We start from the raw sequence: 57,671 nt of genomic DNA, 5'->3' as shown, positions 1-57,671 counted from the left end.
GCGATCATGCTCCGAAACGAAATGATTGAGCGTGAAGGCCCTATCAACCCAGTTTCGTGGGGCGACTATGTACCGTATGAAGTGGCACTACGTTACCGGAAGCCGCAAAGCGATATTAACTCCATACTCTATCCCAATGTCGACTGGAAGGAAGCCATGTTCAAGGATGTATCCTGGTCGCACAAAGCGAATCTGAACGTAACGGGCGGGACCAAATTTGTCAAATATTTTGGATCGCTGGCGTATCTGCACGAGAGCGACATGTTCAAGAAATACGAGAATTACAAAAACTACGATCCAAGCTATAGTTTCAACCGGTTTAACTTTCGAAGCAACCTGGACTTTCGGGTTACCGGAACAACGACCCTAAAAATGAATCTGGCCGGTTATTACAGCCAGAAAAATACCAACTACTCGTTCGCAAGTGGTTCGTCGGGCACTAACCCACTTGCCTGGGCTGCAGCGTATCGGTTTCCGCCAGATGTCATTTTGCCGCAATATGCGGATGGAAGTTGGGGGCAGAATTATTCACTGCCGCCGGAGGCACTTCAAAACCCGGTTGCGTTAATTTATAATACCGGAGTCTGGCAGCGTCGTGAAGTAACGTTAAATACTGATTTTGCGCTCGAACAGAAACTGGACTTTATTACGAAAGGGCTCAGTATAACGGGTTTGTTGTTCTATGATAATAGCCTGCAAACCGTTGGCGGCATTACGGATCAGAACCACGTGCGCCCTGAAGGCAATCTGCTCGGAAAAATTGTTTATCCTGACCGGTACACCGGTGAAGGACAAGACCCCAGCCAGTACACAGAAACAACACCGGTTATTGCTGCCAATGCGTTTGACTGGGTGCCGAGCCAGTGGACAATTAACCCGGAAGAAGTATCCTCAACCTTTACAGGCTACCTGCCCATCCGGCGCCGACTGATGTATCAGTTGCAGTCGAATTATACGCGTTCATTCGATAAACACAATGTGGGAGCGATGGGTTTATTCAAACGCGAACAGTTCGCGCAGGGGAGTATGTTTCCAAGTTACCGCGAAGACTGGGTTTTTCGAACGACCTACGATTATGATTCCCGGTATTTATTTGAATTTAATGGTGCTTACAACGGATCTGAAAAGTTCGGTCCCGGCTATCGATTTGACTTTTTCCCCTCTTACGCATTTGGTTGGAATGTTACGAATGAAAAGTTTTTTAAAGTCTCCTGGATCAATCACTTGAAATTCCGCTACAGTGCCGGAACCGTAGGCGACGATGCCGGTGGGGCCAGATGGGCCTATCAGTCGCAGTATACTTACGGCAACTCCAGCCTACTGAATGCAAACCCGAACGAAAAAAGTCCTTATATCTGGTATAAGGAATCGATTGTCGGGAACCCGGATATTCATTGGGAAAAAGCCAAAAAAAACAATTATGGCGCTGAATTGGGCCTTTTCAATGACCTGATCCAGCTAAACGTTGACTATTTTACGGAAAACAGGACAGATATTATCATTACGGGAACATCCCGGGCGATTGCCCCCTATTTCGGAGCAACACCGCCTTCGGCCAATGGGGGCCAGGTAAAATCAAAAGGGTATGAACTGGAGCTAAAGGTAAATAAGCGGTTTCCCACCGGTCTAAACCTTTGGGGAAATTTCTCCCACACACACACCCAGAATAGCATAATAAATCGGGATGATCCGGCCTTACAGGTTGCCTATCAGAAACAGGCTGGCTACCAGATCGGACAAACCCGAAGCTTAGTGAATACCGGTTTTTACAACAACTGGGATGAAGTATTTTCCAGTGTTCCGCAGCAAACCAACGACCTGTCCAAGTTGCCCGGCTACTATAATACGCTGGATTACAATGCCGATGGTGTAATTACCAGCAATGATGATGCGGTGCCCTTTGGCCATTCCGACGTACCGCAGAATAATTACAACGCATCCATCGGTGCCAGTTACAAAGGATTCTCCGTCATGGTGCAATTTTTTGCCGTCAACAATGTGTCAAGGTATATCCCGCTGGACAACTTCTACCTGTATCAGAACGTACTTTTTTCGCACGTAAGGGATTACTGGTCAAAAGATAACCCGGATGCTACGTCCTTTCTTCCCCGATGGAAGTCGCCGGGCCAGTTTATTGGCAACTATTTTATCTACGATGGATCGTTTGTTCGGCTACGCACGGCCGAGGTTGCCTACAGTTTCCCGAAGACGGTTGCAAGCCGCCTGGGGCTTGGTTCGCTCCGGTTGTTTGTCAATGGCAACAACCTGCTCTTCTGGTCGAATCTTCCCGACGACCGGGAGTCGGCGGCTTCGGGTGGTGCTGCCAATGCGGGTGCTTACCCTACTCCACGGCGAATAAATTTCGGTATCGACTTAACTTTTTAACCAATAGGTCATGATCAGAAATAAACTGTACACACTCAGCCGTTGGCTGACAAGTTGTGTCGTGTTCATAGGGTTTATCTTCAGTGGCTGTGAGAGTTACCTTGACCGATCACCTGAGGCAACCATAACCGATAAAGATGTATTTGGAAGTTTTGTCAGCTTTCAGGGGTTTGTGGAGGAGATGTACAATAGTGTGGTCGACATTCATAAAGTACTGGGCGGAAATCAATATTATAATTTCAGTGCTTCCGACGAAGTGTTGTCTAATGTTCCGTTGCCCTGGGACGATGGCAACTACTGGAACCAGACGACGTTTCTATACGGTGCCAGCCCCAATTTTAACTACTATTCCAATCTTACCGGAATGCGAGTCTGGCCGTTTGCCTGGTACGCCATCCGAAAAGCGAACCTCGGTTTAAGTAATCTGGACTTGCTGACGGCTGCCAGCCAGGAAGAAAAAAACGCCATCAAAGGCCAGTGCCTGTTTTTTCGGGCCTTTTTTCATTTTGAATTAATGCGCTATTACGGTGGGCTTCCCTATGTTGATGACGTACAGAGTTCGTCGGAACCTCTCACCCTAGCCCGGCTTACATACCTGGAAGCAGCACTGAAAGCAGCTAAAGATTTTAAGGATGCCGCCGAATTACTGCCGCTGAAATGGGATGGAACCACCATGGGGAGTGCTACATTGGGCAATAATGCGCAGCGGATTACGAAAATTCATGCGCTGTCGATGCTGGGTAAAAACCTGCTATATGCCGCCAGCCCCATGATGAACGAATCGTCGACCGGACAGAATGCCTACGATACAGAATTGAGCAAACAGGCCGCTGATGTGTTTGCCGAAGTGATTAAACTCTGCGCGGAAACCGGTGTATACCGGCTGCAAACGTGGGCCACCTGGACGGATAATTTCTGGGTCTGGTCGCCTAGTAACCGGGATCGGCCGGGTGGTACCGAAGTAATCATGAACCAGACCGTTTACATTCCGAGTTATGTCCGGTTTACTACCAACCGCACCAGCAATCCAGTGCAGTTTGGAGCAGGCAACAACCGGGTTGAAGTGCCTACGCATAACTTCATTAAAAATTACGGAATGGCCAATGGCCTGCCTATCGATGACCCCGAATCAGGCTACAACCCTAACGACCCCTGGACCGGGCGTGACCCGAGATTTTATATCGACATTATTTACGACGGTGTGCGTTTGGTAGATAATGCCACCGTAGCAGCGGCTAAGCAGAATGAGTTTGCCCAGTTAGCCAATAATGGCATGCATCGGAATGGCACATCTGCCAGCAGCAATGTAGCCGGGAGTGTAACCGGTTACTTTTATAAAAAATGGACACCGAAAGGCTGCAATCCCTGGGATAATCGATGGGGGAATTTTCAGTCCTATCATCCGCAGATGCGCCTTGCCGATGTATACCTGATGTATGCCGAAGCCGTACTACATGGCTATGGATCACCAATGGCCAAAGCACCAGCGGGGACGCTAACAGCTGTCGATGCCATCAACACCATTCGCAATCGGGCTACATTGCCCAATCTGAACAGTAAGTACACGGGCTCAAAAGACGCCTTCATGAAAGAAATTATCCGGGAAAGGGCCGTTGAGTTCGCGTTTGAAGGTCATCGCTTTTTTGATCTGCGCCGGTGGAACATTGCCGGCAATCCAGAATACCTACAAAAAACGGCGATTGACTTTGATCGGGGCACGAACGGAAAACCCACCAATTTAAGGGAGCGGGTGGTGGTTACCCGGGTCTTTGAAAAGCGGCACAACTGGCTTCCTTTTCAATTGAAAGATACAAAGCTGTACGAAGGCTTTCCACAAAATCCAGGATGGTAACCCAGGGAAGTAATCGTTATTCCGTCTTTTAAAAAATTGAATCCCATGAAGAGAATATACCGATACCTGAGCTGCCTGCTGCTGTTTTGCCAGGTTGTAGCCGTGGCTCAGAAAAAAGCACCCGCGCCAATGGTGATCAAGTCGATTATTACGGACGAAAATGGCAAGCCAATTCCAAACGCAACCATCTATGGCAACGAAGGTATCGCCGTTAGCCGGACCGATGCCAGCGGGCAGTTTACGATTGCTATACCGACGCTGGGTGACTTACTTATTGAAGCTCCCGGGTTCGAATCGGCCGTGTTTAAACCCGGCGACTATAGTAATCAGGAAAAGCTGACGTTAACGCCATCGCCTTTCCTCTTCGGGCAGCGTGATGTTATCAACGTTGCGTTCAGCAAAATCAAAAAAGGCAATCTGGTGAATGCCGTAAGTGTGCTGAATACTGATGAACTCCGACAATTTGACAACACGCAGAGTATTTCTTCGGCACTAACCGGCCTGATTCCCGGCATGCTTGGCAGTTCGAATGTTCGCGGGATTGGCAGCCCCATGTTTGTGGTTGATGGTTTACCGCGTGATGTCAGCACCCTCAACCTGTCGGAGGTAGCGCAGATTTCGGTTCTTAAGGACATTAACTCGGCCATCCTGTATGGCAATGATGCGGTTAATGGTGTGGTGCTCGTGACAACCAAGCGCGGACAGGCGTATAAGAAACAGATCAATGCCACCGCTTTTTACGGAATCTCGCGACCTAGTGCGTTGCCGGAATATCTTTCATCGGCCGATTACATGGAATTGTATAACGAAGCGCGGGTAAATGACGGGTTGAGCGTACAATATTCGCCAGCTGTCATTCAGAATTTTAGAACCGGTAATACCTATCGATACCCTAGCGTAGATTATTATTCGGGCGACTATTTAAAAAAGCTCAGGCCTTTTTCACGAGCGATGGTCGATTTCTCCGGCGGCAACAATGTGGCAACGTACTATGCCAACGCTGGCTGGACCCAAACCGGGAGTTTGTATAATTTCGGGGAAGGCAAATCCATGAAATCCAACGTATTCAACGTACGCGGAAACATCGATCTACGGATAAGCCCCTGGATTAAAACTGCCCTGGATGCCGTTTTTGTCCTGAACGACAATGCCCAACCGCAGGGGAGTTTTTTCGCCAATGCCGCCACGCTCCGGCCGAACCTGTATTCACCCTTGATTCCCATCTCGCTGATCGATCCAGAAAACGCACTTCTCAAAGCCCGTAAAAATGACGTCGATGGAACGTACCTAATCGGCGGAACGGCTGCTTACCTGACCAGCCCCATAGCGTCTGGCTACGCAGGTGGGCAGAATGAGCAGTTACAACGGGTGTTTTCGTTCAACAACCGGATTGATTTCGATCTGAGCCGTTCGATTCCCGGACTGGCCTTTCATACTAACCTAAGTTTCGATTTCCTGACTCTTTACGATCAGTTTATCAGCAATAGCTACGCGGCATATGAACCAACCTGGTCTGACAAAGAAGACCGTATCGTTAGCCTTAAGAAGTATGGGGAAGATGTCCGTAGTGGAACCCAGAATGTCGGCAATGCATCATACCGGCGCCGGATCGGTTTTTACGGATTACTTGATTACACCAATACCGTAAACGATGTTCACCAGATTACCGGATCACTGCTGGCCTATCTGACCAGCGACAAAACGCAGAGCGATATCCAGGGGAACAAAAACGCCAACCTTGGTCTGCGGCTGGGTTACGGGTTCAAAAACAAATACCTGGTCGATTTCAGCAGTGCCTTTGTCAACTCCGTTAAGTTGCCGGAAGGCAACCGCACGGCTTTCTCGCCGTCGTTGGGGCTGGCTTGGGTAATGAGTTCGGAAGGGTTCATGTCGTCGTTGTCGTTTATCAACTACCTCAAAGTTCGTATGTCAGCTGGATTGTTGAATTCCGACAACGGCATCAGCAGTTTCTTTAACTATGACGAGCGGTATACGACCTCCGGTAGTTATTCGTGGTACGAAGGAACACGGTCGCGAACCGGCGTGGTCGCCCAGAACGGAGGCAATGCTAATCTGGCATTCGAAAAGCGTAAAGAACTTAATATTGGTTTTCAGAGTATGCTGTTTGGCAATCGGTTGTCGCTGGATGCCAATGTATTCACCAGTCTATACTTCGATCAGATTACCCGCCCCCAATCGATCTATCCAAGTTATTTCTCGTCCTTTATCCCTTATCAGAATTTTGAGAGCAGCACCTATAAGGGAGCTGAGTTAGGACTTTCCTATCGCGAGAACTGGGGCGACTTCAAGCTGGTAGTGGGGGCCAACGTGCTCTACGCTGATTCGAAGGTAAAAAAACGGGATGAGCTGTACGCTTCCAGCAATCGAAATCGCACCGATCAGCCTGTCGACGCTCGATTTGGACTGGTTTCCGAGGGATTTTTCAATAGCCGGAGCGACATTGATAGCCACGAACCGCAGGCATTCGGAACCATAAAACCCGGCGATTTGAAATACAAGGATCAAAACGGCGATGGTGTTATCGATGCCAATGATGAAGTTCGCATTGGACGGTGGCAGGCACCTTGGTCGTATGGCCTCAACCTGCGCCTATCTTACAAAAACCTGACGCTGTTTGCACGTGGGAACGGACGGATGGGTGCCGATGGCGAACTCTCGAACAATTACTTCTGGGTCGATGGCGATGATAAGTATTCGACATTCGTACTAAACCGCTGGACCGAGGCCACTCAGGCTACTGCTACCTTCCCCAGGCTGAGTTCTATTGCTAATACGAACAACTACCGAAGCTCAAACTTCTGGCTGTACCGCGATAATTACTTTACCATCGATCGGGTACAGCTCACGTATTCAGTTCCAGTTGAGTTGTCCAATAAGTTGAACATGAAAGGGTTTTCGATTTTCGCCGATGCGTCTAATCTGGTTATGATTTCGAAGTACCGACAGTTTAAGGAACTCAACATTGGTACCGAAACACAGTACCGATCCTATTCGCTGGGTCTAAACATCTCGTTTTAATTACTAAAAAAGACATGATGAGATTATTCATATATATTCTGTTTGTTCTAAGTACAGTTACCTTATGGTCTTGTGATCTGCTGGAGCCTGTGAATGACAATCATGCTACACTTGATAGGCTCTATAAGGATCCGGGTTTTGCCGAAGGCGTACTAATGACTGCCTACAATCGGATACCGACCAATAACCTCAGCTTCAATGACGTTGCCACCGATGATGCCGTGAGCAACAACAAGCAGAATGACTACCTCCGCATGGCTACCGGCCAATGGTCGGCGATCTATAACCCTGTAGATCAGTGGACAAATTGTATTTCAGGCATTCAGACCACCAATCAGTTTATCACCCTTATTGATACCGTTAACTGGAAGGGCTCGGTTCCTGAACTCAACTGGCTATATACCCAGCGCTTCAAGGGAGAAGCCTACGCATTACGTGCCTTGTTGCAATATCACCTGCTGGTGGCCGTTGCCGGGCCGGGGCCTGGTGGACAAATGCTGGGAATTCCGATCATTGACAAATTTCTGGATGGCAACACCGATTTCAATATTCCGAGGGCTACGTTTACGGAATCAGTAAACCGGATTTATGCCGATATCAATGAATCGATGAAGTACCTGACCATGAACGATTACCTGACTATCAGCAGTACCGCCCAATTGCCGTCGGGCTATGAAAAGGTATCGGTCAGTAACTATAACATTGTTTTCGGCTCCGAGCTTAACCAACGAATTTCGGCTCGGGTTCTCAGGGGGCTGCGGGCAAAAGTAGCGTTGCTGGCAGCCAGCCCGGCTTTCAATACGGACCCTTCCAAATGGGAGCAGGCGGCTAATTATGCCGGAGAGGTACTGAAAAGTGTCGGTGGCCTGACCGGGATCGACCCGGATGGAAACAAGTTTTACCAGAAAACTCTCGTAGACAAACTGAACGTATCAGCAGCCCCCCCAATCGATCAGAAGGAAATTTTATGGCGACGGTCGGTCGTTACGACGAATTCACGCGAAATGGCTAATTACCCCCCCTCCCTTTTTGGCAGAGGGAATGTTAATCCCACGCAGAATCTTGTCGATGCCTTTCCGGCTGCGAATGGATACCCAATCGACCGGGCAGAAAGCAAATACGATAAAACAAAGCCCTACGACAACCGCGACCCGCGCCTGCGCCAGTACATAGCCTATAATGGCAACACGGTTTCGGGAAAAACCATTCTTACGGGTGTAGGGGGTGGCATCGACGCGAAAGATTCGCTGGAAACCTCCACCCGCACGGGTTATTACCTGAAAAAGTTGTTGGTCGAAGAAGTCAATCTGAATCCAGTTTCGCCCACAACCCAAAAACATTACGAAGTACACATGCGCTACACGGAGTTGTTCCTGATGTATGCCGAAGCCGCCAACGAAGTCTGGGGCCCGACGGGTGCCGGTGCCTGGGGATACTCGGCAAAGGACGTGATTGGTGCGATACGCAGCCGGGCGGGTATACCCAAAGCAGACCCCTATCTGGCCAGTATTTCAACAAAGGAAGAGATGCGGCAGCTCATCCGGAATGAACGTCGGCTGGAGCTTTGCTTTGAGGGGTTCCGGTTCTGGGATTTGCGCCGGTGGAAGGCCGATTTAACTGAAACGGCAAAAGGAATCAATATCAACAAAACGAATTATACGGTTGTCGATGTCGAGCACAGGGCGTATAAGAATAACTTCATGCACTATGGCCCTGTTCCCCAGACCGAGATTGTCAAATATCGGGCACTCCAGCAAAACCAGGGCTGGTAAAGGTTTTTTTCAACAGGATTGTTTCTATTCTGATCAATAAATCCAGAAAATCCTGTTAATCCTGTCGAAAAAATGAATTTATCATAATCCAGTGGTAAATCATTATCATCTGAAATTCGGAAAAACCATTACAAGCGATCCGACATGAAAAAAATATTGCTACTACTCGTTTTACTGGCTGGATTGTATGCCTGCAAAAATCAGGAAATCATTTTCCCGGATTATGACTACACATCGGGCTATTTCCCCTATCAGTACCCCATCCGAACGCTGATCCTGGGCGACTACATCTACGATAACACCAACGACAACAATCATAAATTCCTGATCTCGGCAGCGATGGGTGGGGTGTATACGAATACAAAAGATCGGATCTTCAAAATTCAGGTAGACAATAGCCTTTGTAATCAGGCAAAATTTTCCTCTACCAATCAGCCCATGTACCCCCTGCCCGAAAAATATTACACGCTGAGTTCGAGAGATCAGTTGGTTATCCCGGCGGGTGAATTTAACGGAAACATTGCGGTACAACTGAAAGATGATTTTTTCGATGATACGCTGGCCATTAAACTGGCGTATGTTTTGCCAGTACGGATCATCGAAGTGATCGGCCTTGATTCGTTGCTCAAGGGCAAACCATCTGTGACGCAGCCCGATCCCCGAATTGTCAGCAACTGGCAGGTGGCGCCCAAGGATTTCACCATGTTCGCCGTCAAATTTATAAACCCATTTCATGGCGCTTATTTCCGCCGGGGCAAAAGCATGGTAAAAAACGCGGCTGGGCAGGAAATTGAATCGACTACGTATCGAACCCAATACATCGAGAAAAACGAGGTGTGGAACCTGACGACAAAAAGCAAAAATCAGGTCACGATGGCTGGCAATCTGAACTCTACGGCCATAAAAGGAACATTGAGCTTACTATTGACCTTTACCGGCAATGACTGCGTGGTTCAAAGCACGGCCGGTTCCGCTTTTCAGGTGACCGGCAAAGGCAAATTCCTCGACGATGCCGACGAGTGGGGTAATAAAAAACGTGACGCCATTCATCTCACGTATCAATTCCAGCAAGGCGCGAATACCTACTCAGCAACAGATACGCTGGTCATCCGCGACCGGGGAGTAGGACTGGAGGTTTTTCAGCCGGCAATCACCAAATAAGATATAATCTACTGATTTACAACATAATACGTTATGAAGAAACAAGTGCGACGATTGTTTTCGACGATCCTCCTGACCGGCGTTATCACTCAACTGTATGGCCAACCGGCTGGAAAATCGATCAGCGTTGGGGCCTATTATTACGACGGGTGGGGCGGTAAAAACCCAAAAGCCGACGACCCGAACGAACCCTGGGCGAAAAATGTCCCCCGGCAGGTTACCAAACGGATGCTGAATGAATTTGCCGACCGCGAACCAGTGTGGGGTTGGCGAAACGATTCGCAGGAAATCATGGAACGCCAGATCGATCTGGCGGCTGACAACGGCATTGAGTTTTTTCTTTTTTGCTGGTACTGGCGCGATGCCAACGGCCCGTTCAACCCGGAAAAAATTGCCTCCCTGCCTCAGCACGAAAGCATGCAGCGTTATCTGAAGGCAAAAAATAAGAACCGGATCAAGTTTGGGCTTCTGGTTGCGAATCATCAGGGCGCTGAAATTACCGGTACTGAAAACTGGCAAAAAGCAACCGAGTACTGGATGCAATATTTTAACGATCCTCAATACGTTAAGGTTGGGGGTAAGCCAATGGTTGTTGTTTTTAACGCGAAGGGAATCGAAAATGTTGACCTTGCTGGCATGCAGCAGGTAGCTCAGAAAAGCGGGCTGGCCGGCCTGATGATTGCCGGTTGCGGCAATACGACGGGAAAGAACTTTGATGTAGCCACCCACTACAACGTTATTCCGGGCTATTCGGCAGGTTCACAGGAACACCCTTATAGCGAACTGGCCGATGCACAACGTAGCAAGTGGCAGGGGTCAGCGCAACAACCCTACATTCCGACCGTGATTGTGGGCTGGGATAAACGCCCCTGGGAGGATGCCAGCGGCAATGGTAAAGGGGGGGCCAGGCAGGGTTGGTATTATACTGGTCGCACACCCGAACAGTTCCGAACATTCCTGAGCGATGCCGTTTCGTGGATGGAAACGCACCCAGAACAAACTCCCAAAGAACGAATGGTATTGATCTACGCCTGGAACGAACTCGGAGAAGGCGGCTACCTGGTACCGACCAAAGCCGACCCTACTGGGAGCTACCTGAAAGTTGTTCAGGAGGTCGTCTCCAAACAGAAAAAATAAAACCCGGAATACCTTGATACAAATAGACTTTAGCATGATAACAAGATTTCTTCTGGTTGTTTTGGCCATCATGGCCACCATGACCCCTGTGTATGCTCAAAAATTTACCATTCCGGTTTTTCCTGACACGCAGGGTGAGGTGGGTGATAATCACAATATGTTTAACAGTCGGATCAAATGGGTGATTGACCACAAGGACTCGCTGAATATTCCAATGGTTTTACACGTTGGCGACCTCGTAAATTTTGATAATTACGACCATTTCGAAGTCGCCAGCAAGGGTTTCGACGTATTCGACGCGCACCATATCCCGTATGCTATTACCCTGGGAAATCATGATACGGAGGCTGTCGGATTCAATAGCGGAAGTGCTGCGCCAGGAAATGTTAATCAAAACTTACGGAAAACCCACAAGTTCAATTCCTACTTCCCTGTCAGCCGTTTTACGCACCAGCGTGGCCGATATGAAGCCGATAAGAGCGACAATGCCTATTACACCTTTAAAGTTGGCCAGACCAACTGGCTCGTAATCAGTCTGGAGTTTTGCCCAAGAATGGGTCCTATCAACTGGGCGGGAGATATTATTAAAGAATATTTCAATTACAACGTAATTATTCTCACCCACTACCATTTAACCTCGAAAGGAGAAATCGACACACGTAACGCCGGATACGGCGACTTTAGCCCACAGGTTGTATATGACCGGCTAGTTAAGAAATACGCCAACGTCCGTTTCGTGCTGAGTGGACACGTAATGAGCTCTGCGTTGAAAGTAGATACCGGTGAGCAAGGCAACAAAATATACCAGATTCTCCAGAATTATCAGAATGAGGATTTGGGGGGAGGGTATATCCGGTTACTCTCGTTCGATATTGACAAAAAGACCGTTTCGGCCAGCATGTATTCACCTTATTACAAAAAAACCAAAGAAGATACATCCCGATTTGTGCTGGAAGGCGTCGACCTGATTAAACAGGGTGACGAAAGAGCCCTAAAACGGTAAGCAAAATCATCATTTATCATGCCTATATCTATGTGTATGCTACGTTCACAATCAGTTCTGACCATCTGTCTTACGGTTGCCTTCTTTTTTACCGGACATCACCTGCTGGCTCAGAAAGGCAAAAACAAAATTGGTGCGTATTATTTCGACGGCTGGAGCGGCACAACGTTTCATATCACCGACGACCTGAAATACAACTACTCAGATCGGGAACCAGTTTGGGGATGGGTAACGAGCAAGCAGGAAATCGTCGACGAGCAAATTGCGTTGGCTGCCAATGCTGGGCTTTCGTTTTTTAGTTTTTGCTGGTACCATCGTAATGGCCGTACTGTTGAGGAACTGCCCGAAAACAGAGCGTTGTCTTTGTACAAACAGTCAAAGAATGTCAAAAAACTGGAATATTGCCTGCTGGTTGCCAATCATGGCGGCTTTGATGTAGGTCCCGAAAACTGGGATAAGCTTACTGACATTTGGCTGGCCGAATTTAAGCACCCACAGTATAAGCGCGTAGCCAACAAACCTTTGCTCATTTTTTTTGAATTCAACTCCCTTATCAAAAATTTCGGATCACCGGAAGCAGTCAGTGCGGCTTTCGAAAAGCTAAGAAAGCGTGCTGTTGAAGCAGGTCTACCTGGCGCATCAATCGCCATATGTGCGGGATCGCCAGAGGGCATAGCAAAGGCCGAAAGTTCAGGAGCAGATATAATCACTGGCTACAACTATCACAGCATAGGCTTTAAGGGGCCTGACCAGGCCATTCCTATTGATACCTTGCATTCGGCCGAACAGCAACTGTGGAGCAAACTGGGAAGTGTTGCAAAGAAGCCTTATATACCCGTATCGACAATGGGCTGGGACCCTCGCCCTTGGTCGAACGATAAAAATAAATACAAAGAGAAACCCTACTTTACCGGATTTTCGGCCCAGTCGGTTCAGCAATCGGTAAGGGGTTTGCTCAACTGGATGAACACCCATGAATCGTCGCTAACTCAAGAGCGGCTTGGGTTACTATATGCTTGGAACGAAAACGGAGAAGGGGCCTGGCTTACACCCGGAAAACATGGCTTAAACCCGCTGAATGGCCTAAAAGCAGCTCTTTCTGGTAAGTAAGCCAGCGGTCTGATCGGCATTGAGTTGATGCAGAGAGCTTACCCCGCCAAGTATATAGGGCGTTATATAGACTGGGGCACGAGGCTTCAATTGCTCAAACACAATGGGTTGCATCTGCGACGCTTTAAATTGACTGGTAAACCCCCACTGATTGGAAATGAGTGGATAGATAATATATTCATTTTTACGGGCAATCCGACGGTTCATGTGCATGCCCATCGTGACACAGCCATATTTATCCTGATACCCCATTTATGAAGCAGATCCAGGGGGTCTATCATCTCATGTGGGAGGGTATTTGGAGAATATAAAATCGGTGGTTAAAAGTAATCCAGTGTCTAGTGAAGTCGTGACTAGTACACTTATTTGCTGGCCGAGCTGGCCTCCTCAAAAAGACGCATCGCCATCAAGCCTGTGCCCACGGCTCCTCCGGCCCGTAACGCGGCTGTGATAAAGACCGTTTCGGCTATTTCCTCGCGGCTAGCCCCCGCCTCTACTGCGTTGTTAATATGAGATTCGATGCAGTAGGCGCATTGAGTGGTTAGAGCAACGGCTACCGACATGAGTTCCCGATATTTAATCGGAATGACGCCATCGGTTCGCTCGGCGGTATGCTTCAGGTTCATGAAGGCTGAGGCCTCTTTGGGAGCTGCATTTAATAGCGTGTTGGTATAGGCACGGTCTTTGGGTGTTTGATAGTCAGTCATTGGGGTTGATAAAACGGTTTAAGATATCAGCACCATGATGTAAGGGAATTGCGATCTTTTGTTACTCTATAGATGAATAACTTAAGGAGCGTTTTAGCTAGATCAATAAATTAGTAACCACAATCGGTTTGAAAATAAGAACGTAACAGGCGAAGTCATGACATTAACAGGAATAAATCGTCCTCAATGAAGGTCAATTTACTTTTTCGTTTTGACGGAAGCGAATTCACACGTTGCTGCACCAATTTTGTCACATTTCTAGAACGAGTGCTCTCGTTTCATCTGTCTGAAAATGCCTTGTTTTTGTCGTAAATCCCCCCACCCAACGAGTAATACCATCGGTTTACTTTGGCTTTTATTCTTAAAAAAGCCAGTAACATGAGAACGGTAACATTTGGTATGAATATTAGTCTGGATGGCTATTATGATCACACGATGGCTGAGCCTAGTGACGAGCTTATGGATTATTTCACGGGCATGATGGATGAGGTGGATCTGATTATTTATGGTCGAATTATGTATCAGCTCATATTTCCCTACTGGGCTGATGTGGCCAAAAATCAATCCGGCACAGCGGCTGAAACTAGATTTGCCGAAAGGCTTACAGCGATCAATAAAGTTGTTGTGTCACGAACAATAGAAAACGTAGAGAAAAAGACGCAGATCGTTCGAGCTAATCCAGTAGCTGAGCTCCTGAAGCTGAAACAGCAGCCGGGCCAAAAAATTTCCGTTGACACAATAAGCCTGCTTCCAGAACTGATAGACGCTGGCCTGATTGATGAATTTCATTTAGTTGTCCATCCGATACTGGCTGGCAACCAGCAGGAAGGCCACTGGTAATCGTCTTGCCGGTTTTGATTTTAATATGGAACCGTCAGCAAAACGAACAGCTCTGATTACTGGAGCATCGAGTGGTATTGGTTATGAATTGACACACCTTTGCGCCAGGAATGAGCAGGATCTGGCGCTTATCACCCGCAGTAGCGATAATTTGGAAACAAGTAAAAAGGACTTCGAGCAGCCCTATTCAATTCGGCTTCATACAAGGACCGTGTTGTGCGGGTAACTGCATGTATATTATTCGATTCATTAAACGCTCGATTAAAGCAGCAAATAGATGAAGTATTTATCGTTTCGCTTGGGAGCCTTTTGTGATATTATGTAAAGCATGGTTACAAATGATAAGAAGCGCGTTTTTAGAGTAGACTTTCCCAGCTTTTAATCGGATCGATACATAAATGCCCAGATTAACTCAAGAGGCCAGACTATTGAACAACAAACAGGCCGTTTATGGGCATTCGACGAGTTTACTAGCTTAGCTAGTTTCTTTTTAACAATAGGGCTTACCCTAGGCACATGTCCAATTTATTCAGGTAACTTGGCAGCTATCCTCTTCTGGCTAGCTATCCATGCCTCGATTCCTCTTGATTTGGCTTCTCTACAGTATAACCGGTAGCCCTTCATTCGCTCAACCTAAAACTAGGCAAGCCCGCCTGGATTCCTTGCTGGCCGAACTGCCCCGAGCCAAACCCGACACCAACCGCGTCAATCTGCTCATGGATATAAGCTATGCTTATTATGCTTATGATAACATGAACTTCAACGAAGGCATCAGCTATGCTAATCTAGCCTTGACGCTGGCCAGGCAGTTGACGTGGAAAATAGGCATGGCAGACGCTTATTATCTTCTTGGAAATATTTACGCAACCAAGTCTGATAATCCCTCAGCCCTGACGGCTTACCTGAAGGGCTTGAAGATCGCCGAAGAAAAAAAAGATAAATACCTGATCGCTTCGATAACAGGTTCTATAGGTTTAATTTATACAAGACTGGCCAATTACCCGCAGGCCTTAGCCTATTATAAAAAAGCCCTGAAAGGTCATCAGGAATTAGGGGATAAAGCCGCAGTGGCGCATTGGCTGAGTGGTATAGGTGGCGTATACAATCAACAAGGTGAGTATGCCAAAGCGCTGGATTACCAGCTAAAATCGCTGAAACTAAATGAAACCATGGGGTTTCGGGGTGCATCTAAGGAATCACACCTCAATAGCGTGGGGCAGGCCTATCTCAACGTTACTGATTATCCCAAAGCCCTCGCCTATCTGCAAAACGGGCTGAAGCTGAGCAAAGCAAATGGAACTAATTACATACTGGTAAGCAGTTATAAAAACCTCAGTAAGCTGTATTTAAAAATTGCTATTGACAGCAACGCTACTCCCTTAACGACGCTACTTAAAAGCAGCAAATTCACTGCCTTACAAAAAGCCAAGGTTTATGCCGATAGTGCCGTCGGGCTGGCCAAAGAACAGAATGATTTATACGTCTTATATACAGCCTATCAAACCCGGAGTCAGATCCAGGAAGTGCTGGGTGAGCCAGTGGCTGCATTTGCCAGTTTCAAGGACTTTATCAAAACCAAGGATATGGTCATCAGCCAGCAAAACACCAACCAATTAGCCGTAGCCACGCTTCAATACGAGTTCGACAAAAAAGAAACTGCCTTCAAATTCGAGCAACAACTCACGGCCACCCAACTCCAGAACCAGGCCCAACAACGGACGTATTTGCTAAGTGGTGTGGGTCTGTTATTGGTCTTGCTGGGCTTCATTGTGTATGGTTATACCCAAAAGCAAAAGGCCAATACTGTCTTGCAGCGGCAAAAAGAGGAGATCAACCAGAAGAGTAACCAATTAGAACAATCCCTTGCTGAGTTGAAAGCCACCCAAACCCAACTGATCCAGAAGGAAAAGATGGCCAGCCTGGGTGAGTTAACCGCCGGTATTGCCCACGAGATTCAGAACCCCTTGAACTTTGTCAACAACTTCTCCGAAGTGAGTGCTGAGCTGGTCACCGAACTCGAAGAGGAACAACTAAAACACGACCGCGACACCGAGCTGGAAGCCGAAATCCTGGTCGATTTAAAGCAGAACCTGCAAAAGATCAATCACCACGGGGGCCGGGCCTCAGCCATTGTAAGGGGCATGCTCGAACACGCCCGCAGTTCCACGGGTGAGAAACGCTTCACTGATCTCAATGCCCTGGCGGATGAATACCTCAAACTGGCTTATCACGGCCTTAAGGCTAAAGACAAGGAATTTAACGCCGAGTTGATAACGGATTTTCTGCCTGATTTGAGCAAACTAGAAGTGATTCCTCAGGAGATTGGGCGAGTACTGCTGAATCTCTATAACAATGCCTTCTACGCCGTGAAAGAAAAACAGACAAAGACCCCTTCTGATTATCAACCTACGGTTACAGTTAGTACCACGCAACGTAATGGTTATACCGAAATCCGAGTGAGCGACAATGGGGTTGGCATGCCTGAATCGGTGAAGGCCAAGATCTTCCAACCTTTTTTCACCACTAAACCCACGGGTGAAGGAACTGGCTTAGGGCTGAGTTTGAGTTATGATATTGTCACCAAAGGGCACGGGGGGAGCCTGACGGTAGAAAGTCTGGAAGGGGAAAGTACTGCGTTTGTGATTCAATTACCTACTTTGAGTTAAGCGAGAGTACGATCTCAAAAAAAACCAATTAAGGAGCACTAACATGACGACTCCATCGTCTCAAATAGGAGCATTTTTATAAGACACTCTTTTAATATCTGTCTACGACTATCCGTAGCATACGATTGAAGCGATAACAAACTAATGTAGAAGTTTTATTCTACTGCTATAACTGCGTTGGGTCTGTCGCCATTACTCCAAACCGCATGTTCTATGCAGCGTTACTATCATTTTAAAAAATCTTCTTCTACCATTGCATTATTTAAAAATACGCCTGTATTACTCCCTGATGATACAGCATATGGTACAGAACGAGGAGCATTGGCGCTATCTCCACAAGCGTATATATTATCCACTGTTGTTTTCTGAGATGCATCTACTTTGATAAGTCCCTGTTCTGTCAATTCACAACCCAATAATTCAGGGATTTTAAAATGCTGTTCAAAAGGAGGCCTTGAATAGATAACTTCTAATTCATAAGTTGAATTGTCTGAAAAAATTATTTCTTCCACTACGCCATTTTTGTGTTTCAATGAGATGATTTCCTTTTCAACTAGTAAAATATTGTGTCTTTTTATTTCATCGGTTTGCGCTTGTGTCAATGTCGATTTTCCATTGGTAAATATGGTTAAATCCTTTGTCCAGTTACGAATGAGTCAAGCCAAGTGAAACGCACCATATCCATTTGCCAAAATTCCTGTTTTCTGATTCTTTACTTCATAGCCGTGGCAATAAGGACAATGAATGACTGAAATTCCCCAACATTCAGAAAATCCCTTAATATTTAGCATTTTGTCTTTCAGTCCTGTTGCAAAAACGAGCTTTTTAGCTGAGAATGTTTTTCCTGATTGAGTTGAAATCTCAAAGTCCTTATCGATTTTCCTGCCATTAATGGCAAGATCAGTTACGAATGTTACGGTGTCGTATTTTAACACTTGTTTTCTCGCTTTTTCCGCAATAACGCTTGGCTTTTATCCGTCTTGCGTAATGAAGTTATGTGAATGAGGTGTTTGTCGGTTACAATGTAAACCGCAGTCAATGATTAAAACATTTCTTAATGACCGTCCCAAAGCCATGGCTGCCGAAAGTCCTGCATAGCTTCCACCAACGATGATTACGTCGAAATCTGTGTTACCTGTCATGTCATTAAAATTTAAATTTGTTTTAAATGGTAAAGGCAAAACGGATAAAGCAAGTCCCCCTTGTTTAATTAATTCGCGTCTTGATATTTTTTTTATATCAATCATTTACTTTTTACGCCCAATAAACCTAATCACCGAGCCTTGACCATTGTGATTACTACCTTCCTGCAAGTCAATCACCTCTTCTACCAATTCTATGATATCGTACTGTTGAAAATCAGATTTTATCTCTTCTATTGAGAATAAACTAGCCACGTCTTTTGGTCCACCAACTTTCTCATTCCTTTGTCTGTATTCGAGATGGTTCTTACTGAATGATTCGAAGATAATTAAACCGTCTTTACGCAAATAAGCATCCAATAGCTGATGATACGCTGATCTTATAGAACGTATTGAAGGGCATTGCCAAACTTAACTCCCCAACACGTTCTTAATATTAATAAGTGACTCATTTAAGCAATTAATTATATTGATAATGCTTTTATTGAGGGATTTTACGATTCTATACAATAGCTATGAGCACAAAAAAACATCGGACTACCAAATGGTTGTCCGATGTCGAAACTAAATAAACAAAACAAAAACACAATTACATCTTGAAGTTGCTGCTATTCCATAACCATCTCGGTATGAGCCGATGCTTCTATTTTCTTTCCGATAAACAACAATAACAGTGGTACACAAATCAGGAAGAATCCACCGATAATCAGGAAGGCATCGGCATAGGTCATAACAAGTGCCTGTTTTATAACAGCGCCCTGGATTACCCCATATGCTTTACCCGTCGCCGTCATCAAGGCATCGCCTTTAGATAAAAATAGACCCGTATATTGACGGATTCGATCAACTGATAATGGATTGTAGATAGATACATTATCCGACAACCGCGATGCATGAAACACGGTACGTGTCGAGATATACGTTGTCATGATGGCAGTTCCGAATGTTCCGCCTAACTGACGAATCATACCCGTGAGAGCCGAGCCCTGAGGAATTTCAATATTTTTCAGGTCAGCCAGGGTTATTGTTGTCAGCGGGATAAAGATCAACCCCATGCCAACACCCCGAATAATAAGCGGCCAGAAGAAATAATCGGGGCCAGCCTCCAGGCTAATCGCCGATAAATCGAAACAGAATCCGAAGAACATCAAAAAACCAATGGCAGCATACCAGATTGGCGAGATGTAATTTTTACTAAGCAACCCGCCAACAACAGGCATCATTAAACCCGTCGCAATTGAACCCGGCATCAGCAATAATCCCGTCTGGCTGGCGGTGAACCCCAGAATGGTCTGACAGAAAACCGGAATGATAAATACGGATGCAAATAGCCCAAAACCCAGGATAAAGTTAAACAACGTACCTACCGCAAATCGACGCTGGAGCAATAATTTCAAATCCAGAATGGGCAGTTTTACGGCCAGTTGCCGCCATATAAACCCAATCAGACCAACAGCGGCTGCAATAGACATCCCTACAATGAAACTCGAATCGAACCAGTCTTTTTCCTCCCCTTTTTCCAGAATAATTTGTAAGCCACCAATTCCCATAGTCAGGAGTATCAGGGCCAGCCAGTCCATCTTACCCGCCACCATCTTCTCGGCGGGTTCTTTAATGTAGGTATACGTCAGGAATGTGGCCAGTATTCCAAACGGAATGTTGATGTAAAATACCCAGTTCCAGGACAGGTTGTCGGTAATGTATCCGCCAAGAGTAGGTCCTATCGAGGGGCCAATGATGACCCCCATCCCAAAGATTGCGTTGGCAATCCCCAGATCTTCTTTTGGGAAGGTCTGAATCAGAATGGATTGGGCTGTAGTCAGCAAACCTCCTCCACCGATACCCTGTACGACCCGGAAAAATACAAGCTCCCAAACGTTGGTTGAAGTGCCACAAAAAACCGATGCGACCGTAAAAAGAATAATCGATGCGGCAAAATAATTTCGGCGGCCCAGTTTAGCTGTCAACCAGCCCGACATGGTGATCATCACAGCACTGGCAGCGGCATACCCCGTTACAACCCAACTAATATCGCCCAGTGATGCGCCGAGATTACCCATCATCTGGTTCAACGTAACGTTAACAATCGATGAGTCAATTGTTTGCAGCAGGGCGGCTGTCGTAACCGTAAGTACGACGATCCATTTATCAAATCCTAACTTCATAATGCCAAAGGTTTACGGTTTACAGTATTCCGTTAACGATCGTCCAGCACGACCAACAAGTAACGTTAGTCTGGCAAAACCGGTAGACGGAATACTGTAAGTCGGTTCTATTTCTGTAAATCCACGGCTACTGTCGCACTCATACCAGGGCGAAGTTTAGCGTACAGTGGGCTTTTTTTGTCCAGTTCGATACGCACAGGAATGCGTTGTACGACTTTTACATAGTTGCCCGTAGCATTGTCGGGGGGCAGTAATGAAAACTTGGCACCTGTTGCACCAGCAAACGAACCAACCTGACCCGTCAATTTCTCACCACCGAAAGCATCGACATCGATATCTACCGTCTGGCCAGGCACCATCTGATGCAATTGCGTTTCTTTAAAGTTTGCCGTTACCCACAGATTAGTGTTACCTACCACAGAGCATACAGCCTGACCTGCCTGAACTAGTTGCCCGATTTGTATGGAACGCTTCGATACAACACCTGAGGCTGGAGCACGTACGATCGTATACGAAAGTTGCAGTTTAGCCATGTCTAAATCAGCCTGGCGCTGTTTAATCGTCGACTGGGCTACCGTAATCTGGCCTTGTGTGGCCCGACGCTGCGAACTTGTAACACTGGTCTGTGTACCAGCCGCGTTTACCTGCGATTGAGCTGTTTGCAACTGAGCCTGAGCAGCCAGCAGTTGAGCCTGAGCGGCATCGCGTTCGGCCTGAGCAACATCAAACTGTTGTTGGGGAACGGTTTTTTCAGCCAGCAGTCGGCTATAACGGTCAAAATCCTGATTGGCTTTACGAGCACGTGCCTGAGCAGCCGCTACGTTAGCCTGGGCTGTGGCTACCTGGTCGCGGGCAGTCTGTACACTTGCCTGCGAGCTTTGTACGGTCGCCGACGCAACGTTTACCTGCGAACGGGAAACCCCGACAGCAGCCATAGCACTTTGCATGGCAGCTTCAGCCTGATCGACCCGAATGCGATAATCGGCATCGTCGAGCACAATAAGGGTATCGCCTTCTTTAACGAACTGGTTGTCTTTGAAGCGAATTTCCTTCACATAACCACCCGCTTTGGGTATTACCGGGTTTACATCACCATCAATTTGAGCGTCGTCGGTAGTTTCATGACGTTGCAGGTAGCGAAATTCGCTGTACCCGAAAAAGAGGGCAATGGCCAGGATTACGACCCCTCCTACGCGGAATAAAATTTTCTTATCCATGATTGTATGCTATTGTCGAAACAAGATTAATTAAGGTTGTTGCCAGTGGCTTTTAACAGGCGTTGGTAAGCAAGCTGCGCGTCCACGGTGGCATTTATGACGTTTAGTTGAGCCTGAAGCAGAAAGCTATCAGCTTCTAATAGATCGGTCGAACCGACCAGTCCATTACGGAAACGGGATTCCGTAAGGCGATAATTTTCCTGTGCCTGCCCTACAGACGTACGAATTACATTCTGTTGTTCAAGGGCCAGTTGGTAGTTATTATAGGCCGTAACGACCTCACTCCGAATCTGATCGGTTTGTTGCTGGCCTTGCAGATTCGCCTGATCAATGGCAGTTTGGGCACCATGCAGTTTCCCTTTCAAATTATACAGCGAACCGATGTTATATGTCAACCCCGCTCCTACGTTCCAGGCGCTAATGAATGCCCCCCCCTCCGGAATGACCTGAGCCGTTGGGTTTATGTAATTGTAGCCAGCCGATACACCCAGATGCGGATACATACTACTCTTCGTATTGCGAAGCATTGCTTCAGCTGACTGAACCCGTAAATTATTCGCCTGCACTTCAGGCCGGGCCTGTACTGCCCGTGTTAGAAATGAACTCAGGGGTTCGGCAGTAACGACCGGATTGGCCAGCGTGGTATCAATCGCAATAGTCTGGTCTTCAGGCAGGCCAACCAGCAAATTGAAGTTGTAGAGAGCCGTCTGTCGGGCTTTCTCGACTTGTAAACGGCTCAATTGCAAATTGTTTTTCTGCAACTGAATCTTTAGCACTTCATTGGCCGTTACGATTCCTTCTTTCTGTAGGTTGGTGGCTTCACGCTCTTTTTCGTCGAACTGTTTGATATTCTGCTCAATAACACCAATCGAACGCGCTAGCTTAACAATGTTGTAGTAGGCATCGGTTACGGTATAGACAAGCTCGGAACGATTTCGCTGTGCATCCAGATGGCTCGCTTTAGCCAGCAAATCAGCCGACCGCTCTGCCGACTTTTCGGCAAAACCTCCAAATACTTCCTTGCTAATCGTAACCCCACCCATTGTTGCATTAAATGCACCGGCTGGTATCGTCAATGCCGATTTTCCATCGCTGCCGGCGCCCAGCGAAAACGGGCCGGTCAGGCTATAGCGAGAATAAGCCAGCGATGCATTGGCTTGTGGCAAACTACGATCTTTTGTCTCCTGTAAATGTGCTTCGGCAGCCTGCGTGCGCGAATCAGCCAGCTTAATTCCCTTATTGTTTTGCAACGCCAGTTGAATTGCCTTGTCCAGAGGCACCACAGTTGGCGCTGTCTGCGCAACTGCCAGTCCTATACCTGTTAGCCACAATCCAACTCCTATGATGTACTTTTTCATGTTAACGATTTCTAATTTTTTCAAGGAGTGTGTTCATTATCTGTACTTCCTCGTCAGTTAAGTGGCTGAGGATCGATTCAAAATCTTTAAATTCAAGTGCTACTTTCTCCACAAACTGATGCGATTCTGGTGTAAGCCGCAGATTGACCCGCCGACGATTTTGCGGATCGATCTCCCGTATAATCAGGCTTTTTGCGACTAGCCGATCGGTCAGCCGAGTCATGTCTGAGTTTAAATCAGTCATTTTTTCTTTCAGTTCACCCGCACTCAGACTATGCGGATAGACCTCCGATAATCGACGCAAAGCGATGTATTGCTGCACTGACAAATCGAATGGCGATAGTTTCTGCTGAAAATGGTTAAAGATGTATCCATCAGTCTGGTGCAGATTGGCAATGAGCCGATGGTGTTCATTTTTGAACAGATTTCCCATGTTTTCTAATCGTGTGACAAAGGTATAACCAACATTTGTTTAAACAAGTTTTGTGTAAACGACATTCAGCAGACTCTAATTGATAAATTAGATTATTTCAATAATAAATTTACTACAAAAAGAGCCAATAATTCTTACAATTCACTCACTATCAATTCATTATAAATATCAACCTAATATATTCTTTTACTTACAAGTAAAATTATTCCCAGTACGAGGCAAATTTTTAATGAAATTTTAAGATCTAAAATCAGGTTAAAAAGATATATCTGCGGCTCAGAAGCAGTATTCGCTCATAACAACAAGCGCTCCGATATAATATCGGAGCGCTTGCTATCCATCGAGTTTCAGAACTAAACTTCAGTTGGTAGTAATGCCAGCTGAAGTCATTATCATCGGGCGACTTTAATGTAGCCGATACTTTATTGAAATACTGGTTGCGAACACGAAGTGGGTATCAATTTTTTGGTAAACTATTTAGATGTCCTATTTCTATAGTAAATTGTATTCTATACATGATAAAAATAATTATTTTAATGAGTGAAAGTCTTGGAGCGCATAGGACCACTTCATATTGATCGGGCCATATCAATGCCTTTAATTAACCTAAAACTAACGTATGAGACGTGTAATTATCTCCGCCAGTCTGCTTGTGTTACTGTCGGCATCGATTGGGTTTGGTCAAAACTGGACAGAAACAAAAATAGGAAGCTGGACCAAAGTCATCAATAAAGGTGGGCAAACGCTGGGGTACTCGCCAGGCTCTGGCGTCAAGCTACTAACCGTCGACGGTTTGGCCTTTAAAGACCTAAATAAAAACGGCAAACTGGACCCCTACGAAGACTGGCGATTACCCATTGCAACCCGCGCCAAAGATCTGGCCTCGAAATTATCGGTTGAGCAAATTGCCGGCCTGATGCTTTATAGCAAACATCAGCCAATTCCGGCTGCGGCTGGTGGACCTTTTGCGGGTACGTATGGGGGAAAAGTATTTGCGCAAAGTGGCGCAAATGTAGCTGACCTGTCCGATCAGCAGCGGGAGTTTTTGACCAAAGACAACCTGCGTCATGTGCTGGTTACGTCAGTCCAAAGTCCGGAAGCAGCAGCACAGTGGAACAACAATGCTCAGGCACTGGTAGAAAGCCTTGGTCTGGGTATTCCGATCAACAGCAGTTCAGACCCGCGTCACGGAACGAGAGCCGATGCGGAATACAATGCAGGGGCCGGTGGCTCAATTTCAATGTGGCCTGGTTCGCTGGGACTAGCTGCTACATTTAACCCGGATCTGGTGAAACGATTTGGCCAGATTGCCGCTACCGAATACCGGGCTTTGGGCATTGCCACGGCCTTGTCTCCACAGGTCGATTTGGCAACCGATCCACGCTGGAACCGGGTAAGTGGCACCTTTGGGGAAGATCCACAACTGGCTACCGACATGGCCCGCGCTTATATTGACGGTTTCCAGACTTCTGTTGGTGCAAAGGAAATAAAGGGAGGCTGGGGTTACAATAGTGTAAATGCAATGGTTAAACACTGGCCAGGTGGTGGTTCGGGCGAAGGTGGTCGTGATGCCCACTATGGGTATGGCAAATATGCCGTTTATCCAGGTAAGAACTTTGAATCGCATTTTCGGCCCTTTACCGAAGGTGCCTTTAAACTCAGTGGAAAAACGGGTACGGCATCAGCGGTCATGCCGTACTATACCATTTCGTTCAATCAGGACAAAAAATACGGCGAGAATGTCGGCAATAGCTACAATAAATACATCATCGGTGATTTATTGAGGGGAAAGTACCACTATGATGGCGTGGTTTGTACCGACTGGCTAATAACAGCCGACGAAACAGCCGTTGATGTTTTTCTGACGGGCAAATCGTGGGGTGTAGAAAAACTATCAGTCCCGGAGCGTCACTATAAAGTACTACTGGCAGGAGCTGACCAATTTGGCGGTAATAACGATGCAGAGCCTGTAATTGAAGCCTATAAAATGGGGGTTAAAGAAAAAGGCGAAGCCGCAATGCGTGCACGGTTTGAACAATCGGCGGTACGGTTGCTGAAAAATATCTTTCAGGTCGGTTTGTTTGAAAACCCATACCTCGAACCAGAAACGTCTCGTAGTGTAGTCGGTAAACCTGAGTTTATGGAGGCAGGTTACCAGACACAGTTGCAATCGGTCGTACTATTGAAAAACAAGGCAAAAGCCCTGCCATTGGTGAAAGGAAAAACGGTGTACGTACCCAAACGATTTACGCCTGCAGGTCGCAACTTTTTGGGGATGGAAACGCCCGAAAAGCTGGAATATCCAGTCAATTTAGCCATTGTAAAGAAGTACTTCACTGTTACGGACAATCCCGACGAAGCTGATTATGCACTGGTGTTTATCCAAAGTCCGAATTCAGGTGGTGGCTACAATAGCGCCGATGCAAAATCTGGTGGTACTGGTTATGTTCCGGTTAGTCTTCAATATGGTGATTATACAGCGCAGGGGACACGTGATCCCAGCATTGGCGGTGGCGACCCTCTCGAAAAATTCACCAACCGGACTTACAACGGCAAAACGGCAAAAACAATCAACGGTACTGACCTGGGCATGGTGAATGATACTTATGCTAAAATGAAAGGCAAACCAGTAATTGTTTCACTACAGGTATCGAATCCAACGGTAGTTGGAGAATTTGAAAAACAATCGAATGCAATACTGGCACACTTTGGTGTTCTGGATCAGGCTTTGCTGGATATTCTAACAGGAGCCAGTGAACCATCGGCTTTACTACCAATGCAATTTCCGGCCGATATGAAGACAGTAGAAGTCCAGTCTGAAGATGTTCCGCGTGATATGAAACCTTATACAGACTCTGAAGGGAACATTTATGATTTTGGGTATGGACTAAACTGGAAAGGTGTTATTCAGGATGCTCGCACAAACAAGTACAGGAAAGCGGCACTGAGTATGAAATAAAATCTGTGTTGACATAGCTAATGTTCCATAACTTGTCAGCGGGAAAAGCGATACCTTTTCTGCCTGTTTTTTTAAGTGCGTATTGGCTCTATAGTGCTTTCCTTTTGCTTCACTCCTCTCGTTGGGTTAACAGAGATTTAGCCAGGGAAAGCCCTATAGGGCTTTTGTTTTTTCTGAGTAAGTCAGTAAAGTGAATGCGTCGAATCTTCAGTTATTCCCAAAATTCCATTCATAACGATTTCCCTGAAAATACTTATAAACTCCTTGTTACTAATTGATAGCTAACCAGTCTATACTAGTATAGTTGCTTTCTTTATATAGCATACTACTGTTTTGCCTTAGCCAAAAGGCCTAAAACTTCCTGGCTAGAATTAGTGTCTATTATTTAAACAAGTGAGGAGATACTTATCATTGATAATTGGCTACTCAGCAGTTGCCAGTCAATTATTTATGAAATCCACTCACTAGTTTACGCCGATAACCCGCCAGAGAAAGTCTATGGATAGTAAGTACCCAACCTATTACATCAGTATCGATGAGCTTATGATTGTTTTTATGGCGCTGCCTGAGAATCCGAATCATAAGCTTCGTTTTATCACCTTACCTATCTCTCTCAGAAGTGAAAGTGGCCAACTGAGCAACTATCTGCTACAATTTGACTGGAATGACTCATGCCAGGACTGGGAACTGAGTCAGGGGCAGCCGATAGCCATAACGGCCAGATATCATGCTCCCTCCAGTTGCGAGAATATATCCCCAGCTGCGGTAAGGTAAATGGTCTGAATTCTTGCTTCATCTGTTAGAAACCCACATATCCATAGTAAGGGGTAATATTCAGCAGGGAAAACAGGCGATTTAGCCTGGCAATTCAGGCATTCAGACAGATTGACTGGCAGCAGCAGTCAAAAGAACTAATCTTTGTTAGAACGTATAACTTGGGTGTATATAGACTGAGTCAATAATCGGTTGCAACACTCTCTTAAAGGTATACCACCTCAGTGATAGAGATGGTAACCCAACTTATTTTTTACTATGAGAAAATCGTCATTTGCCAGCATTAGTATTCAGTTCGTTAATAAAGCCGTTCAAGACGCGATTCGACGATGTGAACGAATTGTTGTTGTTGGACCGTCTGATGACTATGAGAAGATTTATTTCTTTACTGGCAAAAAAAATTATTTTCGCTATTATACAATCGACCTGACAGCGATTGACTCAACAGTTCCCAAGCGTTTTCAACAGGCTAAACGGGGTTTCTACGATGAGGTTTTAAGCAGAGAGCCGCTTGCTCAGGCGGTTACCAGAATTGAAGCCAGCCAGTTGCTGAACACAAATTCGACAGATCAACTGCCCCCTAATATGCCGACTATAAAGTCGAACTCAGCCCTAGTACAATGGGTAAAAGGATTGCTTATTCCTTAGTCGACTGCTACTACTATAGAATGAAAATAGACCCTGCTTCAGTTAGTCAATAACTGAAATTAAGTACTAAAGCTAAAAGCCAGCCTACAGTATAGGCTGGCTTTTAGCTTTAGTACTTGGCAAGTGCTTCATAGAGCTTCCTCTCTTTTCATCGTAAACAAAAAAGCCGGAAGCGTTGGCTTCCGGCTTTTTTGTTATTGTTATGTATCCTATTCGACACCGAACATTGCGTCTGACCGACGGCCGCTGTTACCAGCCCGACGACGCGTTGCTTTTTTCTTAACCGGTGCAGGCGGTGCCAGTAATTTAGCTTTCTGCTCATCCGTCAGTGGCTTCAGGTCTGTGATCGAGTAGCTGTTGTCGCTAATCGTCGTGTTGAAGCTACCCACTGGCTGCTCAGGCTGACCGTTGCATGGCAGTTTCGTGACGGTGAATATAGCTTTGAAGTACTGCACTTGCGGACGTACCCGACGGCCTTTGTAACGGATTGCGTTGCCGCTTTCGATTTTAGCTTTCTCAGCCTGGAACTGTTGAGCTAAATCACCTGGCAGATCGCGAAGGTTCAGGATAACCGTGTTGGTATCAAACTCGATCGCACTGGTTGCCAGTTTACGGTTCAGACCACGGTAGCGCAGGCGGGTAACTGTATCGCCAACTGATGTGATTGTTCCATTACAGTAGCAGACATTAGCCACTTCACGTGTGTAGGGAGTACGGTAGTATACTTCCAGACGCTCCAGACGGTGACGGTATTCGCACTCAGGCCGAGGTGGAATTTTTGGGCGGATAACCGAGAAGCTCGTTGTAGCAACTTCACTCATACAGGAACCACACTTGGCATTCTGGCGGTTATGTACTGTTACGTAGTAGAAACCTGGATTTACCTGACCATTCGAGAAATAAGCAGTCGGGAATGTCAGTGTTGTATCCGTTGTGTTTTCCAGTTGAGCAATGACCTGATCAGAAGCACCGGCAACTACAGAGTCCGGACGGTAATACAACCGGGCAGTGAAGGTTTCGTTCTTCGGATTGGGAGTAGTGCTGCGCCAGCTGATAACAGGAGCGGTTGCACTAGTGTTAACGGGCGGCAGTTGCTGTGCGTTTGTGCTGTCAACAAATGCGAGCGATACACCTTTAAGCGAATTACCATTAAATCGCACGCGAAGTTCTGGAATCGAGTCGCAGGTTGGGCAAACCGTTGGTGCTTTTGGAATCAGCTTTTTCTGAACGAAGCCTTTACGTACGGCTAAACCAGCGCTGAAACCACCATGTGTACGCTTGAATTCATACAGAACATCCTGCTGACCGTTAACGATCAGGTAGTTCAGTTTGGTAATGAATCCTTGTCCCTGAATACCGATGTTCCAGTTATTGCGACCAATCGGGAAGAAGATAGCCAGATTTCCAATTGCCCCTAAGTGATACAGGTTTGAACTTGGGTTGACTGTACGAATCAATCGACCGCCTTCAACAAGTGGGCCACTTGAGATAATACCACCCTGCGATGGAATGAAAGCCGAGATGGTAGCTGCTTCCGTACGGAACAATCCACCATAAGCTCCTGCCTCAATGAATGTGGTAGCATCAGGATTCTTACGGCTCCGGGCCAGAGTAAACGTGATAGCTGGTCCGACGGTCAGGAACATATCCTCCGAAGCACGCTGACGGATTGTCACCTGATCCCGATTAACGCCTTGTGCAGCGGCTAATCCGTATAGGTAATCGCGATAGATGTTTCGGGTGATGTAGTTTTGATAACCGAAAGCCGATCCTAAAGCAAAACGAAGCCGTCGGGTAGCTGGGGTAAAGAAATACTGAACAGTGGCGGTAATGTTAAAACCGGCACCGTTGTATAAGGTATTATCCCGTTTAGTTGGACCAAACGTATTTTCCCAGGTACCGCAATAAGCGAAGTTCGGTCCTGCATACAGCCCAACACGCCAGGGTGATAGCCGGCGTACCAGAACAAAGGTTTGAAATGTGGTATCGCAATCATCCAGCTCAGCCACATCGCTAGCCTGAGCCTTGAATTCATCCCGACGTAAAGTGTCGGTATAAACTCCTTTGCCCAGGCGATAGATATTCTCTCGCGGGTACGATTGATTAGTTGTTGTCGGGGTATTAGTCCGAACAGTGTCGGCCTGTTGGGCCTGTGTGCCGAAAGGGGCAGCAAAACTCAGCAACACGAGTCCAGCCAGCATCCGCAGGGGGTGTCGTTGGATAAATGTTCGCATAGGTACGTAATTAATTTTGACGCAATGTTTCAAACTAAACTTTAATTCTCCCAAAAGCCGTTAAAGAAACTTATGGAACGGTCAAACCACTTGTCAAGTAGTTTTTGCTACTTTTCAGTTAAGTGCTTAAACGCTATAATTCTTTAAATGGCTATTAGACGGACTAATGTTTCTTTTGCCACACAAAGCTATTATAACTTTAGCACAAAGACGGTCAAATTTGCTCTACAAGACTGTTTTTTTACAAAGAATTGGTTCCAATGGTAAGCTGCAATCACCCAAAAGTCTTCTAGTCAGCCTATTGCTTTAAGATTCCCTAGAGGCACTATCCGTTGGAATAATATTTATAAATTAGTGTGGAGTGGTCTGCTAAAAGACATAGCTGGTCAGCCTTTTTCTGTTAACCAGTTCAACTATGATCCTTTGTTGAAATATAGCTGTTCTTTTTTATAACAGCGGATATTGTTTGACCGGTCAATTATAGGTATTAACTGCTAAATCCCCAACAAAAGGTTTCATATAACTTTCATTTTCCTAGCTTCTTCCCAATTCTTCTAGGATTTCTTCCATATTTCGGTTGTTTTCATCCGGTTGTTGGATGGCTTCGAGTTCTTGTTGTACGATACGAAGGATGCGGGCAATGTAATCGGCATGCCAGCGCTGCCGTTTTTGTGCCTGTTCGGGGTTTGGAATAAAGCATTCTATTTCGTCATCGGTTACTACCTGTTTCAGTTGCAACAATCGTTCCAAGGTATCTAAACGTTCGCGCGTAACGGCTAATTCTCCCGCTACTGCCATCGTAATATTTAGCACTCGTTCGATTGTTTCATCACTAAAAAAATAAGGTCTATGGCCTTTCGCTTTATTATTCGAAAGAAGAATATCATTAATCATAATGACAGTTTATGATTTCTGTTTTAAAAAATGCATTCAAAATAAAAACCGAAACCAACTCATGGGATTTATTCTTTCCAGGCACCAAATACATTTTGCCGGGTCTGAAAGCCATCTCCTGTTAATCGGTGGTTATTATTATTGACAATATGAATTCCAAATTGCAATAAGTTATCAGACTGGAAACCGGCCGACTTCATCCATTCCGTTTTATCCATTTGATGCATAACACGGTAGAATGGTTCGTTGTTATTAAATGTATCCCAGTCACGCATAAACTGTTCAAATAAAGACATATCGGGTGTATTTTGTGCATGCTCAACGTGAAGCATTAATCCCCCGGAAACTAATACACGATAAACTTCCCGGACAATATTGTTTATAGCCCTGGTCGAAGTTTCGTGAAGAAACATGGTCGACTGAACCCAATCAAAAGAGTCATTGTCAAACGGAATCGTTTCGGCATTCGCTTGTATAAACCGAACGTTTTCGACTCCCAACGAAACCGCACGTGCATGTCCATACCGAAGCATTGGCGCACTGACATCAATACCAATTACCTCAGCATCAGGATATCCCATCGCTAAAGCCAGCAAATTATGACCTGCACCACACCCAATGTCCAGAATACGCCGGGGGTTGAATTTTGGATAATTGTGTGTCAGAAAGTTCACCAGGGCTTTACTGCTACCGTCAGAAAGTTCACCAAATTTGCCAGCTGTTGTTACAAAAAAACGGGCATCGTCAGCAGCTGCATTGGCTACATCGTCTGCAATATATTCGGTATAGTAACTTCCAGGCAAACAGTGATAATCTACTATCTTCAGGTAGTGAGGTATTTCCAGATCCGGATCCAGGGTTAGTGTTTCGGGGCGCTGGTTATTATAAAAGCTGGCTTTATCGGCAAGGCTATCTATTTGGCGTAGCACCATAGATCGACTTGCCTGCTGAGTCATTTCCAGCATAGCACGGCGTAATGCGCTCGACATCTGATAGTATGTATCTTGCCGCATAGCCTCTTTTACCTCTGCCGATGTATGAAAATCATGGCCGGTTCGTTCCTGAAACCAAGGTTTTATGCGTTTGTCGAAAGCCACTTTGTTGCCTGGTTTTACAACAGAGTCAAGATGTCGATTGAGATTGGTCAGAAAATTGAAACGGGCGTTTTCATCGTGAGAAATTTCCGGGAAAGCACCGTGTTTTTCAACATGATTATAGACCGGCGGCAGGTTCATAGCTTGCGCCTTTTCGTCGGTTCTATTCATTCGTTTATTCAGTTTTGCTTTGTACTGATAACTGCCAGCTACCTGAAAGGTTTTAGACTATTTTATTTCATTGAATAACTACAAATTTCCTTCTATTTAATCAATAATATACCCTAAATCCCGATCTCGCTTGATAGCGGACACTTCACGTTCAGTGGCCGGGCCATACCCTCCCGACCCAGGCAATTGTAGGATTACTTCCTCGCCAAAACGTAATTTGGCCAGGCCTTTGGGTGGTAAAAATCGCTCTGGTGTGCTATATAGAGCACCACCCTTTCCCGCATCGCCACCCAAAAGTCCATGTGGCTGTGTTTTTAGTTTTTCGGTCAGTATCGATATCGTGATTGGTTCATTACCTACCATGCGAAAGCTGAATGTTTGCCCCAAGCCTCCCCTAAACCGACCATTCCCGCCAGTTCCTGCCCGTAACGATTTTTCGGTAACCAGTACTGGTGCATTTCGTTCCAGCACTTCAATTGGCACATTGGCTACATTGGTCGGAAAACTCAATGTGTTAATACCATCCATGTTTGGGCGAGCCCCATAGCCCCCATTCAGGAAACAGTATTCAACGAATTCTGTCTTCCGGTTTTCAATCCCCTTTTTTGTCTTTACGAGTGTTTCTTTCTGGCCGTTTAAAACAATGCTCCAGCAGGCAGAACCACAATCTGCCTGTACCTGGGTGGGTACGGCCTGCGCCAGAGCACCGAATAAGGGAGCATGAAGCAGATTACCCGTCACATAACGTCCACCCAAAGGAACCGGTCGCTGGGCGTTTAACAAGGAGCCTTTTGGGGCCGAAACCCTGATGGCTCGAAATGAGCCCTCGTTAGATGGAACATCCGGACTGAATACGCATTTAATCGGATAGGCAGTATAAGCATATACGTAATTAAAGACGGCATTTATCGCCAGTGAGTGTGCTTTTGATGTTCCAGCATAATCTACGCATATCTCATCGTTCTGAATAGTGACCGTACAATTGATATAGGCAGGTTCGTCGAGGCCATCACCATCGGCCGGATAAAAATAATGATACGTTCCATCAGGAGCCTTTCTGATGGCCTCCCGCATAGCCTGTTCCGATGCCCGAATCACCTGGTTACCCAAGGCTTCCAGATCATCCATTTGATGCTCATCCATCATGCGCATAAGCGAGCGAATTCCCTGCTCGATCGCAGCAACCTGCGCCCGAATGTCGCCAATGGTCTGTTGGGCCGCCCGGACATTAGCCTCAATAAGCGAGAATAATAACTGATTTGGCTTTCCTGCCTCATACAGTTTGGTCGGCGGAATTAACAATCCCTCTTCATATAAATCACGGGCACCGGCTCCCCAAAGAATGCCACCCATATCGGGAGAGTGAGCAATACAGCCAATGAAACCGATCAACTTCATAGCGCCGAAATCGCTTTGCGACCGAAAAATAGGAGTAACTAAACCCACGTCAGCTTTGGCGCCAGCACAAAGCCAGGGATCATTCGTTATAACAACATCACCAGCCTGCCAGGTATCGGCCGGAAAATAATCGGACAACATGGCTCGGGTTAACATCGGCAGCACCCCCATAAAGGCAGGCACACTGGTAGCTGACTGTGCCACCGAATTCCCATCGGTATCCATGAGCACAATTGCAAAGTCATTCGATTCGCGGGTGCCCGTCGAAAAGGCCGTTCGTTGCAAGGTAATACCCGCTTCATCGACAACAGCCAATAGCCGCGCCCATAGAATACTGAGTGTAACGGAATCGTAAGTTTTAACTGTATCTGTTGGCCGCATTACTGATATAATTAGAAGACTCTATTCTAAAAAATAGCACGCCGTACCCATCACCAGCATCGACAATCCGTGGATCAATAGTGGCTTACCGCTTCAGACTAATAATCAGATTTCGGTGTTCATCCATCCGCACATACGCTCGATTGCCGATAACAACTGTCGACTCTACTTCTTCTATGATAGCCGGACCGGATAAATATTCATTGGGTCGAATCTGGTAACGGTCATAAACCGGACAGGCACAGGGAACAGTATCTCCGCTATAATACACCTGTCGATACCCTTTCAGTCCCGAAAAATCTTTACCGCCTTCAATTCGCTTTTGCTCGATGTTTGCTCGCTTTGGGCTAAAGAATACAGGAAGGCTACTAACCATAACCCGCCACGTGACCGCTTCAATAACGGCATTGTCGATTGTGATGCCAAACCGCAGTTGATACTCTTCGCTAAAATTGGCTTCAAGCTCTGCCATTGACAGGGTCGAAAGTATTCCATTGGGAACTTTAACTGAAATCTCATGTCCCTGCCCCATATAGCGCATATCGGCCATTCGGGTGACGGTAGCTTCAGCTGATTTATGGCCTGTTTGCTCCAGAAAATGAAAACCCTCCTCTTCCATTTCGGCAAGCAGATCGTTCAGCCGTGCCCAATCGAGACGGGCAATCGGACTTACGTAACTACGAACACGTTCGGAAGCAGTTGGTGATACCAGAAAACCAAGCGCCGACGTTACGCCAGCCCCAACCGGAATAATCAACTCCGGCGACCCCAGCAACCGTGCTACATCGAAGGCATGAACGGGTCCAGCTCCACCAAAGGCCAATAAACTGTAGTTGCGGGGATCATGCCCTTTCTCCAGAATATGAACGCGGGCCGCATTGGCCATGTTCTCGTTCACAATTCGGTGAACACCCATTGCTGCCTCCCGAACACTAATGCCAAGTGGTGTGGCTATATGCTCTTCTACAGCACGCTGGGCTGCGGACTTGTCTAACTGGATGCTGCCGCCAAGAAAATAATCTTCATTTAAATAACCCAGCAAAAGGTCGCAATCGGTAACGGTTGGCTGTGTGCCTCCTCGTCCATAGCAGGCTGGCCCCGACTCGGTCGTCGCACTTTCCGGGCCCACTTTCAACAGACCAAGTTTGTCTACGTAAGCAATACTACTGCCCCCGGCGCCAATTTCAGTCATATCAATCAATGGGATTCGGACGGGCAATCCAGATCCTTTTTTGAATCGACGTACACGAGCTACTTCAAACTCGTTTGTCAGTTCAGGCTGGTGATTAAAAATCAACGATGTTTTCGCCGTAGTTCCTCCCATATCGAAGGTAGCGATGTCGGTATGCCCCGTAAGTTTCCCAAAAAACACACCCGCCATGGCTCCCCCGGCCGGGCCGGACTCGAGCAGTTGAATGGGCTTTTGCCGAGCTACTTCAACGGTTGTCAGCCGACCGTTCGAAAGCATGATCTGAAGGTTACCCGAAAACCCAATTTCAGTAAGCTGACTCCTCAACGCATCCAGATATTGATCAATCAACGGCTGCACGTACGCATTCATTGCCGTTGTGGATGTACGCTCGTATTCGCGAAGTTCGGGCATGATATCCACCGACAAACTGACATAAATCTCTGGATAGTGCTTTCGGATGAAATCGCCCAGCGCCCGTTCATGCACAGGGTTGGTAAACGACTGGAGCAGACAGACCGCAATCGACTGAACTCCCCCCCTAACAAGTTCGTCGACAATGTGAGCGACATCGTCTTCCATTAAGGGAGTCAGCACATTTCCCTGATAATCTACCCGCTCCGAAACCCCAAATCGCAACGTACGCGGCACCAGCGGCTCTGGCATTGTAATCTGAAGGTCGTATACATCATAGCGGTATTCGCGCCCGATTTCGAGAACGTCTTCAAATCCGCGCGTGGTTATCAGACCAGTTTTCGCACCTTTCCGTTCGATGATAGCGTTCGTAACCAGTGTGGTTCCGTGGATGACCGTACCAATGTCGGCAAATTGAAGCCCGGCCCGGCTCAGCAAATCTGTTGCACCAGCAATAACACCATTGGTAGGATTATCGTAGGTAGTCAGTGTTTTATTAAAAATAAGTTCACCGGTCGTTTCATTAAGAAGGACCAGGTCAGTAAATGTTCCGCCGATGTCGATACCAAGTTTGTACATACGAAAGGCAGTAGGCAGGTCTCAATAAGTGGTTTGCCGTTTCCAGTAGATGTGTTACGGCAAACCCTCTTTTCTTCGTTAGCGTCCTTTCATAAATTCGCCAGCGGCAGATTTCAGCAGTCCGGCAAACGAATTCAGACAAAACAAAACACCCCGGTCAATCAGGGCTTTTGCCTGATCGCCGGTAGCAGCGGTCGTGCCAGCGATCAAGCCCGCTTTACGGATTTTCTCAACAACACCCGCTATGGTTCGCTTCACTTCGTCATGGCCGGGTCCGTCAAAATACCCCATCGACATCGCCAGATCGCGCGGCCCGATCACAAATCCATCGACGCCTTCAACTGTCAACAGATCGTCCAGATTATCAATGGCTTCGCGGTCTTCAATCTGGGGCAAAACGAGTGTTTGCTCATTCGAAAAAGTCACGTATTCTCCCTGATTCATTGCCCCCAACAAATAGTCTGACGATCGGGCCGGGCCAAAGCCACGCTTACCGAGCGGTGGATACTTGACTGCCTGAACTAATGCTTCAGCTTCTGCAACTGTTTTAACGCCCGGCATCATGATACCCATCACACCCGAATCCAGAAACTGCAAAATCAGTTTAGGATCATTGCTCCTCACACGGGCTAAAGGCGTAATACCGCTCAGTTCACAGGCCCGAACAATGTCCTGCACCTGTGCCGTTGTTACAGGGCTATGCTCTCCATCGATCATATAAAAATCCAGACCCGAAAAGCCGCAGAGTTCGGCAACGGTAGGGTCGGTGCTATTCGAGAGAACGCCCAATACGGGCTGGCCATTTTTGAGCCGGGTTTTAACGATATTTTGCTTCATAAAGTCTGCAAAACGAACTTCACTGTTCCGTTCCGCTTATTTTCATTGGGGTCACAGGAAGAACGGACCGATCAACTACCATCAGTCCGTTTAGGGCAGCAAGATACGACCGAATCAATTCCGAATATATAGAATAGACTAAGCTTTACACTGGTTAGACAATCGCACAGCTATTCTTTATCATAACGCATACTTCTTAACGAAATACCGGGTTCAGGGTATTTCACAACTCCTTATTCTCGCTTAGATTTAGATCTCCTTTCTCCACTTGTTTATGCGCTGGCTATTCTTCATTCTTATTGCTCTATTACAACCCAGCCTGGCACAACAACCGTTTGCAATCCGCCATCTGACCACTATTGACGGCTTATCACAAGGATCGTGTTTCTATATTCGCAAAGATTCGCGCGGATTTGTGTGGATCAGTAGCCAGAATGGCCTGAATCGCTTCGATGGTACACAATTCACCGTCTATCGATTCAACGACCGGGATTCAACAACGATCGGAAAAGGAGAGGTTCGAGGTATTGTAGAAACTCCCTCCGGCGATCTTTGGGTCGGAACCGAAGAATGCCTGAACCAGTATGTCCGCCGAACCAATACCTTCCGGCGAATATACGCCACGGACCGGAAAGGGAAACGGCTTCCAGCGCTTCAGGAGCCTTTTTTCGCCGATGATTCAACGGTTTGGTATGCCAGCAACCGAGAGGGCATTATGAAGCTGAATTACCGAACGGGGCGAAAAACGAACATTGATCCGTCTGTAAAACCAAAATTCAGTACAACTACAGAGTGGATCGAACATCAGGTTGACCATCAGTCACTTATCTACCTGCTGCCAATGGGATTTGCCCGTTATAACTACCAAACGCACCAACTCACTACATTTCTGACAGGTCAGCCAACCGACCAACCCATACGTACCGTAGCGGCTGGCGAGCCCCGCCCGGAACGATTATTTCAGTCCATCCATTATTGCCATGTCCGAGGGCCTCATTACGGCCATTACTGCCTGGCAGGACCACAGGGCATTTTTGAGTTCGACGCCAGCCTGACGAAACTGATTCGTCACCATCCACTACGGTCAGGTATTTCTCAATATCGCCTGGTTAGTATGGACGAAGATGCGCAGGGACGCTGGTGGATAGGAGCCGAAGGGTCAGGCGTTTGGCTTTATGATCCGGATAAGATGTCCTTATTGCGTGAAATAACACCGGGCGCAACAAAGGCTAATTCATTATTAACCAACCAGATTGCCGATGTTTATGTCGATGATTTGGGGTTGGTCTGGACAAACGGCGATCCGTTTGGCGTTGACGTAATTTTCCCGAATGCCTACACGATCGAAACATTACCCGATAATCCTGCCGACATTACCGATCTCAACAATCACCCCATCAGAGGTCTGTGCGAAGATGAGCGTGGGGGTATCTGGATAGGAACGACCGATGGCGGTATCCGTTATTATACTCCTGCGACGGGTTCGATGAAAGCCTACACCGCCGAACAAGGTGTCACAACAGAGGGAAATGTCCGGCAAATTATTCGTACACGCAAAGGGCAAATTCTCGTGGTTAATTTACAGGGAATCCTCCGCTATGATCCTAAACTGGATCGATTTATTCAGGTACCGAATCCGTTGTGTGATGATCCTGACTGCCGCTTTGCCCGAGGTCTTCTTGAACTACCCGATGGTCACTTCGTCATGGCTACTTATGGAGGTTTATACCTGTTTAGTCCTGATCTTAAACCAATAAGCCGGATTGATCCTGAAGGCACCTACTTCGGCTCCTTATATTTTGATCCGGTAACGAACCTGCTATATACGGGTCGGCGCGATCAGGATCTTATTGTTTACCGATATCAACAGGGCCAGTTTGCTCAGGTCTATGTAACTCTGCCTGGCCACAACATCATGGCGATTTACCCGGATTCAACCCGCCATTGTTTATGGCTTGGCACTGATCGCGGCCTGGTTCGTTTCGACCCAGCCACCCGGAAAGCAATTCATACGTATACCGTTCGGGAAGGATTACCCGACGATGTCATCTACTGTTTGCTACCAGACCGAAAAGGACGTTTCTGGTTAAGTACGAACAATGGACTGGCCAAGTTTTTTCCCGATGAAGGGATGGCCAGTTCGGTTGTGTCCACTAAAGGTCGGGAATATAATAGTCATGCGGCCATGATCAGCACAGAGGGGACTTTCTATTTTGGTGGCGTACATGGGCTGGATCACTTTACCCCTGATCAGTTAGAGATTTATAAAGCCAAAGTGCCGGTGCGGATTGTAAGCTTTCAGGTTAATGACCAGCCTTTTAAGTCCGATGGATTCGTTGGTGAAACGGGCACTGTAAATTTAACCCACCAGCAAAACACATTTTCGATTGGCCTCGCAGCTTTAGATTATTTCAGTCGGGGCAAAAATCAGTTTTTCTATCATTTGTCGGGTATTGACCGGGACTGGGTTCCGCTTCCCAACGCCAATCAGGTTCGCTACGCCGAGCTTTCACCCGGCAATTATGTGTTTCATGTTCGGGCGATGGATGCTCGCGGCCAACTAACTCCTATTACGAAATTACAGATTACGATTCAGCCACCCTTCTGGCAACAATGGTGGTTCTGGCTCTTGAGTTTATTACTGATTGCATCGTTCATTGCCTTTTTGATAATTAGTTATAACCGGCAGAAACTCGCCAGACAACGGCGGTTACTCACCAATACACTGGCGACTCAGGAGGAAGAACGTCGGCGTATTGCCCGAGACCTGCACGATGACGTGGGGAATACACTAGCCGCAATTAAAGGTATATTAGGAATAGCCCAGGAACGACTTACGGTAGCCACTGAAATGCCCGAAGTGGCACGAGCATACGGTCTGCTTGACAAAGCCAGCAACGACCTCCGGACTATTACCCATGATCTGATGCCTATCGAGTTCGAGAAATATGCCTTACCCGATGTTGTATCGCAACTTGTCGATCGGGCCAATCGCTCCTCTAAAACCGATTTCGAGTTTATTCTCTTTGGCGATGTTCGTCGCTTAAAACCCGAGCGCGAATTGGTTGCCTACCGAATCATTGCCGAACTGGTTCAAAATGCGCTTAAGCACGGTGGGGCTGGATTAGCAATCGTGCAATTAGGCTATCATACCCGCCAATTAAGTCTACTTGTAGAAACCCCATTGGATAATAAACAATTGAACGTAGTTTTTTCTGATCAAGTGAGTACAGGAATTGGGCAAAAAAACATAACTTATCGGGCAGAATACCTGCATGCCGTATTAACTACGGATAGCAACGCTCAGAGTTATACCGTCATGCTCGACATTCCTTATGACGCAGTCGGACCACATCATTAGTATTTTAATTATTGATGACCATCGTTTGTTCAACGATGGACTGAGCCTGATGCTTACCGATGTTCCTGACCTACATATTGTAGGCCAGGTGTATCACAGCCGCGAAGCCACAGAACAGGTAGTCAAACTTCAGCCTGATGTTCTGATTATCGATTTTAATATGCCCGAAATTGACGGCCTTGAACTCACGCGACGATTGACAGTTGAACTGGGTGCTCAACGAATTTTGATCGTGAGTATGTATGGTGAGAATCGGTATATTGAAGATTTTCGAAAAGCCGGAGCATCAGGGTATATGTTAAAAACATCCAGCAAAGATGAGTTGCTAACGGCTATCAGGTCGGTGTCACAGGGATTAATGTATTTCGATCCTAAACTTGCTGATGAGAAACAATTTAGCAACCACGCTGATGACGTTTTTCTAAAAAAATATAAACTATCCCCTCGTGAAGTTGAAATTATCAGGTATATAAAAGCAGGATTGAGCAGCCCTCAGATAGCGGATAAAATCCACCTCAGCCAGCACACCGTTGATACCCATCGGAAGAACATTCATGCTAAACTTGGCATCAACACGATAGCCGATTTAGTACGATTCGCGGTTGAAACAGGACTATAGTCTACCCAGTCTATAAATATACCCGAATCCGGGTATTGACCACCCAACCCACCTTACGTAGTTTTGCTTAAATTCTATCCACATTGTTGGTGACCACCTGACGCAACGGTCGTCTCGCTCATACGGGACGACCTTTTGTTTATTTTTCTTCTGCCGGCCCTACTTTCCTTTGGCAGCAGCAGGGCTCTGAGCATTGGCAAGCGTGCTGTATATTCTCTTCGTATACTGATTTCAGAACTGTTACTAGTTTGAGAATCAGTAACAGTTCTGAAATCAGTATACGAATGGATCAATAGCCCTTATTTTGCTGCAATTTGGTATTGTTTCTGATTTCGGCCGTAGGAATAGGAAACAACAATTCTCTTTCTTGAAGAACGGGGCCGTAAGAAAACTTATGGCCAACAAAATCATCAAATGTGCGCGTCGACTCATTGAAGGCCTTACGAAGCCGGGCCATGTCAAACCAGGTTTTATTCTCAAAGCTCAGTTCGTACCAACGCTCTCGCCAAATCGATTCTCTCAACTGCTCTTTCGTTAAGCCACCCAGATCAGGCAGTTTAGCTCTTCGCCGAATCTTGTTGACGGCCTCATAGGCTTCAGTTGTGGGGCCAGACACTTCATTGGCCGCTTCGGCATAGATCAGCAAAACTTCGGCAAATCGATACAAAGGCCAGTTCAGATCACTGCTAGTCGTTGTCAGGTGGGCTTGCGTATCGAAATGTTTATAAATGTAATACCCCCCCAAATCAATCGTCTTCGTGCGATCATTACTCAGCGTATAGCTTCGGTAATAGAATTGCTTTTCCTGAGCCCGCATGTCCCCTTTTTCATACGACTCTACGAATTCCTTCTGGGCGAAAATAGCCCCGGTTTCATCGGAGTAAGCCGAGATGCCCTGGTTATAGGGAATGATGGAGGTCTGCCAGCCAGAGGGTTGAATATTGGCCGTAAACTGCACCATAAAAATATTCTCCCCAAGATTCTTTTTGGCGGGATTATGTAAATCGTCATACGTTGTAAATAAACTGTACTGATTCGACGAGATCACCTCACTGGCCTTATCCGCTGCTTTTTTATGGTAGTCGGCTCCTTTTTGCAGGGGATAGCCGGCCATGGTCAGGTAGACACTTGCTAACAGGGATTTGGCAGCCCCGCTCGATACTCGTCCGGATGCGTCCAGGAAGGGTAATCCGGATGATTCGGCCACCGATAAGTCATCAACAATTTGCTTATAAATGCTCTCTTCATCAGACTGGCCGGGGTAGAGGGTCGGCGAATTTAAATCGATTGGCTCCAGAATCAGCGGTACTTTTCCAAATAGTCGAACCAGGGTATAATAGTAGTAAGCTCGCAGAAAACGGGCTTCGCCCAATGCTTTCTTCTTGGCCACTTCATCCATGGCAATCCCGGGAATCCTGGCAATCGCCAGGTTTGCGTTGGCAATCCCCTTGTAGCAACTGACCCAATAGACCCGGCTATACTCATTATCCGATGTATTGGTCAGATTCCGAACGTACAGACTATTCACGGCCTGCCCTAATTCTGTATTGGCCAAACCCGTTGCGAATTCCAGCATCATCCAGGGTGCCCCGCCAAATCCACCACCGGTCGTGGTTTTTAAATTGTCATAAATGGAATTGATCGCACTGGTAGCGTGCTCAGGTTTGGTGAAATAATTATCGGTGGTAAAATTACTTTTATCGCTTTCTGCCAGAAAATCGGAGCAAGCAGATCCTACCAGAAATAAGCTGGCAAAAAATAGCCACCTGGTGGCGGTTTTCATTCGTATTGAAGTCATAGTGAAGGTTTTAGTTTACAGGCCAATATTGAGACCAACCATAAAGACTCGGGGTTTGGGATAGTCATACGTAACGACTCCCTGATCAAAGGCACTTCCAGTCGTTGACACTTCCGGGTCATAGCCCTTATACTCAGCAGTTTTCAGGAAAAAATTCTGTACGGAAGCATACACCCGCAATCGGCTCATCCGTATTTTTTCCGTGATCGACGGAGAGAAGGTATAGGCTAATAACAGGTTCCGTCCCCTTATAAACGATGCATCATATACGCGGTGAGTATCCTCATTGGTATCGTAGCCAGCCGACACAGGTCTTAACTGAGCAATCGGTGTATTTTGATGGTCAGGTGTCCAGGCGTTTAAGACCGTTTTGAAGCTATTGGCAATTCCCTGCCGATCTTCAGCTGAGTGCTGGCTTCTAAAAAGCACATCGTTCCCATACATAAATTGCAGGTCAACGGTGAGCTCAACGTTTTTATATTTGAAGCTGTTCAGTAAAGTACCAAAGCCATCGGGAATCCCTTTGCCAATAATAACTCGATCATTGTTGTTGATCACCCCATCCCCGTTTGTATCCTGATACTTGACATCCCCTGGCCTCTTTAAGTAGTTAGCCGCTTCAGACTCTTCAGCAGTCCCCCAGGTGCCAGACCCCGGACGAACAAACCCAAAGTACGAACCGACCGGCTCATTTTCACGAACAACGGTCGAGCCGATAAAAATGTCGGAACCGCCTGTCAGCTTGACCACTTTATTTTTATTGACGGAAATGTTAAAGGTCGTATTCCAGGAAAAATCCCTGGTCTTGACGTTGACACTATTCACGGCAAACTCAATGCCCCGGTTTTCCATACTACCCACATTGCGAGTAACCGTTTCATAGCCACTACTATACGGAACCGGTGCATTAAGGAGCATATCGCTGGTCAGTTTCCGGTAGAAATCCAGTTCAAGCGATAATCGGTTCTGAAACAGACCCAGTTCGATCCCCGCATCCACCTGTTGTGTCTTTTCCCAGCGCAAGTCCGGATTGGCCAGTCGCCCGACTCCGATGCCAACTGTCCGGGCTCCCCCAAAAATCACGGCGTAATTACCCAATCCAGCCAGCGCCTGATAAGCGGTGATTTCGGAGTTCCCTGTAACCCCATAGCTGGCCCGTAGTTTCAGATTAGAAACGGCCCGAACGTTTTTCATAAACCCCTCCTCCATGACCCGCCAGGCCAACGCAGCAGACGGAAAAAAGGCATACTGATTGGCCGTACCGAATTTCGAGGAACCATCGATACGCCCCGTGAAGGTGACTAGGTACTTGTCTTTAAACCCATAATTCAGACGACCGAAATACGAGTTTAAGCCATACCCAACCGCACTGGAACTGGGCGCTTGCGGCACTGAACCGGCGCCTAAATTATAGAACCGGAAATAATCGTCCTGGAAGTTCTGGGTAGCCGCTCGACTGGTAAACCGATCAACATGTTGCCAGGCTATTCCTAACAACCCGGTGAGGGCATGCTGGTTGGCAATCCGTTTAGTATACGTCAGATAGTTTTCAAACTGCCATGAATTATGGCGTTCATTGGTGACACTGGCCGTACCAAGCTGATTACGGGATATATAGTTCAGCGTACGTCCATTGTACTCATCGGTCTCCTGATTGATAATGTTGATACCGAGCGTGGTTCGTAATTCGAGGTCTTTGGTCAGTTTAAGATTGGCGTACACATCCCCCAGCATCGACTGGGTTTTCAGGTAATAAAACCGATCTTTCAGAATATTGATCGGATTGCCGCCCCCTTCCATACCCGGGTAATCTTCATTGCCGCCCCAGCGCCCATCTGGATACTTGACCGGAATAATGGGTAGCGCTTCCAGTACCTGTCGCATGACAATAATGCCACCACTACCCAGTGGATCGACCTGATTTTCATTTTGATCGTTATAACTTAGTGAACCCCCTACTTTTATCCAGTCTTTAAGCTGGCTATCGAACACAAACCGACCGGCATATCGCTTTAGATAAGACTCCCGAACAAGGCCGTTTTCGTTCCGATACCCCAGATAGATGCCGTAACTATCTTTGCCATTGCCCCCGGCAAACGACAATTGGTGGTTTTGGGTGAATGCTTTCTGAAAGGATTCATCCTGCCAGTCGGTATCATAGAGCGGAGTTCCATTCGCATCAAACAGTAATGGATTGGTTCGTTTCAGTTTGGGGTCTTTATACTTTCCCCCGGCCCAGCCAACCGGGTCGAATTTCTGGGCATTCTGATACGCACTATCTTCTACCTGCAGAAACTCTTTGGCATTCAGCAAAGGGATCTTACGAGGAAGTACGCCAGTACTAAAATCGGTATCATAGGTGATCCGTCCTCCATTCTGACTGCCCCGTTTCGTGGTTACCAAAATAACGCCGTTTGCGCCCCTGGCCCCGTAAATAGCCGTCGCTGAAGCGTCTTTCAACACCTCAACCGAAGCAATATCATTCGGATTGAGGTAGTCTATAGGCGTGCTGCCATTCGCCAATCCGGTAGCGTTCAGAATAACCCCGTCAATTACATAAAGTGGATTATTGGCGACACTTACGGACGTGTTGCCGCGGATACGTATGTTTGAACGACCGCCCGGACGTCCCGAATTGACCGATACGTTGACCCCCGTAATCCGGCCAGCCAGCCCCTGATTAAGCGAAGCCGCTGGTCTTTCCTGTAAGACCTCTGCTTTTACAGTGCCAACGGCCCCCGTTAGATCCGATTTTTTCTGGACGCCATAACCAACCACGACGACCTCATTGAGCGTTTTTTGATCGGGAGCCAGTTGCACGTCAACACTAGTTCGATTCCCGACCTGTACTTCCTGATTCTGGTAACCGACGAACGAGAAAATCAAGGTAACATTGGCTTGGGTCTCGTCTGGAATGGTCAGGCTGTAGGTTCCTTTGGCGTCCGTTGTCGTGCCCCGGCTGGTGCCTTTCAGAATGACGCTCACACCGGGCAACATCTCGTTTGTCTCATTTTTTACAGTACCGGTAATCGTTCGATTTTCAATCTCGTAAGCACGAACCTGTAGAAAGTCAGCCGATTGACGATTACTATTGGCTTGCAGGTTTGGTTGAGACCAGCCTGGGTGTAATGAACTCAAAACAAACAAAACAGCAACAAGCAGTTTGACAGGAGGTGAAAAGTAGGGATTCATCATATGCAGTGAATTGGGTTACGGTAATGAACTAGGGAAATCCTTTTAAAATAGGCATCTCAGTGGCAAACGGTCTAAGATTTAAGATGGGCTCCATAGGTAGCTTTCCTAAGGTTGGTTCCAGCCTTGGCTGCCCGTCTGGAGTCAGCTATCAGGAGTCTTACCTTCATATTGGTCAGCTTATCAAATGTCTACATCATTAAGGCGTTCACTTTTGCCAGGCGCGTCTGATTAGCAGTCTATTGATTCGCAAAGAAAGGGATTAAATACACAAATCAATCATATTATTCTATTTAATTATCCAATTGTATTATTTTTTAGTTTACTTATAGATTTACTATACTTCTTAATTCGAGACGAACATGTAGCTCTAAACTATCATTTCGAATTACAGAGCGAGACGATTACGGTTTTGTTTGAACAGTAAAATTTCGGCTGTTGGCGAATGTAGGGAGGATAAAATCGGCTTCCTTATCATCCGATAATTGGTGTATTAATAAATAAGTAACTTCTATAAGCTTATAATAACAGTATAGGAAAGGGCGCTTGAGGAACGTTGATTGCGTTACTTTTTAGCACTTATTTGACGGCATGAAATTGCAGGAAGGTCAGAAAAACAGATCGGCAGCTATCCGAAACGTATTGCAGTGCGCTTCAACGATGTCGGTCAGACGGGGCGAATAACCTCCACCCATTGAAACGGCAATTGGTAGCCCAAAATGAATCGCCTGTTCAAAGACAAATGTATCGCGCGCTTTACAACCCTCCCGGCTGACACCCAGCTTACCCAATCGATCTGACGCCAGAATATCTACGCCCGATATATAAAACAGGAAATCAGGCTTTTCGCGTCGGATCAGATCCGGCAAGAGATCGTAGAGTCTATTCAGATACGCTCCATCAGCAATACCCGTCGACAATTCAACATCTAGATCCGACCGCTCTTTTTTGAGTGGATAATTATCTTTCCCGTGCATACTGAAGGTGAATACACGCGGTTCCTGCTGAAACATTACCGCTGTACCATTGCCCTGATGGACATCTAGATCGATGACCAGAATCTTTCTTGCCAGATTTGTCTCCAGCAGATAGTGTGCAGCCACGCCAACATCGTTAAGCAGACAAAAACCCTCTCCCCGATCAGGAAACGCATGATGTGTACCGCCCGCAACATTCATAGCGACTCCGTCGCGAAAGGCAATATGAGTACAATCGATGGTTCCCTGCGTAATAATCCATTCCCGTTTAATGAGTTCGTGGGTCAGTGGAAAACCAATTCGACGCACCATAGCCGGAGCCACCGTGAGGGTTTTCAATGCTCGTACGTAATCGGCCGTATGGACGCCCAGCACCCAGTGGTCGTCAACGGGCATAGGGGCAAAAAAATTATCGTCAGTACATGTTCCTTCATAAAGTAACTGTTCATGAATCAATTCATACTTAAGCATCGGAAAGCGGTGGCCTTCAGGCAATCGGAGCCGATAGACCGGCGAAAAAGCAATTTGAAGCATGGAAAAATAAGTATCCCGTTCGATAAGGATACGGTTTAGTTAACCCAACATTATCTAATTGTGTTACCAATCTGTACCGTTTGAACGTTTCTAGGGTTTATCCAACTTCTATGAAAACAGCTATCATTACAGGCGGAGGCCAGGGTATCGGCCGGGTTGCCACCCAGTATTTACTCACTCATGGATACCGTGTAGCCATTTGGGAGACCGACACCGATGCGCTGGCAGAACTTCGGGAAGCCTTCAAAGCCTCATCGGCGCAGATCCTGTTCGTTTCCTGCGATGTGTCCAGTGAGGTGAACGTTCGGAAGGCCGCTGAACAGACCTTTTCTCATTTCGGCCAGATCGATGCGCTGATAAACAACGCAGCCATCATGATCGAAAAATCGCTCGACAAATTAACCCTCGATGAATGGAACCGGGTTATCGGCACGAACCTGACCGGAGCATTTCTTTGTGCGAAACACACGGCGCAATACCTGGCTTTGCAAAAAGGCAGTATCATCAATATGTGTTCGACACGGGCGTTTCAGTCAGAGCCAGACACGTTTCCGTATACAGCCAGTAAAGGTGGGCTTCTGGCGCTGACCCATTCTATGGCCGTTAGTCTGGGGCCTGATATACGCGTCAATGCGATTAGTCCCGGATGGATTGACGTGTCGGCGCTGCGAAAAAAAGCAAAGGCAAAACCTGACGATCTTCGCCCCGAAGACCACGATCAGCACCCGGCTGGCCGCGTGGGTCAGGCCGACGACATTGCCCGGATGATTCTGTTTCTGATTGCGCCGGAAAATAACTTTATTACCGGTCAGAACTTCATAGTGGACGGTGGCATAACCCGAAAGATGATCTATGTGTAGACGAAACAAAACATCTCCTACCTTTGTCCCGTTTACTGCTCACACTTTTTCATCACTCCCTATGAACATTGAACTTGCCACCGCATCTGAGACGGAGCCACTGGAAGTCCTCGACTTACAGGTACTTGCTGGGCCGGCCTCCGGAAAATCGTTCCTGTCATTACGCTTCCTTCTGCGTAACGATCGAAAAACAAAGCACCTGCAAATTCCCACGTTAACGTGGTTTGATGCCAGCCAGCTACAACGTTTTTCACAGGAATTAGCGGTTGCTCAGTATCCCGAAATATGCCAGGTCGATCTGATCGATGCCGGTCTTCGGTTAACCGGCTCCGTACGTCGATTGGCAGGGCGCTGGACAACAGGTCGCACAATTCGGATTGAACCACTCCAATCATCGGCCAATCAGTTTGCATCATTTACGATTCATGCATCGCACAAAGATGTTAAGACGTACGCTCGAAAACTGAACAATCGGCTCTGGGAAGTATTTACAAGAGGATAATGGTTTTTGATTTTCGGTTATTCTAGGCAGCTTATGGAAATAGGCTGAATTTTTAGAACTAACCGAAAACTGTTTATCCAATCCGAAATACCAACGATCATATGGAAAACACGAATCAGGATGCGATGCTGAATGAGCAGGGACAAACGTTCAGGCCAGATACGGGCGGACCCATTCAAACGCCCGATGAGGGAAAAATGCTGACCGAAGAATATGACCCAACCGATTTGTCGGGCGATGCCTTCTCTGCCCCAACAACGCCCACTGATGAAGAGGAAGCGATTACGGGCAATGATGGCACTGGTGCCGTTTCCGGTAGCCCTAACATGGAGCCCGACCGGTCAAACTATGGCAATAGTGATTCGCTTGGCAATAACGATGGCACTGAAGACAATCCGGAGGAGTCGGACTACTCGAATTGAGGGATCCTGATTATTGAGAAAAATTGGCAAAACAGGTTTTGTCAACAGAAACGGGCGACGTCAAATTTTGACGTCGCCCGTTTCTGTTGACAATGTCGCCCGTTTCTGTTGACAATGTAGTAGCCTGGACAGTATAGCTACTTAGTTGCGATCAGACTAAAGGCCAAAGGCGCTGCCCTCATTGCGAGAGGTGTACCCGGATTCAGTCGAACCACCAACGGAACTGTCACTATAGCGGGTACCATCCGGTTTGACTACACTCTGGCGATCAAATTCGTCACGGTCCGTATCGTTCCGATAAGTGTCATTATCGTCATCACGCTCCGACGCGGCCCGGCTGTTCACAAACGACTCGGCCAGTACCGTTAACTTTTTATCGGCATTTTTCTCTTCGTCCAGCGTTTGCTGAAGGAGTCGGGCGGCTTCAGTATAGCCGAGTACCTGTGCCAATGTGACAACCGAGCCATACGACGCAATTTCGTGGTGCTCTATTTTCTGCCCGGCAATGATCAGCCCGGCATCACGCGTTAATGAACCTGAATCCGTATTTGATACAACCCGTTGGGCATCATCAACCAGGCCATCGATTGCATCACAGGAGCCTTCTTCAACATCAATTCCGATGCTGCTGAACACTTGTTCCAGTCTTGCAACCTGATTACGGGTTTCATCCTGATGCTGTAAAAAAGCGTTTCTCACCTCATCGGTCGTAGAGGCATCAGCCTGCTCACCCAGGGCATCCACAGCTTGCTTTTCAGCGTAATAGATATCTTTTAGTTCAGTGGCAAATAAGCCACGAAGTCCTTCCTGTGTTTCCAGATCGTTTCCACCAAAAAAATTTGCGATGCGTTCTCCAAACGTTGCCATAACTACTGTTGGTTATAAGGTTAGTTATTTGTTTTTGACCTAACCTTGTTGCCAATTCCATGCCAACCGCTGGTAGTCTGATGGTTACAGATTCCTAAGAGACTTTTGTGTTTCCATTTTTCTACAAGTTCCGTAGACTATAGCTACAATTCCCCAATGCCAGTAGAACGGCGTTTTTTCTAAAAAATAACGATATGGTAATAGTAGCCTTATGCAGGTAGTCATATGCCACGGGTAGCCGTAACTCTTACATGAACCCTGGAACGAAACCTGACAATAATATCCTTACTTCAGCAATGCCATTACCGCTTCATCGCCTTCAACAGCGTTGGCTGGTCGTGGGTGCTCTGCATTGAATACCTGTAGTTCTTCTGGCTTCAGCAGCGTGTTCGAGGCTTCATCAATCTGCCCGTCTTTAAGAACTTTATTTAAGTCTAACTTGAGGTATTTGGCCAGAAAGCGATAGGCAGCTGCGCGTTTGCTGGGGCCATAATCATGGCCTTCAGTAGGTAAATGCACATTTTCGAGCCGGTCAGCAGCCCCATAATACTGGTAAATGTTGCGGACGTATGGGAACTCCACTTCGGGTGTGTTTTTAGTCCAGTCTTTTCCATCAGACACCATAAGCATGGGCCGGGGAGCTGCCAGTGCAGCAATTTCTACATTGCTTGTCTGATGCGTTGGCCGTTTATGAATGGGCATCCCGCTTTCGCAAACGCAGCCGCCGAAAAAATGGGCCGACACCATAACGACCGGCACCGACACTTTTATTCGCTGATCGAGCGCGGTGAGCAGAAACGTTTGTGTGCCCCCACCCGATTCGCCCGACATACCAATCCGCTCGGTATCGACGTCGGGCAGGCTGGCCAGAAAATCCAATGCCCGCATCCCATTCAGGGTCTGTAGTTTTAGAGCCTGCGGTACTTTATGAGCACTTTGTTTCGAATCGCCGTAGCCGATCATGTCATAAATGAACACAACGGCCCCCATCCGGGCCAGAGTCGCACATCGCTGTTGGGCTTGCTCCAGAAAACGGGCATCCTGATTGGCGGCATGACCATGTGGGCAAAGAATTCCGGCTGATTTACCCGTTGCGTTAAGTGGGCGATATAGATTACCGGTCACATAAAAACCCGGCAGACTTTCGAAAGCCACATTTTCGACGGTGTAACCATTCATTTTTTTCAGGCTGTGACGGATGGGACGAAGGGGCGCAAACTGCGGCTTTTTCGGTAAGCTCATACCGTCGCGAATGCCCTGCCGAATTAGTGAAGCACGTGACTCCCAGGTCGCCCGATCATGGTAAGTTCCGGCAAAAGTACGTAAGGCTTCGGCCCCCTGCGGTTCGGTAAAATAGGCTCCCTGGCACAAATCCGGGCGATCTGGGTTTGGCTGTGCAATGGCCCCAAGTGTCAATAATAAACTACCAATGGTAATAATATTCCGGATGTACATGATAAATGAATGAATGGATCAGCTTTGTAGAAAACTGATTCGTTGCTTGTCTTATTTTTCAAACTGAACAATTTCCCTCTGAGAACCCTGCCTACAATCCAGCTACGTCCGGGAAAATCACTGGCCTGCTTTTTCCAGATCGGCCAGTGTCCAGGCCTGCGTTCTTCCCGCCGTTTCCTGCCGTATCTTCTTAACCTCATCGGTCTGAACAAAAGGCTTGAAATTCCGGCGTTTCAACACTTCGGGCGGAATGCCGCCATTAGCCGGGCGGGGTGTCGTCGATGGCGGACTTGGCGGAAAATTACCGGTATAGCCAAATTCATACCGAATATAACTCAGTACAGAGGCAATCCATTCGTCATCGTTGGCTGCCATTGATGGCATTACGTCCGGGTAACTTTTCTCATCGACCGGGCCGTGAAGACCATGCAGCAGAATTTTTATCAGTACATCTTTTTCGCCCACAATCCGTTTTGACCCAAATAGGGGCGGAGCAACCATACTACTTCCTCCAACGGCCAGCCCTTTTCCATCGGGGCCGTGGCAGGTAGCACACAATGTCTTGAACGTACTGGCTCCGGCCATTACCATTTTACGGTCAGATTCCTCCAGCCTACCCAAACGAAGGCCATATGTTTTAACCGCATCGTTCTTGAGCTGGCTTTTTCGTGCGCTGGCCAGCATTTCGCTCGATGCGTTCTGCGCTACGATTTCGTTATTAAGGGCTTTAGCCTTCGCCGATTTGCTATCGTGGGTCGATAAAACCAGTTGCGTACGAACATCATAACTCGGATCATTTTTAAGCTCACTCACTTTATCCAGCACCTGCTCATCGCCCTGTTTAATATAGCGTTCGCTGATCCAGATGGCTGCCCGACGAAGTTGCGGATCTTCGTCTTTCATCACTGTAAACAGCACGTCTTTATCGATGGAATCCAGTCCTTCCAGCGTCCATAATGCATGAAGTCGTCCCAGCGTTGATGGTTTGCGGCTTAGTGAGCCCTGCTCACCCACTGCGATTTGCTTCAGAACAGGCACAACCGATTTATCGCCCAGGATTACGAGTTGTTTTTGCGCATTATCACGCCACCAGCCATTTGGATGATCGAGGTAGGTAATGAGTTTGCTGGCCGATTCATCAAGCATCTTCGGTTTCGGCCCCGGTCTCATGCCATCATGCACCAATCGGTAAATACGGCCATGCTGTACGTTTTTGTCAAGTCCTAACCGCTGAATCTGCGGGCGTAAGTAACTGTCTTTTGGTGTCCACTGCGACTCCTGAATGATTCCGCGGTTCATATCGACAATGTACAGGCATCCATCGGGGCCGGTATAGGTATTGACCGGCCGAAAGTTCATATCCGTCGACGCAATAAACTCCTGTTGTTTGTAGGCATTTTCTAATGTCAGTTTCCCGTTGGTATTGATGACTTTAGCCCGACGGATAATTCGGGCAACAGGTTCGCCAATCAGGTAATCGCCAACCAGATCGGCCGGGAGTTTATCGCCCCGAAAAATGGATTGGCCGTTACTAGCCGTGAAATGGTTCAGCGTGCTATCGGGAAGTCGTAACCGTCGTAAACCTCCCTGAATATCGGGCGTGGCAATGATCGGCCATACGGCATTGAACTCCTCGCTATACTGATCCGGAAACTCAAGGGCACCATAGGCTGGATTGATCTGAAAACCCGATGCCGGAATTTCGCCACCCGCCCGCGAAAAGAACAGACGGCCGTAGTTGTCGTGAGTCAGGCCCCACTGACCATTCGATCCACTCGGAAGCGAATCGGCTTTCAATACGCCGTTTTTATAGCGAAATCGCACCGGATCGACGGTTACGTAGATCCAGTTATCGAGGTTCCAGTCAAGGCCGCTCCGCTGGTGTTCGAGGTTGCCGGGAGCCTTTTTCCCAAGCTGAAAGACAGGCTTTTTCGCGTCGGCGACACCATCGCCGTTCGTATCCTTATAGCTGTAGATATCGTAGGTATCGGTTTCATTAACCAGCAATTCATGGTCGATACACAGAATCATTCGGGGCAGAACCAGCTTATCGATAAAGACAGAACTCTTGTCCATTTTGCCGTCGTTGTCGGTATCCTCCAGAAGCATGACCCGGCTAACTGGATCATGTTCATGCGAACCGTCAACATCCTGCATGTAGCTACTCATCTCGGCCACATACATGCGGGCGTTGCCATCCCAGGCTATGGCAACGGGCTCTTTGATCATGGGGTCACTGGCAACCAGCTCCATATGATAGCCTTTAGGCACCCGAAATGAACGTACACTCTGTTCGGGTGTTAGCTGCGCGGGCGATGGATTTGCCGTAAAAGCAGGAATTGTATCGGCTTGAACAGCTGGTGTTTGCTGAGCGGTCGATTGGTCAGCCGTAGTCGCTGATTTCTGAGCGACCCGACAGGTAACAACCAGCATTGAGAAAGCAATCAGACTTAGAATCGAAAGCTTACGTTTCATTGAGTATGTTTTTAGAGCATACTCAAAAGGGAATTCTGGCACGCTCTTACTCCATCTATGACACCTTTAATCGAAACTTCATACGCTGAATGATGACCAGTATGAGCGTTAGGATCAGCCCTGTTAAACCCAAAGCGGCAAAAATCAACCACTTCATCATATGGAGTGGCGGCAGTAGGCCCTGGGAGTCGAAGGCACGGTAGGTAAGGAGCTCTTTTTGCAGAACGTTCATACCCGACACATCAAAAGTGTGATCGTATTGGATCTTCCGACCGTGTTTAAATCCATCGATTTGAATGGAGATTGTTTGTGAATCATCACTGATTCGGGTTCGGACCTTCGACGACGCAGGATCTTTAGCCATTGCAATCGTACCAATACTTAAGAGCAGACAAATGATAAGCGTTTTCATGATTAGTTGGGTTTAAACGTGTGAAGCATAGGGCGAGAATGAGGCCGATTCCCTCCTCCCTGCCCCTTTGTATTATTCGGAACGCAATGATTTTACCGGATTCATCAAAGCTGCCTTGATACTATGAAAACTTACCGTTGCGAATGTAATGAGGATAGCGGCCAGCGCAACCACGACAAATACCCATGCACTAATCTCGATTCGAAACGGATAACCTTTCAACCACGTGTGCATACCATACCAGGCGAGTGGTATGGCTATCCCCAAAGCGATGATCACCAGCTTAATAAAGTCTTTGGAAAGAACGAGGATAATAGTCGGTGTACTCGCACCGAGCACCTTCCGAATACCAATTTCTTTGGTACGCTGCTCGATGACCATCAATGCAATGGCAAACAGACCAATACACGACAACAGAATGGCGATGCTGGCAGCCAGGCTAAAAACCCTGGACAACATTTCTTCATCCTGATACCAGGCATCGACATTTTCATCCAGAAAAGAGCCCATAAACTCCGATTGAGGGGCCACTTCCTTCCAGACGTTTTTTAGCTTATCCATCGAATTCGCCAGATTCTGGGGCGCTACCCGAACAAATACATAATGAATAGCCTCATTATGTGAGAGATGCATGGTAATTGGTTTATTCTCGTCGGCGAGTGAATAGAGGTGAAAATCAGAAATGATGCCAATAATCTGCGATTTGACCCCCGATGTATCATGATCATCACGAAGAAGGGTTCCGACCGCATTTGCCTCTCCCATCATTCTGGCCATACTTTCGGTAATGACTACCCGATTCACCGAATCTGTCGGATAAGCCCGATCAAAATCCCGACCCGCCAAAAGTTTAATATTCAACGTTTTGAGGTAGTCATAATCAACAAGCAGCCAGTCGGTTGCAATGTCTTTCCCTTTGTAGGTGATGCCAAGCACACCTCTTGCAGTAACCCGATCCTTGCCCTTTCCTAAATTGACACCAGAACCGGTTATGGCCAACACGGTAGGATCAGAAGCTAATTTATTGCGCAGCCGTTGCAATACCTGCCGCCCGTTTACCTGACTCCCTACCGGAATACTGATTACCTGTTCTTTCTGAAAGCCAAGTGGTTGCTGCCGCAGAAAATCGATTTGCTGAAGCGCAATAATCGTACAGCAGGTCAGCAGGCAAGACAGTGTAAACTGCGTAACAATGAGTGAGTTGCGCAAAATACCGGGACGTTTCAGCGAAATTTTTCCTTTCAGCACCTCAACCGGATTAAACTTCGCCATCTGCCAGGCCGGATATCCACCTGCGACAAAAGTGATCAGCGCAAATACGAGCAGCATTAACCCGATAAAGCCAGGTTGGGCTACGTAATCCAGGGTTAGTTTGCTATCAAATGTGGCATTGAAAACCGGTAAAAGTAGGTAGGAAAGCAATAGACCAACCCCAAAACCAATCAAACAAATCACGGTCGATTCGCCCCAGATCTGAACAAAAAGCTGCTTTTTCAATGCGCCCAGCGACTTCCGGATGCCCACTTCCTTTGCCCGTGTAAACGACCGTGCCACGCTCAGATTAATGAAGTTGATGCAGGCAATCAGCAGAATAAAAAAGGCAATGCCCATCAACACATAGATCAAGGCAATGGGTGCTCCTTTTCCGCCTGATAATTCCCGACCAAAGTGAACGTCAGCCAGTTTCTGCAACCGGACCGCAAACACATCGCCCCTTTCATCGGGTTTTGCACCTTTCTTTTTGAGGTCATCCAGAGACCCATGAAAGTATTTGACAGCAAACGCCTTTAATCGGCTTTCAAACGTGGTCTGGTCAATATTGGGGGGTAATTTCACAAAGACCTGATGCGAGCTTGCCCCCCAACTGTCTTTCGCTGACTGATAATCCGGAAGATTCTCGACCCGAATCAACGCGTCGTAATGAATCGTTGAGTTGTAGGGGGCATCAGCCAATACTCCCGACACGATATATTGCTTTCGGTTGCCATCACTGCCGAGTTCTACGGGTTTGCCCATCGGATCTTCGATACCGAATAGCGTTTGGGCCATATTCTCGCTGATAACAACATTGCTTAAATCACGCAGGGCGCTTTCCGGATTTCCTTTGCGTAACGGAAAGGAGAAGAGTTTAAAAAAATCCGGGTCCGTGAGATAAACGCTTTTATCAAAATAACGCCCTTTATACTCCACCAGACTTTTCCGGACAACAATAAATCTTGCCGCGGCCTCTATTTCCGGATAGTCAGTCTTTAAAGCAGGCATGAGGGGTAAGGGCATACCTGCCGACCTACTGGCCTGCTCCGGATCATTCGAGAAAAAATAGGTCTGAAAAATACGGTCACCATCCTCATGAAAAGAATCAAAAGTGAGCTGTAAATACGCAATCAGAAACAGGAATAAGCTGATGCAGAAAGCAACGGCAAGGCCAACCACATTGATTGTAGCATACCCTTTGCTTCGCCAGAGAGTACGAAAGGCGATCTTTGCATAATTACGTAGCATGTCTGGATGGAGAAAAAAGGGTTGAGGAAATTCATTGGTTTTAAAGCGATGCGCCCCCTGAGAAACGGGGATGCTCATCGGCTGCGCAAAATGGCCCACTCGTCGCTTTAAAAAATAAGGACGAATGAATTTGACG

The 57,671-nt window shown here is 47.0% G+C and carries 41 protein-coding genes (2 of these 41 cut by a window edge); 18 read left to right on the top strand and 23 right to left on the bottom strand.

All coding sequences use genetic code 11. The annotated features are described in order from the left end of the window. The 8 genes from G8759_RS14165 to G8759_RS14130 form a co-directional block, all read left to right on the top strand. A protein-coding gene (locus G8759_RS14165; RefSeq protein ID WP_167208990.1) for a TonB-dependent receptor crosses the window boundary here: on the top strand, positions 1 to 2,385 show its 3' portion. The gene continues 1,077 nt to the left of window position 1, outside the view; 2,385 of the gene's 3,462 nt are visible here — the last part of the coding sequence; the start codon falls outside the window, past its left edge; it ends in the stop codon at positions 2,383 to 2,385. A gap of 10 nt (positions 2,386 to 2,395) precedes the next feature. Then, complete coding sequence (locus G8759_RS14160) at positions 2,396 to 4,237, top strand: RagB/SusD family nutrient uptake outer membrane protein (protein WP_167208988.1); 1,842 nt, start codon at positions 2,396 to 2,398, stop codon at positions 4,235 to 4,237. A gap of 45 nt (positions 4,238 to 4,282) precedes the next feature. Continuing rightward, a complete protein-coding gene (locus tag G8759_RS14155) occupies positions 4,283 to 7,276 on the top strand; it encodes a SusC/RagA family TonB-linked outer membrane protein (protein WP_167208985.1) in 2,994 nt (997 codons plus the stop codon). 14 nt (positions 7,277 to 7,290) lie between these two features. Further along, positions 7,291 to 9,048, top strand: a complete 1,758-nt coding sequence (locus G8759_RS14150) for a RagB/SusD family nutrient uptake outer membrane protein (RefSeq protein ID WP_232074252.1) — start codon at positions 7,291 to 7,293, stop codon at positions 9,046 to 9,048. 144 nt (positions 9,049 to 9,192) lie between these two features. Further along, a complete protein-coding gene (locus tag G8759_RS14145) occupies positions 9,193 to 10,209 on the top strand; it encodes a DUF5627 domain-containing protein (protein WP_167208983.1) in 1,017 nt (338 codons plus the stop codon). Positions 10,210 to 10,242: 33 nt separating this feature from the next. Then, positions 10,243 to 11,346: a glycoside hydrolase family 99-like domain-containing protein gene (locus tag G8759_RS14140; RefSeq protein WP_167208981.1), complete on the top strand. Its 1,104-nt coding sequence runs from the start codon at positions 10,243 to 10,245 to the stop codon at positions 11,344 to 11,346. 34 nt (positions 11,347 to 11,380) lie between these two features. Then, positions 11,381 to 12,349: a metallophosphoesterase gene (locus tag G8759_RS14135; protein WP_197933134.1), complete on the top strand. Its 969-nt coding sequence runs from the start codon at positions 11,381 to 11,383 to the stop codon at positions 12,347 to 12,349. A 36-nt stretch (positions 12,350 to 12,385) separates the two neighbouring features. Beyond that, positions 12,386 to 13,459, top strand: a complete 1,074-nt coding sequence (locus G8759_RS14130; protein WP_167208979.1) for a glycoside hydrolase family 99-like domain-containing protein — start codon at positions 12,386 to 12,388, stop codon at positions 13,457 to 13,459. On the opposite strand, the gene G8759_RS14125 is transcribed toward G8759_RS14130, so the two are convergent. Both G8759_RS14125 and G8759_RS14120 read right to left on the bottom strand, forming a co-directional pair. Then, complete coding sequence (locus G8759_RS14125) at positions 13,433 to 13,711, bottom strand: hypothetical protein (RefSeq protein WP_167208977.1); 279 nt, start codon at positions 13,709 to 13,711, stop codon at positions 13,433 to 13,435. The genes G8759_RS14130 and G8759_RS14125 overlap by 27 nt on opposite strands. A gap of 110 nt (positions 13,712 to 13,821) precedes the next feature. After that, on the bottom strand, positions 13,822 to 14,166 hold the full coding sequence (locus G8759_RS14120) for a carboxymuconolactone decarboxylase family protein (protein ID WP_167208975.1): 345 nt from the start codon (positions 14,164 to 14,166) through the stop codon (positions 13,822 to 13,824). A gap of 378 nt (positions 14,167 to 14,544) precedes the next feature. On the opposite strand from G8759_RS14120, the gene G8759_RS14115 reads away from it, so the two are divergent. The 3 genes from G8759_RS14115 (at position 14,545) to G8759_RS14105 (ending at position 17,672) form a co-directional block, all read left to right on the top strand. Then, on the top strand, positions 14,545 to 15,006 hold the full coding sequence (locus G8759_RS14115) for a dihydrofolate reductase family protein (RefSeq protein WP_167208973.1): 462 nt from the start codon (positions 14,545 to 14,547) through the stop codon (positions 15,004 to 15,006). Between the two features lie 25 nt (positions 15,007 to 15,031). Beyond that, the gene (locus G8759_RS14110; RefSeq protein WP_167208971.1) at positions 15,032 to 15,232 is read left to right on the top strand and encodes an SDR family NAD(P)-dependent oxidoreductase; all 201 of its coding nucleotides are present in this window, start codon (positions 15,032 to 15,034) and stop codon (positions 15,230 to 15,232) included. A 343-nt stretch (positions 15,233 to 15,575) separates the two neighbouring features. Then, positions 15,576 to 17,672 (top strand): tetratricopeptide repeat-containing sensor histidine kinase, encoded by a 2,097-nt coding sequence (locus G8759_RS14105; RefSeq protein WP_167208969.1) that lies wholly within the window; start codon positions 15,576 to 15,578, stop codon positions 17,670 to 17,672. A gap of 227 nt (positions 17,673 to 17,899) precedes the next feature. Here G8759_RS14105 and G8759_RS36305 read toward each other — a convergent pair whose 3' ends face one another. The 7 genes from G8759_RS36305 to G8759_RS14080 form a co-directional block, all read right to left on the bottom strand. Continuing rightward, positions 17,900 to 18,274: an FAD-dependent oxidoreductase gene (locus tag G8759_RS36305; protein ID WP_317166788.1), complete on the bottom strand. Its 375-nt coding sequence runs from the start codon at positions 18,272 to 18,274 to the stop codon at positions 17,900 to 17,902. Positions 18,275 to 18,328: 54 nt separating this feature from the next. After that, entirely contained in the window at positions 18,329 to 18,607 is a 279-nt protein-coding gene (locus tag G8759_RS36300; RefSeq protein ID WP_317166787.1) for a hypothetical protein, read from the bottom strand. Between the two features lie 36 nt (positions 18,608 to 18,643). Beyond that, positions 18,644 to 18,919: a hypothetical protein gene (locus tag G8759_RS36295; protein ID WP_317166786.1), complete on the bottom strand. Its 276-nt coding sequence runs from the start codon at positions 18,917 to 18,919 to the stop codon at positions 18,644 to 18,646. A gap of 503 nt (positions 18,920 to 19,422) precedes the next feature. Continuing rightward, the gene (locus tag G8759_RS14095) at positions 19,423 to 20,979 is read right to left on the bottom strand and encodes a DHA2 family efflux MFS transporter permease subunit (protein WP_197933133.1); all 1,557 of its coding nucleotides are present in this window, start codon (positions 20,977 to 20,979) and stop codon (positions 19,423 to 19,425) included. Between the two features lie 107 nt (positions 20,980 to 21,086). Continuing rightward, positions 21,087 to 22,196, bottom strand: coding sequence for an HlyD family secretion protein (locus tag G8759_RS14090; RefSeq protein WP_167208967.1), 1,110 nt, complete (start codon positions 22,194 to 22,196; stop codon positions 21,087 to 21,089). 26 nt (positions 22,197 to 22,222) lie between these two features. After that, positions 22,223 to 23,554, bottom strand: coding sequence for a TolC family protein (locus G8759_RS14085; RefSeq protein ID WP_167208965.1), 1,332 nt, complete (start codon positions 23,552 to 23,554; stop codon positions 22,223 to 22,225). A gap of 1 nt (position 23,555) precedes the next feature. Continuing rightward, the gene (locus G8759_RS14080) at positions 23,556 to 23,987 is read right to left on the bottom strand and encodes a MarR family winged helix-turn-helix transcriptional regulator (protein WP_167208963.1); all 432 of its coding nucleotides are present in this window, start codon (positions 23,985 to 23,987) and stop codon (positions 23,556 to 23,558) included. Between the two features lie 619 nt (positions 23,988 to 24,606). On the opposite strand from G8759_RS14080, the gene G8759_RS14075 reads away from it, so the two are divergent. After that, positions 24,607 to 26,946 carry a glycoside hydrolase family 3 protein gene (locus G8759_RS14075; RefSeq protein ID WP_167208961.1) on the top strand — a complete coding sequence of 780 codons (2,340 nt, stop codon included), beginning with the start codon at positions 24,607 to 24,609 and terminating at the stop codon, positions 26,944 to 26,946. A gap of 1,032 nt (positions 26,947 to 27,978) precedes the next feature. Further along, entirely contained in the window at positions 27,979 to 28,368 is a 390-nt protein-coding gene (locus G8759_RS14070) for a hypothetical protein (protein ID WP_167208959.1), read from the top strand. A gap of 209 nt (positions 28,369 to 28,577) precedes the next feature. Here G8759_RS14070 and G8759_RS14065 read toward each other — a convergent pair whose 3' ends face one another. The 6 genes from G8759_RS14065 to G8759_RS14040 form a co-directional block, all read right to left on the bottom strand. Then, the gene (locus tag G8759_RS14065; protein ID WP_167218954.1) at positions 28,578 to 30,569 is read right to left on the bottom strand and encodes a hypothetical protein; all 1,992 of its coding nucleotides are present in this window, start codon (positions 30,567 to 30,569) and stop codon (positions 28,578 to 28,580) included. Positions 30,570 to 31,136: 567 nt separating this feature from the next. After that, positions 31,137 to 31,496: a hypothetical protein gene (locus G8759_RS14060; RefSeq protein WP_167208957.1), complete on the bottom strand. Its 360-nt coding sequence runs from the start codon at positions 31,494 to 31,496 to the stop codon at positions 31,137 to 31,139. A gap of 68 nt (positions 31,497 to 31,564) precedes the next feature. After that, positions 31,565 to 32,761 carry a class I SAM-dependent methyltransferase gene (locus tag G8759_RS14055; protein ID WP_167208955.1) on the bottom strand — a complete coding sequence of 399 codons (1,197 nt, stop codon included), beginning with the start codon at positions 32,759 to 32,761 and terminating at the stop codon, positions 31,565 to 31,567. Between the two features lie 96 nt (positions 32,762 to 32,857). Further along, the gene (locus G8759_RS14050; protein WP_167208953.1) at positions 32,858 to 34,540 is read right to left on the bottom strand and encodes a hydantoinase B/oxoprolinase family protein; all 1,683 of its coding nucleotides are present in this window, start codon (positions 34,538 to 34,540) and stop codon (positions 32,858 to 32,860) included. Between the two features lie 85 nt (positions 34,541 to 34,625). Beyond that, positions 34,626 to 36,722: a hydantoinase/oxoprolinase family protein gene (locus G8759_RS14045; RefSeq protein ID WP_167208951.1), complete on the bottom strand. Its 2,097-nt coding sequence runs from the start codon at positions 36,720 to 36,722 to the stop codon at positions 34,626 to 34,628. A 78-nt stretch (positions 36,723 to 36,800) separates the two neighbouring features. Continuing rightward, the gene (locus tag G8759_RS14040; RefSeq protein ID WP_167208949.1) at positions 36,801 to 37,559 is read right to left on the bottom strand and encodes an HpcH/HpaI aldolase family protein; all 759 of its coding nucleotides are present in this window, start codon (positions 37,557 to 37,559) and stop codon (positions 36,801 to 36,803) included. A gap of 274 nt (positions 37,560 to 37,833) precedes the next feature. Between G8759_RS14040 and G8759_RS14035 the strand changes: the two genes are divergently transcribed. After that, a complete protein-coding gene (locus tag G8759_RS14035; RefSeq protein WP_167208947.1) occupies positions 37,834 to 40,920 on the top strand; it encodes a sensor histidine kinase in 3,087 nt (1,028 codons plus the stop codon). Next, the gene (locus G8759_RS14030; protein WP_167208945.1) at positions 40,895 to 41,539 is read left to right on the top strand and encodes a response regulator; all 645 of its coding nucleotides are present in this window, start codon (positions 40,895 to 40,897) and stop codon (positions 41,537 to 41,539) included. The genes G8759_RS14035 and G8759_RS14030 overlap by 26 nt, the downstream gene beginning before the upstream one ends. Before the next feature lie 289 nt (positions 41,540 to 41,828). On the opposite strand, the gene G8759_RS14025 is transcribed toward G8759_RS14030, so the two are convergent. The 3 genes from G8759_RS14025 to G8759_RS14015 all read right to left on the bottom strand — a co-directional run bounded on the left by G8759_RS14025 (position 41,829) and on the right by G8759_RS14015 (position 48,040). Then, positions 41,829 to 43,337 (bottom strand): RagB/SusD family nutrient uptake outer membrane protein, encoded by a 1,509-nt coding sequence (locus G8759_RS14025; protein ID WP_232074251.1) that lies wholly within the window; start codon positions 43,335 to 43,337, stop codon positions 41,829 to 41,831. A gap of 15 nt (positions 43,338 to 43,352) precedes the next feature. Then, complete coding sequence (locus G8759_RS14020) at positions 43,353 to 46,532, bottom strand: SusC/RagA family TonB-linked outer membrane protein (protein ID WP_167208943.1); 3,180 nt, start codon at positions 46,530 to 46,532, stop codon at positions 43,353 to 43,355. A 605-nt stretch (positions 46,533 to 47,137) separates the two neighbouring features. After that, positions 47,138 to 48,040 (bottom strand): histone deacetylase family protein, encoded by a 903-nt coding sequence (locus G8759_RS14015; RefSeq protein ID WP_167208941.1) that lies wholly within the window; start codon positions 48,038 to 48,040, stop codon positions 47,138 to 47,140. Between the two features lie 110 nt (positions 48,041 to 48,150). On the opposite strand from G8759_RS14015, the gene G8759_RS14010 reads away from it, so the two are divergent. The 3 genes from G8759_RS14010 (at position 48,151) to G8759_RS14000 (ending at position 49,824) form a co-directional block, all read left to right on the top strand. Beyond that, positions 48,151 to 48,900 carry an SDR family oxidoreductase gene (locus tag G8759_RS14010; protein WP_162390319.1) on the top strand — a complete coding sequence of 250 codons (750 nt, stop codon included), beginning with the start codon at positions 48,151 to 48,153 and terminating at the stop codon, positions 48,898 to 48,900. A gap of 61 nt (positions 48,901 to 48,961) precedes the next feature. Beyond that, positions 48,962 to 49,402, top strand: coding sequence for a hypothetical protein (locus G8759_RS14005; RefSeq protein WP_167208939.1), 441 nt, complete (start codon positions 48,962 to 48,964; stop codon positions 49,400 to 49,402). Between the two features lie 101 nt (positions 49,403 to 49,503). Next, positions 49,504 to 49,824, top strand: a complete 321-nt coding sequence (locus G8759_RS14000; protein WP_162390321.1) for a hypothetical protein — start codon at positions 49,504 to 49,506, stop codon at positions 49,822 to 49,824. A 156-nt stretch (positions 49,825 to 49,980) separates the two neighbouring features. On the opposite strand, the gene G8759_RS13995 is transcribed toward G8759_RS14000, so the two are convergent. The 5 genes from G8759_RS13995 to G8759_RS13975 all read right to left on the bottom strand — a co-directional run. Next, the gene (locus tag G8759_RS13995; protein WP_167208937.1) at positions 49,981 to 50,691 is read right to left on the bottom strand and encodes a YciE/YciF ferroxidase family protein; all 711 of its coding nucleotides are present in this window, start codon (positions 50,689 to 50,691) and stop codon (positions 49,981 to 49,983) included. A 285-nt stretch (positions 50,692 to 50,976) separates the two neighbouring features. Then, a complete protein-coding gene (locus G8759_RS13990) occupies positions 50,977 to 52,146 on the bottom strand; it encodes an alpha/beta hydrolase family protein (RefSeq protein ID WP_167208935.1) in 1,170 nt (389 codons plus the stop codon). A gap of 117 nt (positions 52,147 to 52,263) precedes the next feature. After that, entirely contained in the window at positions 52,264 to 54,621 is a 2,358-nt protein-coding gene (locus tag G8759_RS13985) for a DUF7133 domain-containing protein (protein WP_167208933.1), read from the bottom strand. Between the two features lie 55 nt (positions 54,622 to 54,676). Then, entirely contained in the window at positions 54,677 to 55,033 is a 357-nt protein-coding gene (locus G8759_RS13980; protein ID WP_167208931.1) for a hypothetical protein, read from the bottom strand. A 72-nt stretch (positions 55,034 to 55,105) separates the two neighbouring features. Then, positions 55,106 to 57,671, bottom strand: partial view of an FtsX-like permease family protein gene (locus tag G8759_RS13975; protein WP_232074250.1) — the 3' portion only. It continues 167 nt past the right edge of the window; the window shows 2,566 of its 2,733 coding nt (coding positions 168-2,733); its start codon lies beyond the right edge, outside the window; its stop codon occupies positions 55,106 to 55,108.

Origin of the sequence: Spirosoma aureum (assembly GCF_011604685.1) — a bacterium.
Lineage (GTDB): Bacteria > Bacteroidota > Bacteroidia > Cytophagales > Spirosomataceae > Spirosoma > Spirosoma aureum.
This window is presented reverse-complemented; position numbering and strand designations above follow the sequence as displayed.

Coding starts and splice junctions, on each gene's coding strand:
- G8759_RS14020 (WP_167208943.1), bottom strand. CDS start 46,532: ATGATGAATCCCTACTTTTCACCTCCTGTCAAACTGCTTGTTGCTGTT.
- G8759_RS14010 (WP_162390319.1), top strand. CDS start 48,151: ATGAAAACAGCTATCATTACAGGCGGAGGCCAGGGTATCGGCCGGGTT.
- G8759_RS14045 (WP_167208951.1), bottom strand. CDS start 36,722: ATGTACAAACTTGGTATCGACATCGGCGGAACATTTACTGACCTGGTC.
- G8759_RS14025 (WP_232074251.1), bottom strand. CDS start 43,337: ATGACTTCAATACGAATGAAAACCGCCACCAGGTGGCTATTTTTTGCC.
- G8759_RS13980 (WP_167208931.1), bottom strand. CDS start 55,033: ATGAAAACGCTTATCATTTGTCTGCTCTTAAGTATTGGTACGATTGCA.
- G8759_RS14090 (WP_167208967.1), bottom strand. CDS start 22,196: ATGGATAAGAAAATTTTATTCCGCGTAGGAGGGGTCGTAATCCTGGCC.
- G8759_RS14120 (WP_167208975.1), bottom strand. CDS start 14,166: ATGACTGACTATCAAACACCCAAAGACCGTGCCTATACCAACACGCTA.
- G8759_RS14115 (WP_167208973.1), top strand. CDS start 14,545: ATGAGAACGGTAACATTTGGTATGAATATTAGTCTGGATGGCTATTAT.
- G8759_RS14000 (WP_162390321.1), top strand. CDS start 49,504: ATGGAAAACACGAATCAGGATGCGATGCTGAATGAGCAGGGACAAACG.
- G8759_RS14030 (WP_167208945.1), top strand. CDS start 40,895: ATGACGCAGTCGGACCACATCATTAGTATTTTAATTATTGATGACCAT.
- G8759_RS14080 (WP_167208963.1), bottom strand. CDS start 23,987: ATGGGAAATCTGTTCAAAAATGAACACCATCGGCTCATTGCCAATCTG.
- G8759_RS13995 (WP_167208937.1), bottom strand. CDS start 50,691: ATGGCAACGTTTGGAGAACGCATCGCAAATTTTTTTGGTGGAAACGAT.
- G8759_RS14155 (WP_167208985.1), top strand. CDS start 4,283: ATGAAGAGAATATACCGATACCTGAGCTGCCTGCTGCTGTTTTGCCAG.
- G8759_RS14075 (WP_167208961.1), top strand. CDS start 24,607: ATGAGACGTGTAATTATCTCCGCCAGTCTGCTTGTGTTACTGTCGGCA.
- G8759_RS14130 (WP_167208979.1), top strand. CDS start 12,386: ATGCTACGTTCACAATCAGTTCTGACCATCTGTCTTACGGTTGCCTTC.
- G8759_RS14105 (WP_167208969.1), top strand. CDS start 15,576: ATGCCTCGATTCCTCTTGATTTGGCTTCTCTACAGTATAACCGGTAGC.
- G8759_RS14095 (WP_197933133.1), bottom strand. CDS start 20,979: ATGAAGTTAGGATTTGATAAATGGATCGTCGTACTTACGGTTACGACA.
- G8759_RS14050 (WP_167208953.1), bottom strand. CDS start 34,540: ATGCGGCCAACAGATACAGTTAAAACTTACGATTCCGTTACACTCAGT.
- G8759_RS14085 (WP_167208965.1), bottom strand. CDS start 23,554: ATGAAAAAGTACATCATAGGAGTTGGATTGTGGCTAACAGGTATAGGA.
- G8759_RS13990 (WP_167208935.1), bottom strand. CDS start 52,146: ATGTACATCCGGAATATTATTACCATTGGTAGTTTATTATTGACACTT.
- G8759_RS14070 (WP_167208959.1), top strand. CDS start 27,979: ATGAGAAAATCGTCATTTGCCAGCATTAGTATTCAGTTCGTTAATAAA.
- G8759_RS14140 (WP_167208981.1), top strand. CDS start 10,243: ATGAAGAAACAAGTGCGACGATTGTTTTCGACGATCCTCCTGACCGGC.
- G8759_RS14160 (WP_167208988.1), top strand. CDS start 2,396: ATGATCAGAAATAAACTGTACACACTCAGCCGTTGGCTGACAAGTTGT.
- G8759_RS14015 (WP_167208941.1), bottom strand. CDS start 48,040: ATGCTTCAAATTGCTTTTTCGCCGGTCTATCGGCTCCGATTGCCTGAA.
- G8759_RS14135 (WP_197933134.1), top strand. CDS start 11,381: ATGATAACAAGATTTCTTCTGGTTGTTTTGGCCATCATGGCCACCATG.
- G8759_RS36295 (WP_317166786.1), bottom strand. CDS start 18,919: ATGATTGATATAAAAAAAATATCAAGACGCGAATTAATTAAACAAGGG.
- G8759_RS14150 (WP_232074252.1), top strand. CDS start 7,291: ATGATGAGATTATTCATATATATTCTGTTTGTTCTAAGTACAGTTACC.
- G8759_RS14145 (WP_167208983.1), top strand. CDS start 9,193: ATGAAAAAAATATTGCTACTACTCGTTTTACTGGCTGGATTGTATGCC.
- G8759_RS14040 (WP_167208949.1), bottom strand. CDS start 37,559: ATGAAGCAAAATATCGTTAAAACCCGGCTCAAAAATGGCCAGCCCGTA.
- G8759_RS14055 (WP_167208955.1), bottom strand. CDS start 32,761: ATGAATAGAACCGACGAAAAGGCGCAAGCTATGAACCTGCCGCCGGTC.
- G8759_RS14005 (WP_167208939.1), top strand. CDS start 48,962: ATGAACATTGAACTTGCCACCGCATCTGAGACGGAGCCACTGGAAGTC.
- G8759_RS14065 (WP_167218954.1), bottom strand. CDS start 30,569: ATGCTGGCTGGACTCGTGTTGCTGAGTTTTGCTGCCCCTTTCGGCACA.
- G8759_RS14060 (WP_167208957.1), bottom strand. CDS start 31,496: ATGATTAATGATATTCTTCTTTCGAATAATAAAGCGAAAGGCCATAGA.
- G8759_RS14110 (WP_167208971.1), top strand. CDS start 15,032: ATGGAACCGTCAGCAAAACGAACAGCTCTGATTACTGGAGCATCGAGT.
- G8759_RS13985 (WP_167208933.1), bottom strand. CDS start 54,621: ATGAAACGTAAGCTTTCGATTCTAAGTCTGATTGCTTTCTCAATGCTG.
- G8759_RS14125 (WP_167208977.1), bottom strand. CDS start 13,711: ATGGGGTATCAGGATAAATATGGCTGTGTCACGATGGGCATGCACATG.
- G8759_RS14035 (WP_167208947.1), top strand. CDS start 37,834: ATGCGCTGGCTATTCTTCATTCTTATTGCTCTATTACAACCCAGCCTG.